The organism is Rugosimonospora acidiphila, assembly GCF_039543385.1.
In the GTDB taxonomy this organism is placed as follows: Bacteria; Actinomycetota; Actinomycetes; order Mycobacteriales; family Micromonosporaceae; genus Rugosimonospora; species Rugosimonospora acidiphila.
Genome location: NZ_BAABJQ010000005.1, coordinates 113467 through 171137, shown reverse-complemented (window position 1 = coordinate 171137; position 57671 = coordinate 113467). Strand labels below are relative to the sequence as shown.

47 protein-coding genes (2 of these 47 only partly in view) are annotated in these 57671 nt (G+C 71.4%); 31 read left to right on the top strand and 16 right to left on the bottom strand.

Annotated elements, in window-relative coordinates; all coding sequences use genetic code 11:
* Positions 1-607, top strand: the 3' portion of a protein-coding gene (locus tag ABEA87_RS10765; RefSeq protein WP_345628474.1) for an enolase C-terminal domain-like protein. Its footprint begins 509 nt before the window's first position; 607 of the gene's 1116 nt are visible here — the last part of the coding sequence; the start codon falls outside the window, past its left edge; it ends in the stop codon at positions 605-607.
* Between the two features lie 419 nt (positions 608-1026).
* Entirely contained in the window at positions 1027-1581 is a 555-nt protein-coding gene (locus ABEA87_RS10760) for an NUDIX hydrolase (protein WP_345628916.1), read from the top strand.
* Between the two features lie 13 nt (positions 1582-1594).
* Here ABEA87_RS10760 and larB read toward each other — a convergent pair whose 3' ends face one another.
* Entirely contained in the window at positions 1595-2380 is a 786-nt protein-coding gene (gene larB, locus ABEA87_RS10755; RefSeq protein WP_345628472.1) for a nickel pincer cofactor biosynthesis protein LarB, read from the bottom strand.
* Positions 2381-2464: 84 nt separating this feature from the next.
* Between larB and ABEA87_RS10750 the strand changes: the two genes are divergently transcribed.
* The 15 genes from ABEA87_RS10750 to ABEA87_RS10680 all read left to right on the top strand — a co-directional run bounded on the left by ABEA87_RS10750 (position 2465) and on the right by ABEA87_RS10680 (position 23179).
* On the top strand, positions 2465-2860 hold the full coding sequence (locus ABEA87_RS10750; RefSeq protein WP_345628470.1) for a VOC family protein: 396 nt from the start codon (positions 2465-2467) through the stop codon (positions 2858-2860).
* Positions 2861-2958: 98 nt separating this feature from the next.
* A complete protein-coding gene (locus ABEA87_RS10745; RefSeq protein WP_345628468.1) occupies positions 2959-3309 on the top strand; it encodes a YciI family protein in 351 nt (116 codons plus the stop codon).
* Positions 3310-3550: 241 nt separating this feature from the next.
* Positions 3551-4750: an RNA polymerase sigma factor gene (locus tag ABEA87_RS10740; RefSeq protein ID WP_345628915.1), complete on the top strand. Its 1200-nt coding sequence runs from the start codon at positions 3551-3553 to the stop codon at positions 4748-4750.
* A 391-nt stretch (positions 4751-5141) separates the two neighbouring features.
* Positions 5142-6308, top strand: a complete 1167-nt coding sequence (locus ABEA87_RS10735; RefSeq protein ID WP_345628466.1) for a Gfo/Idh/MocA family protein — start codon at positions 5142-5144, stop codon at positions 6306-6308.
* Positions 6305-7282 (top strand): NAD-dependent epimerase/dehydratase family protein, encoded by a 978-nt coding sequence (locus ABEA87_RS10730; protein WP_345628464.1) that lies wholly within the window; start codon positions 6305-6307, stop codon positions 7280-7282. Before ABEA87_RS10735 ends, ABEA87_RS10730 begins: the two co-directional genes overlap by 4 nt.
* A 139-nt stretch (positions 7283-7421) precedes the next feature.
* On the top strand, positions 7422-8537 hold the full coding sequence (locus ABEA87_RS10725; protein ID WP_345628462.1) for a DegT/DnrJ/EryC1/StrS family aminotransferase: 1116 nt from the start codon (positions 7422-7424) through the stop codon (positions 8535-8537).
* Between the two features lie 2 nt (positions 8538-8539).
* The gene (locus tag ABEA87_RS10720; RefSeq protein WP_345628460.1) at positions 8540-9307 is read left to right on the top strand and encodes an acetyltransferase; all 768 of its coding nucleotides are present in this window, start codon (positions 8540-8542) and stop codon (positions 9305-9307) included.
* Positions 9308-9309: 2 nt separating this feature from the next.
* Complete coding sequence (locus ABEA87_RS10715; protein ID WP_345628458.1) at positions 9310-10410, top strand: DegT/DnrJ/EryC1/StrS family aminotransferase; 1101 nt, start codon at positions 9310-9312, stop codon at positions 10408-10410.
* Between the two features lie 169 nt (positions 10411-10579).
* Complete coding sequence (locus tag ABEA87_RS10710; protein WP_345628456.1) at positions 10580-12097, top strand: O-antigen ligase family protein; 1518 nt, start codon at positions 10580-10582, stop codon at positions 12095-12097.
* Entirely contained in the window at positions 12097-12975 is an 879-nt protein-coding gene (locus ABEA87_RS10705; RefSeq protein WP_345628454.1) for a Wzz/FepE/Etk N-terminal domain-containing protein, read from the top strand. Before ABEA87_RS10710 ends, ABEA87_RS10705 begins: the two co-directional genes overlap by 1 nt.
* A 342-nt stretch (positions 12976-13317) precedes the next feature.
* Positions 13318-17022: a DUF4082 domain-containing protein gene (locus ABEA87_RS10700; protein ID WP_345628452.1), complete on the top strand. Its 3705-nt coding sequence runs from the start codon at positions 13318-13320 to the stop codon at positions 17020-17022.
* A gap of 260 nt (positions 17023-17282) precedes the next feature.
* Positions 17283-18470 (top strand): glycosyltransferase family 2 protein, encoded by a 1188-nt coding sequence (locus tag ABEA87_RS10695; protein WP_345628450.1) that lies wholly within the window; start codon positions 17283-17285, stop codon positions 18468-18470.
* The gene (locus ABEA87_RS10690) at positions 18457-20319 is read left to right on the top strand and encodes a lipopolysaccharide biosynthesis protein (protein WP_345628448.1); all 1863 of its coding nucleotides are present in this window, start codon (positions 18457-18459) and stop codon (positions 20317-20319) included. The genes ABEA87_RS10695 and ABEA87_RS10690 overlap by 14 nt, the downstream gene beginning before the upstream one ends.
* A gap of 68 nt (positions 20320-20387) precedes the next feature.
* Entirely contained in the window at positions 20388-21650 is a 1263-nt protein-coding gene (locus ABEA87_RS10685) for a rhamnosyltransferase WsaF family glycosyltransferase (RefSeq protein ID WP_345628447.1), read from the top strand.
* A 68-nt stretch (positions 21651-21718) separates the two neighbouring features.
* Positions 21719-23179 (top strand): hypothetical protein, encoded by a 1461-nt coding sequence (locus tag ABEA87_RS10680; RefSeq protein ID WP_345628445.1) that lies wholly within the window; start codon positions 21719-21721, stop codon positions 23177-23179.
* A gap of 98 nt (positions 23180-23277) precedes the next feature.
* On the opposite strand, the gene ABEA87_RS10675 is transcribed toward ABEA87_RS10680, so the two are convergent.
* The 5 genes from ABEA87_RS10675 to ABEA87_RS10655 all read right to left on the bottom strand — a co-directional run bounded on the left by ABEA87_RS10675 (position 23278) and on the right by ABEA87_RS10655 (position 28487).
* Positions 23278-24204 carry a glycosyltransferase family 2 protein gene (locus ABEA87_RS10675; protein WP_345628443.1) on the bottom strand — a complete coding sequence of 309 codons (927 nt, stop codon included), beginning with the start codon at positions 24202-24204 and terminating at the stop codon, positions 23278-23280.
* Complete coding sequence (locus ABEA87_RS10670) at positions 24201-25193, bottom strand: glycosyltransferase family 2 protein (protein WP_345628441.1); 993 nt, start codon at positions 25191-25193, stop codon at positions 24201-24203. The genes ABEA87_RS10675 and ABEA87_RS10670 overlap by 4 nt, the downstream gene beginning before the upstream one ends.
* Positions 25194-25219: 26 nt before the next feature.
* On the bottom strand, positions 25220-25951 hold the full coding sequence (locus tag ABEA87_RS10665) for a WecB/TagA/CpsF family glycosyltransferase (RefSeq protein WP_345628439.1): 732 nt from the start codon (positions 25949-25951) through the stop codon (positions 25220-25222).
* 158 nt (positions 25952-26109) lie between these two features.
* Positions 26110-27168 (bottom strand): TolB-like translocation protein, encoded by a 1059-nt coding sequence (locus ABEA87_RS10660; RefSeq protein ID WP_345628437.1) that lies wholly within the window; start codon positions 27166-27168, stop codon positions 26110-26112.
* Entirely contained in the window at positions 27165-28487 is a 1323-nt protein-coding gene (locus ABEA87_RS10655; RefSeq protein WP_345628435.1) for an MFS transporter, read from the bottom strand. Before ABEA87_RS10655 ends, ABEA87_RS10660 begins: the two co-directional genes overlap by 4 nt.
* A 216-nt stretch (positions 28488-28703) precedes the next feature.
* Between ABEA87_RS10655 and ABEA87_RS10650 the strand changes: the two genes are divergently transcribed.
* Positions 28704-29297 (top strand): acyltransferase, encoded by a 594-nt coding sequence (locus ABEA87_RS10650; RefSeq protein WP_345628434.1) that lies wholly within the window; start codon positions 28704-28706, stop codon positions 29295-29297.
* On the opposite strand, the gene ABEA87_RS10645 is transcribed toward ABEA87_RS10650, so the two are convergent.
* Positions 29291-30475, bottom strand: a complete 1185-nt coding sequence (locus ABEA87_RS10645) for a sugar transferase (protein WP_425570833.1) — start codon at positions 30473-30475, stop codon at positions 29291-29293. The genes ABEA87_RS10650 and ABEA87_RS10645 overlap by 7 nt on opposite strands.
* A gap of 819 nt (positions 30476-31294) precedes the next feature.
* Between ABEA87_RS10645 and ABEA87_RS10640 the strand changes: the two genes are divergently transcribed.
* Positions 31295-31918 carry an NADPH-dependent F420 reductase gene (locus ABEA87_RS10640; RefSeq protein ID WP_345628432.1) on the top strand — a complete coding sequence of 208 codons (624 nt, stop codon included), beginning with the start codon at positions 31295-31297 and terminating at the stop codon, positions 31916-31918.
* A 7-nt stretch (positions 31919-31925) separates the two neighbouring features.
* Positions 31926-33404, top strand: a complete 1479-nt coding sequence (locus ABEA87_RS10635; protein ID WP_345628430.1) for an MFS transporter — start codon at positions 31926-31928, stop codon at positions 33402-33404.
* Positions 33405-33434: 30 nt separating this feature from the next.
* Here the strand turns inward: ABEA87_RS10635 and ABEA87_RS10630 are convergent, their stop codons facing one another.
* Together ABEA87_RS10630 and serA are read right to left on the bottom strand one after the other, a co-directional pair.
* A complete protein-coding gene (locus ABEA87_RS10630; protein ID WP_345628428.1) occupies positions 33435-34232 on the bottom strand; it encodes a helix-turn-helix domain-containing protein in 798 nt (265 codons plus the stop codon).
* 103 nt (positions 34233-34335) lie between these two features.
* Positions 34336-35553: a phosphoglycerate dehydrogenase gene (gene serA / locus ABEA87_RS10625; protein WP_345628426.1), complete on the bottom strand. Its 1218-nt coding sequence runs from the start codon at positions 35551-35553 to the stop codon at positions 34336-34338.
* 242 nt (positions 35554-35795) lie between these two features.
* On the opposite strand from serA, the gene ABEA87_RS10620 reads away from it, so the two are divergent.
* Positions 35796-36443, top strand: coding sequence for a DUF1345 domain-containing protein (locus ABEA87_RS10620; protein ID WP_345628424.1), 648 nt, complete (start codon positions 35796-35798; stop codon positions 36441-36443).
* A 99-nt stretch (positions 36444-36542) separates the two neighbouring features.
* Here the strand turns inward: ABEA87_RS10620 and ABEA87_RS10615 are convergent, their stop codons facing one another.
* Entirely contained in the window at positions 36543-36689 is a 147-nt protein-coding gene (locus ABEA87_RS10615; protein WP_345628422.1) for a hypothetical protein, read from the bottom strand.
* Positions 36690-37052: 363 nt separating this feature from the next.
* On the opposite strand from ABEA87_RS10615, the gene ABEA87_RS10610 reads away from it, so the two are divergent.
* The 3 genes from ABEA87_RS10610 to ABEA87_RS10600 all read left to right on the top strand — a co-directional run bounded on the left by ABEA87_RS10610 (position 37053) and on the right by ABEA87_RS10600 (position 39119).
* Positions 37053-38069 carry a cation diffusion facilitator family transporter gene (locus ABEA87_RS10610; RefSeq protein ID WP_345628420.1) on the top strand — a complete coding sequence of 339 codons (1017 nt, stop codon included), beginning with the start codon at positions 37053-37055 and terminating at the stop codon, positions 38067-38069.
* Between the two features lie 180 nt (positions 38070-38249).
* Positions 38250-38732: a DUF3817 domain-containing protein gene (locus tag ABEA87_RS10605; RefSeq protein ID WP_345628418.1), complete on the top strand. Its 483-nt coding sequence runs from the start codon at positions 38250-38252 to the stop codon at positions 38730-38732.
* An 84-nt stretch (positions 38733-38816) separates the two neighbouring features.
* On the top strand, positions 38817-39119 hold the full coding sequence (locus ABEA87_RS10600; protein WP_345628416.1) for a DUF6582 domain-containing protein: 303 nt from the start codon (positions 38817-38819) through the stop codon (positions 39117-39119).
* 43 nt (positions 39120-39162) lie between these two features.
* On the opposite strand, the gene ABEA87_RS10595 is transcribed toward ABEA87_RS10600, so the two are convergent.
* On the bottom strand, positions 39163-39945 hold the full coding sequence (locus ABEA87_RS10595; RefSeq protein ID WP_345628414.1) for a DUF72 domain-containing protein: 783 nt from the start codon (positions 39943-39945) through the stop codon (positions 39163-39165).
* A 168-nt stretch (positions 39946-40113) separates the two neighbouring features.
* On the opposite strand from ABEA87_RS10595, the gene ABEA87_RS10590 reads away from it, so the two are divergent.
* Complete coding sequence (locus tag ABEA87_RS10590; RefSeq protein WP_345628413.1) at positions 40114-44616, top strand: AAA domain-containing protein; 4503 nt, start codon at positions 40114-40116, stop codon at positions 44614-44616.
* Positions 44617-44649: 33 nt separating this feature from the next.
* Here the strand turns inward: ABEA87_RS10590 and ABEA87_RS10585 are convergent, their stop codons facing one another.
* Positions 44650-45681 (bottom strand): lactonase family protein, encoded by a 1032-nt coding sequence (locus tag ABEA87_RS10585; RefSeq protein WP_345628411.1) that lies wholly within the window; start codon positions 45679-45681, stop codon positions 44650-44652.
* Between the two features lie 285 nt (positions 45682-45966).
* Here ABEA87_RS10585 and ABEA87_RS10580 point away from each other — a divergent pair, with 285 nt between their 5' ends.
* Positions 45967-47385 (top strand): glycoside hydrolase family 18 protein, encoded by a 1419-nt coding sequence (locus ABEA87_RS10580; protein ID WP_345628409.1) that lies wholly within the window; start codon positions 45967-45969, stop codon positions 47383-47385.
* 56 nt (positions 47386-47441) lie between these two features.
* Here the strand turns inward: ABEA87_RS10580 and ABEA87_RS10575 are convergent, their stop codons facing one another.
* Positions 47442-48845 (bottom strand): carbohydrate-binding protein, encoded by a 1404-nt coding sequence (locus ABEA87_RS10575; RefSeq protein WP_345628407.1) that lies wholly within the window; start codon positions 48843-48845, stop codon positions 47442-47444.
* Between the two features lie 199 nt (positions 48846-49044).
* Here ABEA87_RS10575 and ddaH point away from each other — a divergent pair, with 199 nt between their 5' ends.
* The gene (gene ddaH, locus ABEA87_RS10570; RefSeq protein ID WP_425570832.1) at positions 49045-49848 is read left to right on the top strand and encodes a dimethylargininase; all 804 of its coding nucleotides are present in this window, start codon (positions 49045-49047) and stop codon (positions 49846-49848) included.
* Positions 49845-51107: an ornithine--oxo-acid transaminase gene (rocD, locus tag ABEA87_RS10565; protein WP_345628403.1), complete on the top strand. Its 1263-nt coding sequence runs from the start codon at positions 49845-49847 to the stop codon at positions 51105-51107. The genes ddaH and rocD overlap by 4 nt, the downstream gene beginning before the upstream one ends.
* Positions 51108-51162: 55 nt before the next feature.
* Here the strand turns inward: rocD and ABEA87_RS10560 are convergent, their stop codons facing one another.
* Genes ABEA87_RS10560 through ABEA87_RS10550 form a run of 3 tightly spaced genes read right to left on the bottom strand, consistent with a single transcriptional unit; the run spans position 51163 to position 54577 of the window.
* Entirely contained in the window at positions 51163-51612 is a 450-nt protein-coding gene (locus ABEA87_RS10560; RefSeq protein ID WP_345628401.1) for a response regulator, read from the bottom strand.
* Positions 51609-53213, bottom strand: coding sequence for a sensor histidine kinase (locus ABEA87_RS10555; RefSeq protein WP_345628399.1), 1605 nt, complete (start codon positions 53211-53213; stop codon positions 51609-51611). Before ABEA87_RS10555 ends, ABEA87_RS10560 begins: the two co-directional genes overlap by 4 nt.
* Positions 53210-54577 carry a PP2C family protein-serine/threonine phosphatase gene (locus ABEA87_RS10550; protein ID WP_345628397.1) on the bottom strand — a complete coding sequence of 456 codons (1368 nt, stop codon included), beginning with the start codon at positions 54575-54577 and terminating at the stop codon, positions 53210-53212. Before ABEA87_RS10550 ends, ABEA87_RS10555 begins: the two co-directional genes overlap by 4 nt.
* A 494-nt stretch (positions 54578-55071) precedes the next feature.
* On the opposite strand from ABEA87_RS10550, the gene ABEA87_RS10545 reads away from it, so the two are divergent.
* From ABEA87_RS10545 to ABEA87_RS10535, 3 genes are all read left to right on the top strand, one after another.
* On the top strand, positions 55072-56082 hold the full coding sequence (locus ABEA87_RS10545) for a LacI family DNA-binding transcriptional regulator (RefSeq protein WP_345628395.1): 1011 nt from the start codon (positions 55072-55074) through the stop codon (positions 56080-56082).
* A 114-nt stretch (positions 56083-56196) separates the two neighbouring features.
* On the top strand, positions 56197-57201 hold the full coding sequence (locus ABEA87_RS10540; protein ID WP_345628393.1) for an NAD-dependent epimerase/dehydratase family protein: 1005 nt from the start codon (positions 56197-56199) through the stop codon (positions 57199-57201).
* A 403-nt stretch (positions 57202-57604) separates the two neighbouring features.
* A protein-coding gene (locus ABEA87_RS10535; RefSeq protein WP_345628391.1) for a sigma-70 family RNA polymerase sigma factor crosses the window boundary here: on the top strand, positions 57605-57671 show its beginning. Its footprint extends 857 nt past the window's final position; the window shows 67 of its 924 coding nt (coding positions 1-67); it begins with the start codon at positions 57605-57607; its stop codon lies off the right edge, out of view.

The following is a 57671-nucleotide window of genomic DNA, read 5'->3' as shown; positions in this document are numbered from 1 at the left end:
CAAGATTGCCGAGCGGTGGGGCGCGGATGAGGCCCGCGACCTGCGCCGGATGGCACTGGCCCGGGAGACGGTGGGACCAAACGTCACGCTGATGGTCGATGCCAACGGGGGGTACGGCGCGAAGCAGGCCGTCCGGGTCGCCCGCGCGGCCGGCGACCTGGGGATCGGCTGGCTCGAGGAGCCGGTCTCCTCGGACGATCTCGCCTCCCTCGCGCTGATCCGCGGCATGGTCGAGCCCGACATCGCCGCCGGCGAGTACGGCACCGACCCGAACTACTTCCGCCGGATGTGCGCGGCGGGCGCGGTGGACTGCCTGCAGATCGACGCCACCCGCTGCGGCGGGTACACGGGGTTCCTCGCGTCGGCGGCGGTGGCCGACTCGTTCGGGTTGCCGGTGTCCGCGCACTGCGCACCGCAGCTGCACGCCCCGGTCTGCGCCGCGGTACCGAACCTCCGCCACGTGGAGTGGTTCGCGGATCACGTACGGGTGGACCGGTTGCTGTTCGAGGGATTGGTGGACCCGGTCGCGGGTGCGATGCGACCGCAGGCGGACCGCCCGGGCGGCGGCGTCCGGCTGCGCGAGGAGGCGGCGAGCCTCAAGCGCTGACGCTCGGGCGCGATCGCCCGAACTCCCGCCCTCGGCCGGCTGGCCCCCACCCGGTTCCACGATCACGTGGTCGCGCTGACCCGCGAGCGCCTGTGGCGGACGCTGGCCGCGATGTATGTCGTGCCGCGGCCCGACGAGGTCGATCTGCGGCGGTATGCCGGTGACGGCTGCTCCGCGTCATCGGGCCCCGATACGCCACGTAGCCCTCGCCGATGGCGACTCGGGGCGTCCCCTCGTCCCTGTGTTCGCCCCTCCGATACTGCCGGCCCGACCTGCCCGAGCAGGCTGGGGCCGCCAGGGCCGTTACGGTAGAGCACGCACCAGCGCAGGACCGACCCTGGGGAGAAGCATTGTCCGACCACACCGCGCCCGCCGACCCCGCGATCACCAGCGTCGCGGTCGACGCGGCCGGCCCGCGAGTGTCGCTGTCCGAGGAACTGGCCGGGTACCGGGCCGGCGACGCGACCGAGGCGGCCCACGTCCAGCGGCTCCGCGAACTGCTGACCACCGAAGATCTCTGGACCCGATCGTCGGCCCTGCACATCACCGGCTCGGCCGTTGTCGTGCACCCGCCCACCGGCCGGGTGCTGCTGCGCTGGCACGAGCGCCAGCAGGACTGGCTGCAGGTGGGCGGGCATGCCGACCCGGGCGAGGTGGACCCACTCGCGGTGGCCATGCGGGAGGGTGTCGAGGAAACCGGGCTCGACGACCTTCGGCCGTGGCCGGATGCCGGGATCGTGCACGTGGCGGTCGTGCCGGTGGAGCCGTCGCCGAAGGAGCCGGCGCATGAGCACGCCGACATCCGGTACGCGCTGGCCACGGACGTGCCCGACCTGGCCCGGCCGGAGAACCCGAAGGCCCGGCTGCGCTGGCTGCCGGTCGCGGAGGCGGTGGCCCTCACCCGGAAGCCGAACACCCGGGAGACTTTGATGCGGGTGGGGCGGCTGCTCGACGCCCACGCCCCGTGCTCCTGACCGGGGTGGCCGGCTAGGGCCGGGGTGCCCCGGTCCGTCGGGCGATCCGGGCGGCGGCCACCCCGGCACCGAACCCGTTGTCGACGTTGACGCACACCACGCCCGGTGCGCAACTGTTCAAGCTGGCCAGGAACGCGGTCAACCCCTCCAGGTGCCAGCCGTACCCGACGCTGGTCGGCAGCGCGATGAGCGGCGCGCCCACCAGCCCGGCCAGTACCGACGGCAGCGCCGCCTCCATCCCGGCGACGGCGATCACCACGTCCGCGGCGGCGATCCGGTCACGCTGCGCGAGCAGCCGGTGCAGGCCGGCCACGCCGACGTCCACCACCAGGTCGGGCTCGGCGCCGAACACCTCGATCACGGTCGTGCATTCCCGGGCGACCGGGAGGTCGGAGGTGCCGGCGCAGACCACGGCCACCCGACCCACCGGGGTCGGCAGCGGTCCGAGGGTGACGGTGCGGCCGGTCTCGTCGAGGTGGGCCCCGGGCAACTCGGCGCGGCAGCGCGCCATCGCCTCGGGCGTGACCCTGGTGGCCAGTACCGCCCGGTGGGGGTGCGCGCCGGCGAGTGCGCGCAGCGCGCCGACCACCTGCTCCGGCGTCTTGCCGGCGCCGTAGACCACCTCGGGGTCGCCGGTGCGGGCGGCCCGGTCGAGGTCCAGCCGCGCGTAACCGAGGTTGGCCTCGGCTGGTCGGGCGTGGCCGAGGTTGGCCTCGGCTGGTCGGGCGTGGCCGAGGTCGCCTTCGGCGGGGCCGTCCCGATGAACCTGCTCGGCCGCGACATCCGGTCCAGTGACCAACCCGATTCCCCTCACCAGCGTGACTATCTGACCGGCTTGACCCTAGCGCGGAATTCCGTCGGTCCTCTCTGGGATGCTGGCCACATGATTGACCACATATCCATCCAGGTCAGTGATCTTGCTGCCGGCGCCGCGTTCTACGATGCCGTGTTGGCGCCGCTGGGCGTGCGACGGATGGTCGAGTTCGGCGACGTGATCGGCTACGGCGACGACCGGCCGTGGTTCTGGCTGGGCCGGGTCCAGGATCAGCGGGTCCAGGATCAGACGGCCGGCGGCGGCCCGGCGCGGGAGACGCACCTGGCGTTCGGCGCGGTCGACCGGGCCACCGTGGTCGCGTTCCACGAGGCCGCGGTGGGGGCCGGGGCCGAGGTGTTGAACGCTCCCCGCCTGTGGCCCGAATATCATCCGTCCTATTTTGGGGCTTTCATCCGTGATCCGGATGGCAACAATGTGGAGGCGGTCTGTCACGCCGCGGAGTAATCCGCGGGCTCGACAAAAATCCCGGACGGCCTGTCGATTCGGCCCGGGTGCGCCCGTCGAGGCAATGTTGGATCCAATCAAGAGACTGGAGCAAGACCATGGCGCAGTACTTGATCCTGATCTACGAGAACGAGGCGGCATATCTCGAGCCGTCGCCGGACCTGTGGCAGACCGTCATGCAGGCGCACGGCCGGTTCGCCGAGCAGGTGACGGAGAAGGGTGGCCAGATCCTCGGCACCAACGCGCTGGAGCCGACCACCACGGCCACCTCCATCCGCAGCGACATCGTGACCGACGGGCCGTTCGTCGAGACGAAGGAGGCCCTCGGCGGGTATTACCTCGTCGAGGCGAACGACCTCGACCACGCGCTGGATATCGCCAAGCTGTGCCCGGCGCCGCACGGGGGCGTCGAGGTGCGCCCGGTCATGGACACGTCCGGCGGGGCGTGAGCCCGGAAGTTCCGTGGACGGGGGCGGTCCCGTGGACGAAACCGGTGCCTCGGCGCGACGCGGCCCCGAGGCCGGCCGCCGTGCGGTCGCGGAGTCCTGCGGCGCCGCGGTCGCCGAGGCCGGCGGCCGTGCGGTGCTGGAGGACTGCGGCCGTGCGGTCGTGGCGGCCTGCGGCGGTGTGGTCGACGAGACCGAGGTGCGGCAGGCGATCGCGGGCGCGCACCGTCGCGAGTGGGCCTTCGTGCTCGCCGCGACGGTGCGCGTCACCGGCGATCTGGACGTCGCCGAGGAGTGTGTCCAGGACGCCTATGTCGCCGCGCTCGACGCGTGGCTGCGCCGGGGGATCCCGGCGCGCCCCGGAGCGTGGCTGACCACCGCGGCCCGGCACCGGGCCCTGGACCTGCTCCGGCGCGAGCGCACCCTGCGCGCCAAGCTGCCGTTGCTCGTCGAGCCGGCCGGCGCGGCGGTCTCCGGCCTGCCCGGCGACGACGGGGAGGGCGACGAGCGGGTGATCCCGGACGACCGGCTGCGCCTCGTCTTCACCTGCTGCCATCCGGCGCTGGCCCGCGAGGCACAGGTGGCGCTGACCCTGCGGCTGCTGTGCGGCCTGAGCACCCGCGAGATCGCCGGGGCGTTCCTGGTCACCGAGTCGACGATGGCGGCCCGGGTGACCCGTGCCAAGAAGAAGATCATGGCGGCCCGGATCGCGTACCGGGTGCCGCCCGCCGCCGAGTTGCCGGACCGGCTCGATGCCGTACTCACCGTGCTTCATCTGCTGTACACCACGGGGCACACCGCTCCGGCCGGCGAGGGGCTGGTGCGCCCGGACCTGATCGAGCGCGCCTTTCAACTGGTCCGGATGCTGCGCGGGCTCATGCCCGACGAGCGGGAGGCGGCCGGCCTGCTCGCGTTGATGCTGCTGACCGAGGCGCGCCGGCGCACCCGTATCGGCCCGGACGGCCGGATGCTGCTGCTGGCGGATCAGGACCGCGCGGCCTGGGACCGGGACGCCATCGCCGAGGGCGCCGCGCTGGTGGTAACCGCGCTGCGCGGTGGGCGGCCGGGCCGGTTCGCGCTGCAGGCCGCGATCGCCGCGCTGCACGCCGAGGCGGCCAGCTTCGAGGAGACCGACTGGCCGCAGATCCTGGGGCTCTACGACGAACTGCTGCGGGTGTGGCCGTCCCCGGTGGTGGCGCTCAACCGCGCGGTGGCGCTGAGCATGGTCGCCGGGCCGGCCGTGGCGCTGGCCGACGTGGAGGCGCTGAGCGGGGACCCGAGGCTGTCCGGGTACCGGTATCTTCCCGCGACCCGCGCCGACCTGCTGTGCCGGCTGGGCCGCGCGCGGGAGGCGAACGCCGCCTACCGGGCCGCGCTCGACCTGTGCGACAACGAGGCCGAACGTGAGTTTCTCACGTCCCGGATCGCCGAAACGGCGTCATAGCGCGCCCGAGTGCCGACCGTTCCCAGTGGGGTCCAGCCGCCCGCGGTGCCTTCCCGCGGCGGCGCAAGTCGCCGAGCCGTTCACGTACGCCGCCAAGACGGCAGTCTCGGAACCCTGATCGTCGAGCCGCCGGGACGACAGAGACGACATCGTCCACCGTCAACGGGAGTGCTACCCGCCTTCGGTCGATTGTGCGATCGGCCAAAGGGACCGCATCCCGCTGCGGCTCTGCCGGGTATCCGTCAGCGGCCTATCTGGACGCCTCTCGCCGCCGGTACGTTGCGTGGCGAACCTTGGCCTGCACACCCCTTTCGCGACCGACGACGCCGTCGGCCGCCACGCGTCATGTGCGGCACGGCACCGGCCGCGCCCACCGACCGAAAGAGGAGCCGTGAGCGTTTCGCCTACCGAGCAGCCGATCGGCGTCGCCGTCGTCGGAGCCGGCTACTGGGGTCCCAACCTGGTCCGTAACTTCCAGGCCTCACCATCGTTTCGCCTGCGCTGGCTCTGCGATCTCGACGTCGCGAGGGCGCAGCGCGTGCTGGGCGGCTACTCCACTGTGGAGGTGACCGGCGAGCTCGACCGGGTACTCGACGATCCGCACGTGCAGGCGGTGGCCATCGCCACGCCGGCCGGTACCCACCTCGACGTGGCGCGCTCCGCGCTGCGCGCCGGCAAGCACGTTCTCGTCGAAAAGCCGCTGGCCGCGCGGTACTCCGATGGGCAGCTGCTGGTCGAGGAGGCCGACCGGCGGGGCCTGGTCCTGATGTGCGACCACACCTACTGCTACACCCCGGCGGTGCTGCGCATCCGCGAGCTGCTGCGCGGTGGCGCACTGGGTGAGCTGCACTACCTGGACTCGGTGCGGATCAACCTGGGGCTGGTCCAGCGGGACATCGACGTGATCTGGGACCTCGCACCGCACGATCTGTCCATTATGGACTTCGTGCTTCCGGAGAACGTGCGGCCCGTCGCGGTGGCGGCGGCCGGGGCGGACCCGATCGGTGCCGGCCGTTCCTGCGTCGCGTACCTCACGCTCCGGCTGACCGGAGGAGCGATCGCGCACGTACACGTGAACTGGCTGTCGCCGATCAAGGTGCGCACCACGCTGATCGGCGGGTCGAAGCGCACGGTGGTGTGGGACGACGTCAACCCGACGCAGCGGGTCTCGGTGTACGACCGCGGCGTCGACGTCGCCGGCCCGGACGAGCTGGGCGCCGAGCAGCGCCGGGAAATGCTCATCTCGTACCGCTCCGGCGACATGGTGGCGCCCGCCATGCCGGAGCGGGAGGCGTTGCGCTCGATGGTCGAGGAGTACGCGACGGCCATCCGCACCGGCCGCCCACCGCTCACCGATGGCCGGGCCGGCCTGCGGGTGCTGGAAATCCTAGAAGCCGCCTCACGCAGTCTCGCGGAGGGCGGCGCCCTGATCGCTCTGGAGAGTGCGTTGGCCGAAAGCGCGTTGACCGACAGCCCATCGCCCGGCAGTCCATTGGCGCGAAGTCCGCTGGCGGCGGGCCCGCTGACCGGCACCGCGCTGACCGAGGTGACGGCATGACCGCGGCGGTACCGATCCGGGAGGCGCGGGCGTTGGTCACCGGCGGTGCCGGCACCATCGGCTCGCACGTGGTGGACCAGTTGCTGGACGCCGGGGCGGCCGAGGTCGTGGTGCTGGACAACCTGGTGCGCGGGCGGAAGGCCAACCTCGCCCGGGCGCTGGACGACGCTCGGGTGCGGCTGGTCGAGGGCGACATCCGCGACGCCGCACTGGTTCGCGAGTTGACCACGAACAAGGACCTGGTGTTCCACCTCGCCGCGATCCGGATCACGCAGTGCGCCCAGGAGCCGAGGCTGGCCAACGAGGTGCTGGTCGACGGCACGTTCAACGTGCTGGAGGCGGCCGCCGCCGCGGGTGTGGGCAAGGTCGTCGCGTCCTCCTCCGCCTCCGTGTACGGGCTGGCCGAGCAGTTCCCGACCACGGAGCGGCACCACCCGTACAACAACGACACCTTCTACGGCGCGGCAAAGGCGTTCAACGAGGCCATGCTGCGCAGCTTCCACGCCATGTACGACCTGGACTACGTGGCCCTGCGCTACTTCAACGTGTACGGCCCCCGGATGGACATCCACGGGCTGTACACGGAGGTGCTGATCCGTTGGATGGAGCGGATCGAGGCCGGCGAGCCACCGCTGATCCTTGGCGACGGCCTGCAGACCATGGACTTCGTCAACGTCATCGACATCGCCCGGGCCAACCTGCTGGCGGCCGAGGCGCCGGTGACGGACGACGTGTTCAACATCGCGTGCGGAGAGGAAACCAGCCTGCTGGAGTTGGCCCGCATGCTCGCCGAGGCGATGGAAGCCAAGCCGGACCTGGTGTTCGGCCCGGCGCGTGCGGTCAACGGGGTGACCCGGCGGCTGGCCGACACCTCCGCGGCGGCCGACAAGTTGGGCTTCGTGGCGAACCTCAACCTGCGCGACGGCCTGGCGGACCTGGTCCGCTGGTGGCGCGCCGAACGGTCGGCGTCGTGATTCCCGCCGGGAGCTTGCGGTTCGGCGCCGTTAGCTCCGCCGGGAGCTTGCGGTTCGGCGTCGTGATTTCGGCCAGGAGTTCGCGGTTCGGCGTGGTGGGTTGCGCCGGGGGTTCGGAGGGTAGCGCATGATTCCCGTGATGAAGCCGTTCCTCGGTGAGGAGGAGGCGCAGGCCGCCGCGGAGGCGGTGCGTTCCGGCTGGGTCGCGCAGGGGCCGAGGGTCGCGCGGTTCGAAGAGGAATTCGCGCGACACGTCGGTGCCGCCCACGGCGTGGCGCTCAGTTCGTGCACCACCGCACTGCACCTCGCCCTGGTGGCGCTCGGGATCGGCCCCGGCGACGAGGTCATCGTGCCGTCCCTGTCGTTCATCGCGACCGCGAACGCGGCCCGTTACGTCGGCGCCACGCCGGTCTTCGCCGACGTGGAAGAGTTCACCGGCAATGTCACCGTGGACACCGTGGACGCGGTGCGCACCCTGCGCACCCGTGCGGTGATCGCGGTCCATCAGGGTGGTGTGCCGTTCGACACGGACGCGTTGCGCCGTGCGTGCGGGCAGTGGGACGTGGCGCTGGTCGAGGACGCGGCCTGTGCGGCCGGGTCGACCGCGTACGGCCGGCCGGTCGGGGAGGGCGCGCTGCTGGCGGCGTGGTCCTTCCATCCGCGAAAGGTCATCACCACCGGGGAGGGCGGTGCGCTCACCCTCGACCGCGAGGACTGGGCGCAGCGGCTGCGCCGGCTGCGCGAGCACGGCATGAACGTCTCCGCCGCGGCCCGGCACGCGAGCAACCAACCAGTATTCGAGGCGTACCTGGAGACGGGCTACAACTACCGGATGACCGACATCCAGGCCGCGGTCGGGTTGGTGCAGCTGGGAAAGCTGAACGCGATGGTGGCCCGGCGACGGGAGCTGGCGACGCGGTACCACGCACTGCTGTCCGATGTGGACGGTGTGACGACGCTGATGGACCCGCCGTACGGGCAGAGCAACTTCCAGTCGTTCTGGGTGCTGCTCGACCAGCGGTTCGGGCGCGGCCGGGACGAGGTACTGGCTGAGTTGGCCGCGGCGGGGGTGTCCGCGCGGCGCGGCATCATGGCGGCCCACCTGGAGCCGGCGTACGCGCAGTCGCGGTCGTTGCGGCTGCCGGTGACCGAGCGGCTCACCCGCGACTCGCTGATCCTGCCGCTCTACCACACGCTGGCCGAGCAGGAGCAGGAGCACGTCGTGAACTCCCTGCGAAAGTCGGTCGGGCGATGACGGTGGCCGTACGCCCCCCCGAGCTGCTGATCGTGGGCGCCGGCGGATTCGCCCGGGAGACGGCGGCGGCCGTACGGGCGGTCAACGAGGCGGCGCCCGGAACGGTCGGCGGGACCGGCGGACCCGGCCCTGCCGGAGCGGAAGGCGACCCCGTCGAGCCGGGGGCCGCGTTCCGGCTGCTCGGGTTCCTCGACGACAACCCGGCGCTGCATGGCACCCAGCGCGCCGGACTGACCATTCTCGGTGGACTGTCCATGGTGGACGACTTTACGGACGCTGTGGTGGTGGTCTGCGTCGGCAATCCGCGCGACTACTCGGCCCGTGCCAGGGTGGTGGACCGGCTGGCGCTGCCCACCCGCCGGTACGCGTCGGTCGTGCACCCGTCCGCGTCGGTGGGCGCCGGCTGCGCCCTGGGCCCCGGCACGGTGCTGCTGGCCCACACCGTGCTGACCGCCGACGTCTCGGTGGGCGCGCACGTGTCGGTGATGCCGCACGCGGTGCTGACCCACGACGACCTGGTGGGGGACTTCGTCACCATCGCCTCCGGCGTGCGCCTGGGCGGTGGGGTGCGGCTGGACCCGGGCGCGTACGTGGGCGCGGGCGCACTGATCCGCGAGGGGGTACGGATCGGCGCGGGCGCACTGATCGGCATGGGCTCGGTAGTACTGCGCGACGTACCCGCGCAGGAGGTGTGGGCCGGCAACCCGGCAAGGCGGCTGCGCGCCCGCCAGGCCGGAACGGAAGTCTTCGCGAACATGGGGAGTGGCTGACAATGGGCAAGATTCCGCTCGTTGACTTGCAGGCGGCCCACGCCGAGGTGGCCGAGGAGGTCGAGCTCGGCTTCAAGCGGGTCATCTCGACGACCGGGTTCATCGGCGGCGAGGAGGTGGCCGGGTTCGAGCGCGAGTACGCGGCGTTCACCGGCGTCCCGTACTGCGTCGGCGTGGCCAACGGCACTGACGCGCTGGAGCTTGCCTTGCGCGCGGTCGGTGTGGGCCCGGGTGCCGAGGTGATCCTGCCGGCGAACACGTTCATCGCGACGGCCGAGGCGGTGGCCCGGGCGGGCGCCCGGCCGGTGCTGGTCGACATGGACCCGGACACCTACCTCATGGACACCGACGCCGCGCTGGCGGCGGTCACCACGGCCACCCGGGCGGTGCTGCCGGTGCACCTGTACGGCCAGCTGGCCCCGGTGGAGCGGCTGGCGGAGGGGCTGGCCGGCACCGGGGTACGGATCGTCGAGGACGCCGCGCAGTGCCAGGGTGCCACCCGGTGCGGCCGCCCGGCCGGATCCTGGGGGATCGCGGCGACCAGCTTCTACCCCGGCAAGAACCTGGGCGCGTACGGCGACGCCGGCGCCGTGGTGACCACGCAGGAGGCGCTGGCGACCACGGTGCGCACGCTGGCCAACCATGGCGGCCTCAGCAAGTACGCGCACGAGCTGGTCGGATGCAACAGCCGCCTGGACGCCCTGCAGGCGGTGGTGCTGCGGGCGAAGCTGGCCAAGCTGGCGGCCGGCAACGCGGCCCGGCGGGCGGCGGCCCGGCGCTACGACGAACTGCTCGACGGTCTGGACGTGGTGCGGCCGGTGACGGCGGAGGGGAACGAGCACGTCTGGCACCTGTACGTGGTGCGGGTCGCGGACCGTGACCGGGTACTCCAGACGCTCAACGCGGCCGGCATCGGTGCGGGTATCCACTATCCGACACCGGTGCACCTGACCCCGGCCTTCGCTCATCTCGGGTACGGCCGGGGTGCCTTCCCGCACGCCGAGGCGGCCGCCGACCGGATCCTGTCGCTGCCCCTCTATCCGCAGCTCGGGGAGGATGCCCAGGAGGTGGTGGTACGAACCCTCGCCGGTGCGCTCGCCTAGGCCCTGTGAGGCCGGGGACCCCGGGCGGCCACCGCCCGGGGTGCTTTGCCGTTCCCTTACGGGGCGGTAGGATTCCGTTGCACTCAGTAGAGGATCTCAGCTGATGCGGCGTGCACCGGACGAAACCCGTACCGCCAGGTGGCCGGTGAACGGAGGATCGCTGCCGACGATGAGGCGGGGCGATGCGATGGTGAGGGCGGTCTATCCGTCCGGCTCTCAGCAGGCGTCGATGGTGCTGCGAGTCTTCGTCTTCAGCGCGTTCGTGCTGCCGACGGACACCGTCATCAGGGTCATCGGGGCGCAGGGCTACGTCGCGAGCCTGGTGTCCATGCTGCTGTTCGCCGCCTGGGCGGTGACGGCGATCTTCGGGTTCCACGATCCGGTGCACACGCGCCATCCGACCCGGGCCGCGCTCGGCCTGCTCTGGATCTCGTCGCTGCTGTCGTACGCCGCGATGCCGTTCTACCTGCCGGACGAGACGCAGCGACTGAGCGCCGAGCGCTGGATGATGCTGCTCGTCGGCATGTCGGGGGTCATCCTTGTCGCCGCCGAACACCTGCGCACGCCGGCCGACCTGGTTCGGGTGGTGCGCACCCTGGTGTGGGGCGGCTCGTTCTCGGCGGTCGTCGCGGTGATTCAGTTCTGGCTGCACTGGGACCTGCGCCCGTTCCTGCGCCTGCTGCTGGTCGGCTTCTCCGCCAGCGACGACTACACCGGATTCCAGGACCGGGCCGCGCTCGTGCGGGTCTCGGGCACCGCCAACCACCCGATCGAATTCGGGCTGATCGCGACAATGCTGCTGCCGATCGCCATCTGGCTCGCCTTCTACGAACGTGACCGCCCGGCCGCCCGGCGCTGGGGCCCGGTCGTCCTCATCGGACTGTGCATTCCAATGTCCGTGTCCCGCTCGGCGATCCTGGCCGTGGTGGTCTCGCTGGGGATATTCGTGATCTGCCTGCCGGTGGTGCAGCGCGCGTGGGTGCTGGCCGTCGCGCCGTTCGGCATCGTCGCGGTCTTCGCCACCACCCCGGGGTACATGACCACGATCGTCAGCTCGATCTTCGCCGGCAAGTCGGACTCTTCGATCACCAACCGGCTGGACAACTACCCGCGGGTGGTCGCGTTCGTGAGCCAGGCGCCGTGGCTGGGGCGGGGAGGCGGCACCTACCTGGCGCCCGACGCCACGAAGATCCTCGACAACCAGTACCTCAAATCCGCCATCGAATTGGGCTTGTTCGGGGTGTTCGCCCTCGTCGTCTACTTCCTGGTGCCGGCGGTGACCGCGCTGGTCGCGCGGCACAGATCGGCCGAGCCGAATTTCCGGAGCCTTTGCGGTGCGTTGGCCGGCGCGTGCCTCGCCGCCGGGGTCGGGTCGTATACCTTTGACTCCTTCTCGTTCCCCCAGTTCGCCTCGGTGGACGCCATGGTGGTCGGGCTCTGCGGCGCCTGCTTCCTGGGTGCCAGCAGATGGCCGCACGGCCTGCCCCCGGCCACCGAGATACGACGGCGCGCGCCGCTGCTGAAGCGGGTGGCATCGCGCGACGAGGAACCACCCCGCAACCCGGCACCATCTCGTCACACCGCATCAACCGGCGACAGCGCACCACCCGGCGAACCGACCTCGACTCGCCCGTCGCGTACCGAACCGGTCGGTCGGTCTCCCCTCCTGCCCGAATCGAGGTTCTGATGGACCTGCTGAACCTGTTCTCGACGCTGCGCCGTCACATGGTCATCGTGTCGGTGATCCTCGCGCTCATCGTTGTCGGCTGCGCCTACGTGGTGTTCGGGATCCCGCCCCAGTACCAGTCGCAGGTGCAGTACGTGCTCATCGAGCCGCCGCCCGCGGCCACGCCGGACCAGATCAAGGACGATCCCGCCCTGGGGAAGCTGAACCCCAACAACCCGTACACGCGGCTGCCCAATCCGTCCATTGTGGTCGATGTGCTGTCGCAACGGGTGTCGGCGGACGGGGTGCGCGACGACCTCATCAAGCAGGGTGCGGACCGCGACTACACGATGGCCGCGACCCCGGAACTCGGCTCCGGTCTGGTCATCGAGATCATCGGCACGGGGCACTCGCCGGCCGGATCCACCAAGACCCTCGACCTGGTGGTCGCCCGGATGAAGACCGAACTGCACGACATGCAGACCGTCGACGGGGCCAGCGACCGGTACCTGTTCCAGGCGCTTCCGGTCAGCCCGCCGACACCGCCCGTGCGCAAGGTGACCGGGACCATGCGGTCCCTGATCGCGGTCGGCGCCGCCGGGATAGTGCTGATGTTCGCCGCCATCTCGCTCGCCGAGGCGATCGGGCCGCGGCGCAAGCGGCGGGCCAGGTCGGTGCCGTCGCGGCACCTGCCGGGCGGGGAGCCGCCCAACACCGACCCTCGCGTGATCGAGCCGCGTGGCGCCGACGCACGCACCATCGAACTGCGCAACGACGCACGCGTGGACGCGCGGACCGTGGATCGCAAGAACGGTGAGTCCGATCTGACCGTGGTGCTGCCCCGGTTGACACACGAGGGCCTCGGCGAGTCGAGCCGCGGCAAGCCGGGCCGGGACTGACTGACCGGCGGAACCCTTACGGGCGGCGGCGATTCGGCCGTCGCCCGTACGTTTACCGGTCGCGTTCGGTTGTCCGAATCGATCGGTCCGATCGCGTCACGATGTCGGTATCCAGACCTCGCCCGTCGCTGAATGGCCAATAACCTTGGCTGAGAGGCCTGTCAGATCGACGCCGTCACCCGTTCGTGAATCGCTGTCACGTAGTCATAATCCGGATCATCGCCATAGGGGGTGCGGGCGCGACAGATCCTCAAGGGAAACGGGGCGGTCATGTCAATCGATGGTTCATTAGTGACACGGTTCGATCTAAGGCGCAGAGCGAAGCGTAGCGCATGGGTAGTCGTGCTCGGGTTATTTGTGGCCGGCGTGGCGGCGATAGTGCCGATCTCGTCGGCCAACGCGGACACCTGCGCGCCCAACCCGATCGTCTGCGAGAACGCCAAGACCGGCACGTCCGAGGATGTGTGGGACATCCAGGGCAACGGAGACGACTCGATCCAGGGTTATGCCACCGACATCAGCGTGAACATTGGGCAGACCATTAACTTCAAGATTAAAACCACCGCAACACAGTACACCATCGATATCTACCGGCTGGGTTGGTACAACAACAGCGGCGCCCGTTACATCACCAGCGTGGCGCCGCCCGCGCATCTGCCGCAGCGCCAGCCCGACAACTGCGTCACCGACCCTTCCACCCAGATCTACGACTGCGGCAACTGGGCGGTCTCGGCGAGTTGGACGGTGCCCACGACCGTCGTCTCGGGTGTGTACATCGCGAAGCTCACCCGGACCGACACCCACGGCGCGAGCCAGATCACGTTCATCGTGCGGGACGACTCGAGCCACTCGGCCATCTACTTCAAGACCTCGGACAACACCTGGCAGGCGTACAACACCTTCGGCGGCTCCGACTTCTACCAGGGCGATCCGAACGGCCGCTCCTACAAGCTGAGCCTCAACCGTCCGTTCGCGACTCGTGGCGACAACGACGGCCGGGACTTCCTGTTCAGCAACGAGTACCCGATGATCCGGTACCTGGAGCGCAACGGGTACGACGTCAGCTACACCACCGATCTGGACGTCGACCGGCACGGCGGCCTGATCGAAAATCACAAGGTCCTCACGTCCACCGGACACGATGAGTACTGGTCCGCTGGCGAGCGCGCCAACGTCGAGGCGGCCCGCGACGCGGGCGTCAACCTCGCCTTCTTCAGCGGCAACGAGGTGTACTGGAGGACCCGCTGGGAGCCCAGCGAGGACGGCAGCGGCACCGACGACCGCACCATCGTCTGCTACAAGGAAACCTGGGACAACACCGACCAGTCCGACCCCACCACGCAGTGGACCGGCACCTGGCGGGATCCCAGATTCAGTCCGCCGTCCATCGGTGGCGGCGACCCGGAGAACAGTCTCACCGGGACCGAGTACATGTCCAATACCGACGACCTACCCGTGCAGGTGCCGGCGGCGGAGGGCAAGGACCGGTTCTGGCGCGGCACCGCGGCGAGCAACCTCGGTCCCGGTACCACCCTGACGCTCGCCCAGCACACCGTGGGGTACGAGTCCGACGAGGACGTGGACAACGGGTTCCGCCCCGACGGCCTGATCTGGCTGTCCACCACGACCGGGTCGACCCCGCAGGAATTGCAGGACTTCGGCAACCTCGTGGTGCCCGGCACCACCACCAACCATCTCACGCTCTACAAGGCGCCCAGCGGGGCGCTGGTGTTCTCGACCGGCAGCATCCAGTGGGCCTGGGGGCTGGACAGCGACCACGACGGCACCGAAACGCAGACCAGCCCGGTGATGCAGCAGGCGACCATGAACCTGTTCGCCGACATGGGCGTGCAGCCGGCCACGCCGGTGGACGGCACCCCGACTCCGGCATCGACCGACCTCCAGGCGCCCACCGCCACCATCACCTCACCGGCCTCCAACACCACGGTGGCGAACGGGGCGCAGGTGACGCTGCAGGGCACCGCCACGGACGCGGGCGGGGGCGTGGTGGCCGGTGTCGAGGTGTCCACCGACGGCGGCACCAGTTGGCACGCGGCCACCGGTACCAGCCCGTGGTCGTACACCTTCTACGCCTCAGGGGTGAACACGCAGACGGTGCGGGTACGCGCGATGGACGACAGCGCCAACATCCAGTCCAACCCGACGGCGGTCACCCTCAACATCAACGGCCCGGACTCCCTGTTCGGCAACCGGGTGCCGGCCACAGCGGCGTTCAACGACAGCTCGGCGCTGCAACTGGGCGTCAAAGTGGTGCCACAGGACGACGGGTTCATCAGCGGGATCCGGTTCTACAAGGGGACCGGCAACACCGGTACGCACACCGGCACGCTGTGGACCGCCAGCGGTCAGATCCTGGCCACCGGTACGTTCACGAACGAGACGGCCACGGGTTGGCAGACGCTGACCTTCGCCAAACCGGTGGCGGTCACCGGCGGCACCACCTACGTCGCCTCGTACTTCGCGCCCAACGGCCACTACGCCTCTGACGAGTGGGCGTTCAGCTACCGGGACTTCGCCTCGCCGCCGCTGTCCGCGCCACGGTCGCTGACCGGTAGCGACACCAACAGCGGAAAGGGCAACGGGTTGTTCGGCTACGGCGAGGACTTCCCGCTGAACACCTACCACGACACGAATTACTACGTCGACGTGCTCTACACCGACAGCGAGGCCGGCCCGCCGTCGATCGTGTCCACCTCGCCGGCCGCCGGTGCGCCCACCGTGGCCCTCGACGCCCACCCGTCGGCGACCTTCTCCAAGGCCGTCGATCCGAGCACCGTGCAGTTCACCCTCGCCACCAGCGTGGGCGTGACCGTGCCCGGCTCGACCAGCTACGACCCGGTGTCCAAGACCGTGACGTTCACGCCGTCGGCGAACCTGGCGCTCAACACGGGCTACACGGCCACCGTGCACGCCCGCGACCTGCAGGGGCTGTCCCTGACCGGTGCGAGCGCCTGGTCGTTCACCAGCGACAAGTACGCGTCGATAGACACCCTGTTCGCGAACACCGTGGTGCCTCAGATCACCTCGGTCGACGACCCCGGCTCGGTCGAGCTGGGTGTGAAGTTCACCCCATCGATGAACGGCTGGATCGTGGGTGTGCGGTTCTATCAGGGCACAGGCAACACCGGTACGCACACCGGAAGCCTGTGGACGTCGACCGGAACGCTGCTGGCGAAGGCCACATTCACCGGAGAGACGGGCTCGGGGTGGCAGAGCGTGCGCTTTGACACGCCGGTGACGGTGCGGGCGGGCACCACCTATGTCGCCTCGTACTACGCGCCGCACGGCGACTACGCGGTCGATAGCGGGTTCTTCGCGACCCCGTACAGCAGGGGGCCGCTCGCCGCGTCGTCGGAAGACAACGGCGTCTACGCCTACGGTGCGGGCGACACCTTCCCGAGCCACACGTACCAGTCGGGCAACTACTGGGTCGATCCGCTGTTCGTCTCCGACGGCACCGGGCCGAGTCCCAGCCCCAGCCCGAGCCCGAGCCCGTCCCCGAGCCCGAGCGTGAGCCCCACGCCGAGCGTGAGCCCCACGCCGATCCCGATCCCGAGCGGCGCGGTGACCATCTTCAACGGCTCGGACAGCCCGGACTCCAGCACCTGGCCGGACGCCCTGCCCATCGAGGTCGGCGTGAAGTTCAGCTCCGACGTCGCCGGGCAGGTGCTGGGTGTGCGGTTCTACAAGGGCGGCCTGAATACCGGCACCCACATCGGGTCGCTGTGGAGTTCGACGGGGCAGTTGCTGGCCACCGCGACGTTCCAGGGCGAGACCGGCACGGGTTGGCAGACCGTGTTCTTCTCGCAACCGGTGACGATCGCCGCGGGCGTCACGTACGAGGCGTCATACAGCACGACCGTCGGCTACTACGCGGCCACGGTCAACGGGTTCGCCGGTGGTCTCGATCGCGGGCACCTGCACGTCCCGGCGTCCGGCGGCGTGTACCACTACGGTACGGGCTTCCCGGACAGTTCGGCCGCACACAACTACTGGGTCGACGTCGTTTTCCAGCCGAACAGCTAGAACCGGTTGGCGAGGGTGTCATCAATACGACCGCGCAGGGCGGTTGTCCGAGCACCGTGAGTGCGGCAGTCTGAGTTCAGTTGTCGATGAACGTCCACCCGGGGCGGCACCGTTTCGCGGCGCCGCCCCGATGGACTCTTCGGGGCGATAGCGGGCGGACGAATCATTGTTCAGGCGCACCGTTGGTGCATGAGACCGTTGATGCATGAACCGTTGGTACGTCGGTGATCCGCCGATCCGCGATCAAGGGAGCATCGGAATTGCTGAGTACCGCTGCGCAACGGCTGGCGCTCATCGGCGAAACGGGCGCCCGGGTGGTCCGGCCCCGACCGATGCGATCCAGGCCGCTGGTCTCCGTCGTCATCCCCTGCTACAACTACGGCCGGTACCTGCCCGGTTGTGTCGCCAGCGTGCTGGGCCAGCCGGACGTGGACATCGAGGTCGTCATCGTGGATGACGCGTCGCCCGACGGCAGCGCGGAAACGGTCCGGCGTCTGGTGGCCGGCGATCCCCGGATGCGAGCGATCTACCACGAGACCAACCAGGGCCACATCACCACCTACAACGACGGGCTGGCCACGGTGCGCGGCGAGTATCTCGTCCTGCTCTCGGCCGACGACCTGCTCGTGCCGGGCGCGCTCGGTCGCGCGACCGCGTTGATGGAGGCGCACCCGTCGGTGGGTCTGGCCTACGGGGCCACCGTGGACTTCACGGACACCCCACCGCCGGCCCGCACCGAGGCGACCACCTGGACGGTCTGGGCCGGCCAGGACTGGCTGGCGAACCGCTGCCGCCGGGGCCGCAACCCGTTGCTCTCGCCGGAGGCGGTGATGCGCACGTCGGTGTACCAGAAGCTGGGCGGCTACCGCGCCGATCTCCCGCACGCGGCCGACCTCGCGATGTGGCTCGGCGCGGCGATGGTGTCGGACGTCGGGTACGTGGGCGGAGCGGACCAGGCGTATTACCGGGTGCACGCGCAGAGCATGAGCAAGTCGGTGAACGCGGGCTGGGTGATCGACCTCCAGCAACGGCTGCGCACCTTCGACGTGACGCTCGGCGAGGCATCGCGGTCCGCCGAGACGGCCGCGCTGCTCGCGGCGGCGCACCGGGCGCTGGCCCGGCAGGCGCTGGGACACGCGATCGACGCGTGGGTCAGCGCGGCCGGCCGGGCCGCGACCCCCGACGATGCCGGCCGGCGGGGTGTCGAGAGCCACCGGGACAGCGCGACGCCCGACGACGGCACCGAGGCGCTCGTCGAGAACCTGGTCGACGTCGCGATGTCGGCCGACCCGGACGCCACCCGGCTGCCGGAGTGGCGGGTACTCCGGCGGATCCGGGGCAGGTCGGGCGGCGCGTTGCGGCGTAGCCCGTCGTTCCGGGTCCGCCAGTCGACCCGTGACCTCACCGACCGGGTTCGTTGGCGGCGGTGGCGGCGTGCGGGGGTCTGAGCCGGCGCCGGCCGACCGGCGGGATGCCGTCGGCGGACGTCACCGCGCCCCCGAACCCGCCGCGGGCGGCTCCCCGGTGGACCCGGGCGCAGTATTCGCCGCCGCCAGCCCAGCCGCCGCCGTCAACCCAGGCGCCGCCAAGCCAGCCGCCGCCACGCCCGGCCCCGTCGACCCGGCCGCCGGCATACCGGGCGCCACCGACCTACCCGCCGGCACACCCGGCGCCACCGACCTGCCCGCCGGCGCCGCGCCCGGCCCCGTCGACTCCGGTAGCGAAGAGCCCGGTGGGTCCGGTGGCTCGACCGCCGGACTGGGCCGGATGCTGGCGCGCGGCGCGCTGTGGAGTTCGCTGAGCACCGCCGTGCTCCGGCTCGGTCAGTTCGTGCTGAGCATCGTCGTCGCCCGCCTGATCTCCCCGCACGACTTCGGCGTCTTCGTCGTCGCGTCGACCGTCTACCTGATCGTCATCAACATCAGCGAGATCGGCGTGAGCACGGCGCTGGTCCGCGAGGTGGACAACGCCAAGCGGATCGCGCCGACCGTGTCCACCATCGCCACGGCGAACAGCGCCCTGCTGGCCGCCATCCTGTTCCTCGCCGCCCCCTGGCTGTCCGCCACCTTCGGGGCGCCGGGCGCCACCGCGGCGGTGCGGGTGCTCGCCATTCCCGTACTGCTGGCCGGGCCCACCGCCGTGCCGGCCGCGCTGCTGACCAGGGACTTCCGGCAGGGTCGCAAGATGGCCGCCGACCTCACCAACTTCGCCGTGGCCAACGCGACGCTGCTGGCCCTCGCGCTGACCGGCTCGGGCGTCATGGCGCTGGCATGGTCCCGGGTCGCCGGCCAGGTGGTCTCCGCCGTGCTGCTGTTCGTGCTGGCTCCCGAGCGGTACCGGCCCGGCTTCGACCGGCGGGAGGCCGGCCGGCTGCTGCGCTTCGGCGCGCCGCTGGCCGGCTCCAGCCTGGCCGTGTTCATCCTGAGCAACCTGGACTTCATGGTCGTGGGGCGGTTGGCCGGCCCGCTGGAGCTGGGCTACTACAACCTCGCGTTCACCGTGGCGAGCTGGCCGACCAGCATCTTCACCGCCATCCTCACCAGCGTCACGCTGCCGGCGCTGGCCCGGGTCAAGGGCGGCATCGCGGAGCTGGGCAGGCACGTGTCCGTCGCGCTGGCGGCGCTGTGCGCCGCGGCCTTCCTGGTCTCCGGGCTGTGCATGGTGCTCGCCCATCCGCTGGTCACCATCGTGTACGGCGCGCGCTGGTCGCCGGCCGCGGCGATCCTGGTCATCCTGGCGGTGTTCGGCGCGGTGCGGGTCATGCTGGCGCTGTTCTACGACGTGCTGGTCGCGCTGGACCACACCCGGTGGCTGTTCCACCTGCAGCTGATCTGGCTCGGCGTACTGCTGCCCGCGATGCTGCTGGGGGTGCACGAGGCCGGCGGGCGCGGTGCCGGCGTCGCGCACGTGGTGATCGCGGTGGCCGTGGTGGTACCGGTGCACCTGATAGTGCTCGCCCGTGCCGTCCGGTTCCCGCTGGCGCGGCTGCGCGCACCCGTGCTGTACCCGCTGCTGGCCGCCGGCCTCGCCGGGGCGGCCAGTATCCTGCTCGGCGGTCTGTTCGTTGGACCCTGGACAAAGCTGATATGGGGATGCCTCGCTTTTGTCGTGGTGTACCTCGCCGCGCTCGGGCGCTGGCTGTTGGCGATCAAACGTGAACTCACCGAGCTGTACGGACGCGGGGGCTCCCGCCCGGACGCGACGGATAGCACGCAGACGGAAGAACCCACCGATGAATGGCCGCAGCCGGAGCCGATGGTCGACCTGACCATGGCGGGCCGGGGTGAGGCGCCGTGAACGCGGTGCCGGGCGGTGGCCGGCGATGCAGGCCGCGAGATCGCGGCGAGACCTAGGGAGGCGCGGATATGCCGGCGGTTGCTGCGGGTCGGGCCCGAGAGGCCTGGCGGTTGCTGCGCGACGACGGTCCAAGGCGGTTGGCGCAACGGGTTTCCCGGGTGGCGTACAACCGGCTCGGGGCTGCGAGCCTGGACTTCCCGCTCGACTTCGACGACGTCGCGGACTCCCGCGAGCTCTCGCTGGCCACGCCCGCGACCCGGCCGGCACCCGGTACCCCGCTGACGGTCGGCTGGGTCTGCGTGCCACCGGGCCCTGGCTCCGGCGGGCACACCACCATGCTCCGGATGGTGGAGGCGGTCGAGGCCGCAGGCCACCGCTGCGTGCTGTACCTCTACGACCGGTTCCGGGGCGACCTCGCCCGGCACGAGCAGGTGATCCGCCGGCACTGGCCCGGAGTCCGTGCCGAGGTGCGGTCGGTCGAGGACGGCCTGGCGCCGCTGGACGCGTATGTGGCCTCCTCCTGGCAGACCGCGCACGTGCTGGCCGCCCGGGCCGAGGTGCCGACCCGCCGGCTCTATTTCGTGCAGGATTTCGAGCCGTACTTCTACCCGCAGGGCTCGGAGTACGCGCTCGCCGAAGACACTTACCGGTTCGGGTTCCGCTGCGTCACCGTCGGCCACATGCTCGCCCGGCTGCTGTGCGAGCGCTACGGAGCGATCGCGGAGGTCGCTGAGTTCGGCTGCGACACGGACGTGTACCGACTCGACGAGTCGGGCCCGCGCGACGGCGTGGTCTTCTACGCCCGCCGGGAAGTGGCCCGCCGGGGCTTCGAACTGGGCATGCTGGCCCTGATCGAATTTCACCGGCGCCAGCCGGGACGGCCGATCCACCTGTTCGGCGATCCCGGGGTGCGGGCACCCTTCCCGGCCGTCAACCACGGCCGCCTGACGCCGGCGGGCCTCGCCGCGCTCTACAACCGGTGTCGGGCCGGCATCGCCTTGTCATTCACGAATATCTCTCTGGTACCGGTCGAGATGCTGGCGTGCGGCGTCGTACCGGTGCTTAGCGGGCACGCTCAGCAGTCGTCCGATCTGGACAATCCACATCTGCGCTGGGCGGAGCCGACACCCGCACGGATCGCCGAGGAGTTGGAAGCCATCGTCTCCTCGTCCGATCCGCCCCCGGCTACGGTGTCCGCCAGCGTGCCGGCGTCGTCCGGCTGGAGTGCGGCGACTCGGATGGTCGTCGCGACCATCGAGGACGAGGTGTACGGCCACGGGCTGTACACCTCAGGAACAAGAAAGAACGGGGCAAGATCGCTGACCGCATGACCCGTGCGGTCGGTCGAGGGGTGGGGAAAATGTTCATAGCGGGTAGGCGAGTCACGAAGACCCATGCCATGTTCGCAGGCGGGCTGGCGGTGGCGCTGGCCGCCCTCACGGGTGGGGCCGTGATGGTCGTCGACGGGTACGTCAACGGGGGGAACAATCGGGCGGCGGTCGCCGCCGCGGACTCAGGGGTGTCACGGCGCGTCGTGCCGCAGGCCGGGGCGGGCTCGCATTCGCCGTCGCTCTCGCCGTCGTCGGCATCGGCCGCCGTCCGGCCCCTGGCCACGCCCGCGCCGACGGGGTCGGCGTCGCACGGCGGATCGGGTGCGCACCTGCGCCCGGTGGACGGGGGAGCGGGATATTACGGAAAGTTCCAGTCGCACCTGCCCACGGCGACGTCGTTCTTCCCGATCGGCGTCTGGCTGGAAAGCGTCGTCGAGCCGACCGACGCGACCAAGGACAAGGCGGCCGGCATCAACACGTACGTCCAGCTGACCGACACGAGCAACCCGAGCCTCGTACGGGCTGCGGGGATGTACACGATTCTCGACGACAGGCTGCCCGGCTCGGGGTCCGAGCAGGCCGGGTGGATGATCTCCGACGAGGTCGACATGTGGGGCGGCCCCGGCTCGTCGGCGTGGACCGGCCACTACCCCGGCAACGGTGACGTCTGCTCCCCGGCCAGCTCGCAGTGCGGCTACACGATCCAGCAGACGCTCAGCTCGAGGCTGCCGGCCGACAGCCGGATGCGTTACTCCAACTACGGCAAGGGCGTCACGTTCTGGGAGACCAACACCCAGGCGGCCCGCTTCGTCAACCAGTACCAGAACATCGTGTCGGCCGACAATTACTGGTTCACCGATCCGAACATCTGCGGCGCGCATGAGGGCGGATCGCTGTTCACCGACACGGCGCTGCCCGCCTCGTTGTGCCGCCGCGCGTCGAACTACGGGCGCACGATCGACCGGCTGCGTTCGCTGGTCTCACCGACCGGCAGCCGTCCCGTGTGGGGCTTCGTCGAGGTGGGCGAGCCGTTCACCGACCCGGTCACGCCGGCGATCACCCCAGCCCAGGTGGTGGCCGCGGTGTGGAGCAGCATCATCCACGGCGCCCGGGGCATCATCTACTTCAACCACAGCTTCAGCGGCCCGTGCCAGACGCAGCACGCGCTGCGCGAGCCGTGCTACTCGGCCGTGCGGGCGGCGGTCACCTCGGTGGACGCCCGGGTCGCGTCGCTGGCGCCGGTGCTCAACGCACCGTTCGCCGACGGCGTGGTGAAGGGCAGTTCGGGCGTTGACGTGTCCACGAAGTGGTCCGCGGGGCACTTCTACGTGCTGGCCGGCGCCAACACGACGGCCGCCCAGACCGCGACGTTCACGCTGCCCTGCGTCGGCAGCAACGCGCGGGTGAGCGTGCTGAACGAGAGCCGGACGATCACGATCGCGGGCGGTAAGTTCAGCGACCGGTTCGCAGACGGCAACGCCGTGCACATCTACCGGGTGGACGGCGGTTCGAGCTGCGGCGCCTACTGACCGCACACCCACCCGCCGGCTCACCCCGCACCGAAGCGGTCGGGGTGGGTCGGCGGGGCGGAGCGAGCTGACGGTGCGGGTCGGCGCGGTGAGGCGGGTCAGCGGGCCCGGGAGCTGTCGTCCCGTTCCCAGGAATCGTTGCGCGCCAACCGCCGCAGGACCCGGGCCGTCACCACGAATCCCGTGTAGACCGTCGCGTCGACCAGGCCGGAGAATCCGCTGCGCGCCAGCAGTCGGACGTCCCGGGCGGTGCGCCCGGAGGTCTCGTGCGCGGTGTCCGGGTTGCTGGCCTGGTGCTCCGCCTTGCCCCGGTACGTGCGGCGCAGCACCTTGAGCAGATCGCCGGTGCGGGCCGGCGCGGTGACCGTGACCGGCTCGCAGCTGGCCACCTCCACCTCGCCGGGGGCGAAGAGCTGGTCCACCCACAGGTCGTCGGCGACCAGATCGGGGAACTCGTCGAACCGGGCCCGCCCCTCGGCGGACAGCGCATAGGTACCCGCGCCCCACAGCGACCCGAGCACGGCCGGGATCCGAGCCCGGGCCCGGTAGTAGCGGCGCACCGGCCAGGTCGACCCCGAGGCGTCGTACCGCACCGGTGGGCGCCCGGCCAGCGGTCCGCCCGCGACCATCCGACCCAACCGGGTGAGCACCCGCCGGGCGGAGTCCGCGGGCAGCACCACGTCGGCGTCGAGGTACATCCTGGGCAGGGCGCTGGCCGCCCGGTCGCCCACGCGCAGCGCGGCCGGCTTGGAACCGACCTCGAGCTCGATCACCCGTACGCCGGCGAACGACCCGGCCACCTTGGCGGTCGCGTCGGTGCAGCCGTTGCACACGACAACGACCTCCAGCGCCCCGCTCGCGGCGAGCGCGGCCAGCGGCGCGAGGCAGTCCGCGATGACGGTCTCCTCGTTGTGCGCCGGAATGACCACGGAGCCCAGCGCCCCGCCGCCGTCGGCCGCCGCGTCGGCCGCCCGTGGAGAGCCGGCCGCCCGGGAAGAGCCGCCCGCCTGCGAAAGACCCGTCATCGCGCGTACTCCGGGTCGGCGGTGGCGGCCTGCGTAAGCGACCCGGGCCGGCCCGGCAGCTCCGCGCGCCGCCGCCCGGACCACAGCGCGGCCAGCGCCATCCGGTTGCCCGGCCGGCGTATCCGCAGCAGCTGGCCCAGCGTCACGGCCACCCGGAACGCGGCGGTCGCGGCCGGACCGTGGTACTTGCGGAAATAGCGCACCCGGTTCACCTCGTTCAGTGCGGTCAGGGCCGGTCCCGTACCCGAGCCGGCACCCTCGTGGAAGACCCGCGCGTCCGGGACGTACTGGATGGTCCGGCCGGCCTCGCGCAGGCGGCGGGAGTAGTCCGTCTCCTCCGAGTAGAGGAAGAAGCTCTCGTCCCAGTCGCCGACGGCGGCGTCCGCCTCGGCCGTGACGACCAGCACCGCACCGGTGGCCCAGTCGGCCGGCCCCTCGGCGTCGTACCGTCGCGGGTCCCAGACCATCTCCGACAGCCAGCCGGGCCGGCCGGCCCAGCGCCGGCCGAGCAGCGCGTCGCCGAGCACCCGGGTGGTGGACGGCTCCCGGCGCAGCGACGGGAACGTGGCCGCCTCGTCGCCGGCCTCGACGAACCGGGGCACCGCCGCGCCGGCCGCCGGCCGGCAGGCCGCGGCGATCAGCCACGCCAGGCTGGCCGGGGCGAGGCGCAGGTCGGGGTTGAGGATGGCGACGGTACGGGTGGGGCCGAGGCTGCCCCGCAGGTGCTTGCGCCCGGCATTGATGCCGCCCGCGTAGCCGAGGTTGGCTCCCGTGCGCAGGAGGGTGACGCCGGGCCGCCCGGCGATGGCGGACTCGATGTCGTCGGCCGAGTCGTTGTCGACCACCAGCGCCCGCACCCGCATGCCCGGTGCGGCCCGGGGCAGCGTGTCGAGCAGTCCCGGCAGGTCCGCCGCGCTGTTGTAGGTGACCACGATGGCGGTGCAGTCAACGAAGGCCGACGGGTCCGGCTCCAATCCCTCGCGACTCATCCGCATGACTCGTTCGCTCCGCTCACTCATCGGGCCCCGCTCGCCTCTCGGCGCGAGTCCGTCCACAGCCGCCACATGGCCGGCGGGCCCTGGACGCAGTACCGGCGGGTGAGCCGGCGTGGCTCCCGGGACAACCGGTAGAGCCACTCCACCCCTGCGTGACGTACCCAGCCGGGTGCCCGCGAGGCGGTACCGGCCAGGAAGTCGGTCGCCGCCCCGAACGCGAGCAGCACCCGTGCCCCGCTGGCCGCCGCGTGCCGCTGGATCCAGCGCTCCTGCCGCGGCTTGCCCAGCCCCACGACGAGCAGATCCACGTTGGCCAGCCGCACCGATTCGGCGAGCCCGGCCGCCGCGGCCGGGTCGGTGAGTTCGGCGCGCTGCGGTGCCCAGAATCCCGCCACGCTCAGCTCGGGGTACCGGTCGGCCAGCACCGGCCGCACGAGGTCATGCATCTGGGCGCTGCCGCCCAGAAAGCCCACCCGGGACCGGGCCGCCTGCGCGGTGTCCAGCAGCTCCGGCAACAGGTCGGAGCCCGCCAGCAGCGGCCACTCCCGCCCGGTCAACCGCGTCGCGTGGCGGACCATCGGCGCGCCGTCGAGCAGGATCAGCCACTCCGGGGAATTCCCGCTCACGTCGATGTCCGGCGCGCTGCGCCCGCCCGACCCGAAGTGGTGCACGTGGTCGAGGTTGGCCGACCCGATCGCCAGCGGTGACCGTGGTTCCGGCACCCTGGGTCCGGCGAGTCGGTCGCCCACCACCGAAACCACCTCGTCGCGTCGCCGGAGGTCGACGAGCACACCTCCCAGCACGATCCTTGATGCGTCTGCGGGTCTGCTGACGGCCGTCACGCACCCACTCCTTCCGATTCCGGGCCGAGGGCGTCCGCGTGGGTATTGGCTGGAGGACGCGTTCACGGTCACCGCACCACGCTGGGCGACCACGCGTTGTGGACGAAGACGCGGGCGGAGCCGGTGCCGTCCGCGGGAACCACCCAGACGTCCTGGGTGGCCGCCGCCGCGCCGATGCGCGGCAGTCCATAGAGGACGTGGTCGTTGTCCAACCACTCCACCTGGTCATCGACGCTGCGCGGCTCGGCGAGCAGGGTCTCTTTGCCGGTCGTCAGGTCGTAAACGGCCAGACGCCAATGTCCGGCCGGCAGGTCGCCGTGCTTCTTGAAGGCGATCCGGGTCTTGTCCGGCGACAGCGAGGGGCACTCGACGTCCTCGCGGATCGACACCATGCGGCGCTGCGCGATGCTGCCGCGCACCAGCCAGGTGTGACCACCGGTCGCCGCGGTGGCGTAGAACGTGTCGTCGTCGGCGAACGTCACGCCCCAGAAGTTGCGGTCGGCCGCGGTGACCCGCCGGCCATCGATGACGAGGGTGAACTGTTCGAGGTCGGCGATCTGCTGACCGTCGGTGTGGGCGATGAGCGTGCGGGTGGAGAACTGCCCAGGGTTGGTGTAGGAGTCGCCGTACACGAAGGTGGTGGTGACGTTCAGGCTGCCGTCCGGCGACATCCTGGCCCGGCTGGGCAGTCCGGGTAGCGGTGCCTGGCCCACGGTCTGCCAGTCCGGCCCCAGGGTCAGCGCCCGGTAGGTGGTGACCATCCCGCGATCGGCCACCAGGCACAGCGCGGACGCCCTGCCGGCGTACACCCGGTCGCAACTGGTCGGGGTGATGGCCCGCGGACCGTCCGGATTGGACAGTGAAGCCACGGCGATGTGGCCGTAGCCCGATCCCAGCGCGGTGCTGCGGAACACCACGTGCGGCCCGCTGGACACCGCGGCCAGCGAGGTGGTGGCGGTCTTCGGGCCCTTGGCCGATGCCTCGGCCCGCTGGCCGTGTGCGTACACCACATATCCGACCGCGACCGCGACCGCGACGGCGGTGATCGCGGCCAGGATGGCCAGGCGCAGCCGCTGGTTGCCGCCCGACCCGGGCTCGCCGGCGGTCGGATCGGCCGGCGAGGTCATCGGGCCGCCCCCTCGGAGGCGCCGTCCATCGTGGGAGCGCCGTCCGTCGTGGGGGCGCCGCCAGTCGGGGCGGCGTCCATCGTGGGGGCGCCGCCCCTCGTCGAGGTGCCGGCTCCGGCGGGGGCGGTGCCGGCGTCGCCGAGCGGCGTGGTGTCGCCGGCGCCGGGGCCGCGCAGCAGCCACCAGGCCACCGGGACGGCCGCCCCGAGCAGGACCGCCGCCAGCAGCAGCGCGTCGCGCGGACCGACCAGCGTCCACAGCACGCCGAACGCGACCGACGAGGCGAACCGGGCGAGTACCTGTACGGTCTGCGCCGCGGCCAGCCCGCTGCCCCGGGTACCGGCCGGAATCAGCCGGCTCACCAGGGCGGAGAGCACCCCGTCGGTGGCCGCGTAGAACACGCCCAGCAGCAGGAGGGTGACGATGGTCCACGCGGTGCCGGCCGAGGGCAGCGCCCCGACCAGGTACCCGATGACGAGCACCACGTGCCCGCCGATGAAGACCGGGGCGCGCCCGATCCGGTCGGCCAGCCGGCCCAGCGGTACGGCCAGGCACAGGTAGGAGATGTTGGTGCCCACGTACAGCAGCGGGAACCACAGCGCCGCGAAGCCGTCGCGCCGCTGCAGGGACAGGTACAGGAAGCCGTCCCCGACGGTGAACAGCCCGAGCAGCGTGCAGGCGATCAGCGGGCCGCGCAGCCGGGCGGAGACCATCACCCGCACCAGCGCCCGGGCGGCCGGCCGCACGGTACCGGCACCGGTGCGCCGGTCGGGTACGGCCAGCACGATCATGGCCACCCCGATCACCGCTACGGCGAACGAGACCACCCAGATCGAGCTGTACCCGTCGGGCACGGCCAGCAGGACGGCGAAGGCCACCAGCGGGCCGATCGCCGCGCCCAGGGTGTCCAGGGTGCGGTGCACCCCGAACGCCCGGCCCAGCATGCCGGGCTCGGTGACGTCGGCGATGAGCGCGTCGCGCGGCGCGGTGCGCAGCCCCTTGCCCAGCCGGTCCGCCGTGATGACACCGGTGATCGAGGCGAGCCCGTGCGCCGGGATCATCGCCAGTCGGCTGGCCGCGGAGATCCCGTACCCGGCGACGGCCACCCACTTGGGCCGGTCGTGCCGGTCCCCGGCGTACCCGCCCACGACCCGCAGCAGCGCGCTCACGCCCTGGTACAGGCCGTCGACGAAGCCGTACGCGACCAGCCCCATGCCCACCTCGGCGGTCAGGTACAGCGGCAGGACGGCGTTGACCATCTCCGACGAGATGTCGGTCAGCATGCTGACCACACCCAGCAGGAAGACGGTCGTCGCCACCCGGCGCAGGATCGGGGGGGTTCCCGGGCCGGGTGTCTTGGCGGGGCGGTCCCGGATCGAGAGGTACACGCGTGCTCCAAACTGATCGGCTGCACGGAACCCCCACCCGGTCCCGGACAGGTACACCGACGAAACTGTTTGTCCGCCCGGAATTTCGGCTACCGTTTGCCGCGTGCGGCGCCGTGGCCGCATCCGGTGCGTCGAGAGGACAGCGACATGAGCACCCGCATCGCCCCAACCGCCGACGTGGACGATCGCGCGAGCATCGGCGCGGGCACCTCCATCTGGCACCTCGCCCAGATCCGCGAGGGTGCCGTGGTGGGTAAGGGCTGCAACATTGGCCGCGGCGCGTATGTGGGCCCGGGCGTGCGCCTGGGCGACAACGTGAAGCTGCAGAACTACGCGCTCGTGTACGAGCCGGCGGTGCTGGGCGACGGTGTGTTCATCGGGCCGGGCGCGGTGCTCACCAACGACGAGTACCCGCGGGCGGTCACGCCGGACGGCCGGCTCAAGACCGGCGACGACTGGCACGCGGTCGGCGTGACGGTGGGCGAGGGCGCGTCGATCTCGGCGCGCGCGGTGTGCGTGGCACCGGTACGCGTCGGCCGCTGGGCGCTGGTCGCCGCCGGCGCGGTGGTGGTCAGGGACGTACCCGACTTCGCACTCGTGGTGGGTGTGCCGGCCCGCCGGATCGGTTGGGTGGGGCGGGCCGGGATACCGCTCGTGGCCAAGGACGGCAATGTCTTCACGTGCCCCAGCACTGGCGCCGAGTACGTGGAGACCGGCGGGGTGCTGAGCGAGGCTCAGTAGGCTCCGGCGCTTCGGCATACCGCGAACACCGTCCGGGCAAGGATCATCACGTCCATCGCGAACGACCAGTTCTCCACGTACTGCAGGTCGAGTCGGATCGACTCCTCCCAGGACAGGTCGGAGCGGCCGGACACCTGCCAGAGTCCGGTCAGTCCCGGCTTGACCACGAGCCGGCGGCGCATGTCGAACGGGTACTCGGCCACCTCGCGGGGCAGCGGCGGCCGGGGACCCACCAGGGACATGTCGCCCTTGGCCACGTTGATCAGCTGCGGGACCTCGTCGAGGGAGAACTTGCGCAGCCAGCGGCCGACCGGGGTAACCCGCGGATCGTTGCGCATCTTGAACAGGGTGCCGCCGGTCTCGTTGAGGTGGCTCAGCTCGGCCAGCCGGGACTCGGCGTCCTGGTACATGGTGCGGAACTTGTACATCACGAACTGCTGGCCGTTGCGGCCCACGCGGGTCTGCTGGAAAATCACCGGGCCAGGCCGGCCCGGCGTCGTCTTGATGAGCACGGCGATCGTCAGCAGGACCGGTGCCAGCACCAGCAGCCCGACCAGCGACGCGACCCGGTCGAAGATTCCCTTGAACACCCGCCGGCCACCCTTGAGCCGCGGGTGCTCCACGTGCAGCAGCGGCAGGCCGTCGACCGGGCGGATGGTGGTCCGGTCGCCGGCCACGTCGACCAGGGTGCTGGCCACGATCAGGTCGATGTCGTCGCGCTCCAGCTTCCAGGCGAGCCGGCGCAGCGCGGTGCCGTCCAACTCCGGGCAGGACAGCACGATCACGGTGTCCGCGTGCGCCCGCTGGACTGCCTGGGCGACCTCGTCGAAGCTGCCGTAGACCGGCGGCAGCCCGGGCAGCCGGCGCAGCACCGGCTGGCCCGGCGCCGGTGCTCCGCCGTTGCCGGCCGGGACTCCCGCGCCGTTCGGCGTGAACGCGCCGCCCGGGACGCCCCGCGCGAGCGTGCCGGCCTCGACGAACGCCCGGGGCAGGCACACGCCCACCACGCCCATGCCGTGGTAGCGCTCGCGGCGCAACTGCCGGGTGGTCTCCTGGGCGGCCTGCTCGTGGCCGACCAGTATGACCCGGCGCAGGCGTTCGCCGCTGGCCCAGGCGGCGTGCAGTCGCCGGCGCATGAACCATCGCACGGACAGCCCGGCGACAATGGCCAACGGCATTGCGATGACGATGTAGCCCCGGGCCAGGCGCAAATCAAACGTGAATGAAAGAATGGCTAGTGCGGCAGTCATCCCAACGCCGGCTCGAAATACCCGTTCGTACTCATCGTTTCCTACGAACAGGTACCTTGGTTCGAACGCTCGGTAAATTGTCAACGTGAGCAGCCAGGCGAACGGCAACGCGAGAGTGAACCACAAATAGTCCCGGTTGTACGTTTCATCGACCGACGAGCCAAAACGGGAGATCAGTGCTACCCCGGCAGCGACCATCCCGACCAAAAGATCAAGCAGCACCAGAAGACGCACGTACCGGGCTTCCCAGCCGGTACGGGCAAACCCCGCCTCGTTGGGCAGATCCAGCGGGGCCAAGGGGACCGTGATCGTCGTTTCATGGTCTACGGCAGCATTGGCAGTCGAGACGAAGTTGATCGTCGTCACCGTTCCCCTCCGTAATGTCCCCGGTTAATCGTCAGATGCTTTCGGTCGTGCAAACGGCGAAACTGGTGGGTGGGAAATGGTCGGACCGCCGGACGGGAATCCTCCCCGGAAAAAGCCTGCGGTGCGAACCCGATTTTCGCCAGTGTCATCATCGTGGCCATCGGGCGGATGTCACCTTGCTGACAAACAAAACGGGGCATTGTTGGCCATCATCACCGAACCGGCGTATCGGCTGGCCCCACCCAGTTTGCCCGCAGCCCCGCGTCGTCGCATTTTCCAGGGTCAGTACCGATGAATGCCGAACTCGGGGTTTCAGTGCCGAGACGTCCGGCTTCGGGTGGCCTGAGGGTTAGCCCGACGGGGGCCGGGTAGCTAGTCGTCATGCGGATCGGGATCATCGGAGCCGGGCACATCGGCAGCACCCTCGCCAGGTACTTCGTCTCCGCCGGGCACGACGTGGCCATCGCCAATTCGCGGGGACCGGAGACGCTGCGCGAGCTGGAGTCCAGCCTCGGCACCAAGGCGCGCGCCGAGACCCCGGCCCGGGCCGCCCGATTCGGCGAGTTGGCGGTGCTCTCGGTGCCGTTCGGCCGCTACCGCGAGGCCCCGGCCGAGGAACTGGCCGGCAAGCCGGTGGTGGATGCGACGAACTACTACCCGGAACGCGACGGCCGCTACCCCGACCTGGACTCCGACAGCACCACGTCCAGCGAACTGGTCCAGCGGCACCTGCGCGATTCCCGGGTGGTCAAGGCGTTCAACACGATCCCCTGGGACACCCTGCAGGACACCCCGCGCACCGGCGGCGAGGCGCTGCTGTACGGGGTCCCGGTCGCCGGCGACGACGACGGCGCCAAGCGCTGCGTGTTCGACCTCATCGAGGAGATGGGCTTCCAGCCGGTGGACTCGGGCGGCCTGGCCCAGGGAGGACGCAAACAGCAACCCGGCTCCCCGGTGTACGGCACCGAACTGCCCGCGAACGAGCTGCTTCCGCGGCTGAGCTGAGCCGGTCGTGCAGGCAGGCGGGGCCGCCGAGGAGTCGGCCGAATACACGCCCGACCCGCGCCGCTGGAAGGCCCTCGCGGTCTGCCTGGTGGCCGGGTTCATGTCGCTGCTGGACGTCAGCATCGTCAACGTCGCGCTGCCCTCGATCAAGGTGGGGCTGCACGGTACGCAGAGCGACCTGCAATGGGTGGTCTCCGGGTACGCGTTGACCTTCGGGCTGGTGCTGGTCCCCTCCGGGCGGTTCGGCGACGCCCGCGGCCGGCGCAACGTGTTCATCCTCGGCGTGGCGGTGTTCGCGCTGGCCAGCGCCGGGTGCGGCATCTCGCCCAACGCGATGCTGCTCATCATCACCCGGTTGATCCAGGGACTGGCGGCCGGCCTGCTCATTCCGCAGGTGAGCGGGCTGATCCAGCAGCTGTTCCGGGGCGCCGAGCGGGGCCGGGCCTTCGGCCTGCTGGGCGCCACGATCGGCATCTCCACGGCGGTCGGACCGCTGCTCGGCGGGGTGCTCATCGCGATCTTCGGCGAGCGGGAGGGCTGGCGGTACGTGTTCTACGTCAACGTGCCGATCGGCGCCCTGGCCATCCTCCTCGCGTACCGGCTGATCCCGGCCAGGCGCCCGGAGCAGCGCCGCCGGCAGCACCTCGACCCGGTCGGCGTGATCCTGCTCGGCCTCGGGGTGGTCCTGCTCCTGCTGCCGCTGGCCGAGGAGCAGGAGTGGCGCGGCCAGGCCAAGTGGCTGTTGGTGGTCGCCGCGGTGGGGGTATTCGTCGCGTTCATCTTCTGGGAGCGGCGGTACGGGCGCAGCCGCGACTCCCTGATCAACCTGGAGCTGTTCCGCAGGCGCTCGTACGCGCTCGGCCTGCTGATAGGTCTGATCTACCTCGCCGGCTTCACCGCCACCTTCTTCGTGTTCACCCTCTTCCTGCAGCAGGGGAAGCACTACAGCGCGCTGGAGGCGGGCGTCGCGGTCACCCCGTTCGCGGCCGGCTCCGCGGTCTCCGCGGCGCTGGCCGGTCGCGTGATCACCAAGCTGGGCCGGCCGCTGGTCGCGGCCGGCCTGGCGATGGTGGCGCTCGGCGTCGGCGGTGCGGTCGTGGCGGTGCATCTGGTGCCCGGGCGCGGCGTCGGCTTCGCCACCGCGGCGCCACTGCTGCTGGCCGGGGTGGGCAGCGGAGCGGTGATCTCACCCAACCTGACCCTGACCCTGTCCGAGGTGCCGGTGCGCGAGGCCGGCAGCGCGGGCGGAGTGCTGCAGACCTTCCAGCGCATCGGCTCGGCGATCGGCATCGCCACGGTCGGGTCGGTGTTCTTCGCGACCGTCGCCTCCACCCACAACGACTACTCGTCCGCCTTCCAGCGGGCGGTGCTACTCAGTGTCGCGTTCGACGTCGTCGCGCTGTGCGCGGCACTGGTCGACGTGTTCGCCGGGCGGGCCGAGAACGCGCGCCAACGGCGCGCCGACCGGGCCGGCCGGCACGCCTGACACAAAGTCCAGTGTGGACGGTGGCGGGAGCTACCGGGCGGTCAGGAACGCGGCCGTCTGCGGATCGGCCGGGAAGAAGGACTCGATCGCCAGCTCGGACAGGGTGATGTCCAGCGGGGTGCCGAACACGGCCGTGGTGCTGAAGAACGAAAGGTTCCGGTCGCCGTACCGGTAGTGCAGCGGCACCACAATGGACGGACCGATCGCCGGCGACCCGGCCGGGTGCTCCGGCGACTGGTACGCCGACACCTCCTCGTGCAGCTCGGACAGCACCGGGTCGGCGGTCGCCGCGGCCTGCCGCTGCAGCCGGTCGAGCAGGTGCCCGCGCCACTCCGCGAGATTCGTGATGTGCCGGGCCATCCCGCCCGGGTGCAGCCCCAGCCGCAGCACGTTGACCGGCGGTGCCAGCAGCTCGGGCGCGCAGCCCTCGGTGAACAGGGCGATGCCGGCGTTCGCGTCCAACAGGTTCCAGTGCCGGTCGACCATCAGGGCCGGGTACGGCTCGTGCCCGGCCAGCACCCGGCGGACCGCCTCGCGTACCGCCGCCATCTCCGGCGCGGACAGCGCGGTCTCCGGGTACGCCGGCGCGTACCCGCCGGCCAGCAGGACCTGGTTGCGTTCGCGCAGCGGCACATTCAGCTGTTCGGTCAGCCGCACGATCATTTCGCTGCTCGGCTTGGACCGCCCGGTCTCCACGAAACTGAGGTGGCGGGTGGAGATGTCGGCCTGGATGGACAGCTCCAGCTGGCTGAGCCGGCGGCGCTCGCGCCACTGGCGCAGCAGTTCGCCGACCGGCGGCCGGGGGGATTGGAGCGAAGTGCTGATCATGTCCCCATTCTCGCCCGGCCCCGGAGCATTCGCGATTACCCGACAGGTAACGGTGGCCGGACATGCGGCCGGCCCGGGCGTTCGCCTCGGGCCGGCCGGTGGGTCACCTGACCACGCGAAGGCGCACGGTCTCGGTCATGTCCCGCAGCCGGGTCAGCACGTTCTCCGAGTAGTCGGAGCCGATGTCGGTGAGCAGGTAGCCCAGCTCGCCCCGGGTGGACAGCAACTGCCCTTCCACGTTCACGCCGTGCTCCGCCAGGATGCTGTTGACCTGGGCCAGTACGCCGGGCATGTTGCGGTGGATGTGCACCAAACGGTAGGTGCCGGGCTGCTGCGGCAGCGCGATGGCCGGCAGGTTCGACGACAGCGTGGTGTTGCCCTCGTTGACGTACTGGGCCAGCTTGCCGGCCACGAACCCGCCGATGTCCGCCTGCGCCTCCTCGGTGGAGCCGCCGATGTGCGGGGTGAGGATCACGTTGGGCAGGCCGCGCAGCTCGGAGACGAACTCGTCACCCCGGCCCTTGGGCTCCTCGGGGAAGACGTCCACGGCCGCGCCGGCCAGGTGCCCGGAGGCCAGGTGCCGGCGCAGCGCCGCGTGGTCGATAACGAAGCCGCGGCTGAGGTTGAGGAACAGGCTGTGCTCGCGCATCCTGGCGAACTGCTCCTCGCCGAAGAATCCGCTGTTGCCCGGCCGGCCGTCCACGTGCAGGGTCACCACGTCGGAGCGCTCGAGCAGCTCGTCGAGGGTGCCGCAGCGCTGCGCGTTACCCAGGGTCAGCTTGTCCGCGGTGTCGTAGAAGTACACGCGCATGCCCAGGTTCTCGGCCAGCACCGAGAGCTGGGTACCGATGTTGCCGTACCCGACGATGCCCAGGCTGCGCCCGCGCACCTCGTGGCTGCCGTCGGCGGCCTTGTCCCAGAGTCCGGCGTGCATTCCCGAGTTCTTCTCGGTCAGCCGCCGGGTGAGAGCGATGATCTCCGCGAGCGCGAGCTCGACCACGCTGCGGGTGTTGGAGAAGGGCGCATTGAAGACGGCGACGCCGGCGGCGGCCGCGGCGGACAGGTCAATCTGGTCGGTACCGATGCAGAACGCACCAATGGCGACCAGATCGGACGCGGCCTCAATGACCCGCGCGGTGACCTGCGTCTTTGATCGGATGCCCAGCAGCGAGACGCCGTCGATCCGCTCGATCAACTCGTCCTCGTCCAGCGCCCGCCCGAGGGTCTCCACGTGGTAGCCCTCGGCCTCCATCCGGGAAATCGCATCCGGATGGATGTTCTCGAGAAGAAGTACTCGTACCTTTTCGCGGTCGATCATCATCAGTCCAGTTCCGAGCCGAGCCCCAGCCCGCCGGACGCGACAATGGGTCCGGCCACCGGTCGAGCCTAGCCCAGGCTTGCCCAAACCCGGCCCTCCGGTGGCGCCCGCCACCGCCGAGTGACGCGGCCGGGCGCCCCCCACGGGGCGCCGTGAGCGGGCCACCGGGTGTCCTCGTGGCGGGGGCGGCGCCCGTACGCTGCGGCGCGCCGGGTGGCGGGGCGGGATGTGGGTAGGACAGGGCCATGCCATTCAGGACGCCGGAGCACCACTCGGCGGTGGCCAGGGTCGGCCTGGCCGCCGCCGCCGGCCTGATCGGCGGGGCCCTCGCCGGCGTCTTCGGCCCCGGGAGGCTGGCTCCGCTCATCGGCTGGGACGCGATGGCGCTGACCTGGGTGGGCCTGATCTGGTCGGTGATCTGGCCGATGAACGCCGAACGGACCGCGCAGCGGGCCGGGCACGAGGACCCGACCCGGCCCATCGCCGACGTGCTGCTGATCTTCGCCGCCGTGGCGAGCCTGGTGGCGGTCGGCTTCGTGCTGGTACAGGCCAGGCACGCCAAGGGGATGGCCGAGTTTCTCCTGGTCGTGCTCGCTATCGCCAGCATCGTGCTGTCCTGGACCCTGGTGCACACCACGTTCACCCTGCGCTATGCCCGGATGTACTACACCGGGCCGGACGGGGGAGTGGGCTTCAACCAGACCGAGGCGCCGGCCTACTCGGACTTCGCCTACATGGCGTTCACGATCGGCATGACCTTCCAGGTCTCCGACACCAAGCTGGAGACCAAGGAGGCGCGGTCGATCGCGCTGCGCCACGCCATGCTGTCCTACATGTTCGGCACGGTCATCGTGGCCGTCACGATCAACTTGGTGGCCGGCCTGGGGCACTAGCCCGAACACCGGCTGATACCCCGAAATGCCCCAATCCACCCAGCGACCGGACCCCTGGCCCCGCTGGTCGGCCGGGCCGTGCGGCGGGAGCTGTCGGGGTCAGAACGGCGACTGGACCCCGGCGAACATGCCGCCGCAGCACAGCACGAAGAATGCGACGACGCCGGCGCTGATCAGCAGGGTCAGCCGGACCCGCCGGCGGCGGGCCGCCCGGTGGGCGGCGATCGTGCGGGGAGAGTCGGGCATGACGCCTCACCTCTTGATCCCGAAATTGCCCTGATCCGAAATTGCCTGATCCCGAGTTGCCTTGATCTTGGGTTGCCCTGATCTTGAAAACGCCTTGATCGGAAATCGTCGGATTACGGCGGTCCTGGGGTCAGTGTCCCTATTCTGGCACGCGCCGAGTGAATCGGCCTCCGGTCGGCCGGCGAAGCCGGGTTGCGCGGCGGCGGAGCCGGGGTCGCCCGGCCGGTGGATGGCTCCACTGTCTACTGTGGAGGCTTCACGGGTCGGCGGGGATCTCGGCGACGGTCGGTCGATCCGGCGACGCGAAGCCTTTTCGAGGTCCCGGGGAGGCGCGAAGCGCCGGCAGCCGGAAGGATGAGACCCATGACGACGGCGAGCCAGAACAAGTCGCAGGACGGCAGCACCGTCACCGTCCTGCTGGCCCTGGCCGCCAACCTCGGCATCGCCATCCTCAAGGCGCTGGCCGGGCTGCTGACCGGCTCGGCGGCGCTGCTGTCCGAGGCGGCGCACTCGGTCGGCGACACGGTCACCGAGCTGTTGCTGCTCACCGCGCTGCGCCGCTCGCGCCGCCCGGCCGACCGGCGTCACCCGTTCGGGTACGGCAAGGAGCGGTTCTTCTGGTCGCTGCTCGCCGCGATCGGCATCCTGGCGTCGGGCGCCGCCTTCTCGTTCTACGAGGGGTACCGCACGCTGCGCGGCCACGGCGGCGAGGAGGGCCGGGCCTGGGTCGGATACGCGGTGCTCGGCCTGTCGGCGGTGCTGGAGGGCATCTCGTTCAGCCAGGGTGTCCGGCAACTGCGGGCGGAGTCGGCGAGGATGGGCGAAACGTGGCGGGCCTATCTGCGCAATCCCCGGGACCCGACGGTCAAGAGCGTGGTGCTGGAGGACTCCGCCGCGCTCATCGGCATCGTGCTGGCCTTCGCCGGGCTGGCGCTGCACCAGGCCACCGGCTCGGCCGTGTACGACGGCACGGCCGCGCTGGCGATCGCCGCGCTGCTGGTCGTGGTGGCGTACCAGCTGGCACAGACCAGCAAGGGGCTGCTGATCGGGCAGCAGGCCAACGTGAGGCTGGTTCGCGCGATCCGGATCCGGCTGGCCGAACAGCCGGAGGTGGAGAAGGTGGTCGACATCCTCACGATGATCGTGGGAAGCGACAACATCCTGCTGTGCGCCCGGCTCGACTTCCAGGATTCACTGAGCGCGGCCGAGCTGGAGCGGGCCTGTGTGCGCATCGATGCCTCGCTGCGCCAGGAGTTCACCGATCTCGACGAGGTCTTTCTGGAGCCGGTACCGCGCAACGATCCCGAGCTTCGCGCCCGGGTGCTGGCCCGGTACGGCGACATCCTGGAGCGCGACGTCCAGCGGCCGGCCCCCGGCTGACGGCCCACCCACCCGGCCGGCCCCGCCCGCCCGACCGCGCGCAGGCGTCGACGCGTCCCCGCGCCGCCCCGCTGAGGCTCCCGCCGGGCCCCACGGCGGCGCCGTGTCGGTGGAGTCGAGCAGGTCACGGGTGTCCGGACCGCCCGGTGCGTCCGATCCGGCGGCGGCTACTCTCGGGGAATGTCGACCTCCCAGGCCGTGCCTGTGGTTCCGGTACGCGCACCGGTCCGCCGCGGCGTGTTGTTCCGGTACCGGTTCATGGCTTACTTCACCGCGGTCTTTCTGCTGGTCCTGACCTTCGTCGCGATTCCGATGCAGATCTGGGCGCACAACGAGACGCTGGTGGCGATCGTGGGCCAGATCCACGGCTTCGCGTACATGGTCTACCTGATCTGCGCGTTCGAGCTGACCGTCCGGCTCCGGATACCGCTGGTGAAGCTGGTGCTGGTGTTGCTGGCGGGCACCATCCCGTTCGGCGCGTTCTTCGCCGAGCGGAGCATGAGCCGGCGTTGGCAGGCCAACCAGCAGGCCGTCGCCGAGGCCCTGCTGCTGGCGCGCTCGGCCCAAGCCGCCGCCGCGCCCGGCCCCGCCGCGCCCGGCCCCGCCGCGCCCGGTGTGGCGCAGCCCGATTCGGCCCAGGCCGACTCGACCTCGGCCGGCTGACCGGCCCGATCCGAGATCATCCGGGCCGGTCGACCGGCCCGGCCGGTCGTTTGCCCCCTCCGGAGGCCGGGTACCGGATCGGGCATGAAGGTAACCTGGAAGCCCCATGATGATCACGGCACGCTGTCCAGCAAGGAGCGCCGCGACCTGCCCGACTCGGTCTACGCCTTCCCGGACAAGCGCAAGGAGCCGCTGACCGACGCGCGGCACGTTCAGAACGCTTTGGCCAGGTTTGACCAGGTTCAGGGTGTGAGCGAGGCGGAGCGCGACCAGGCGTTCGCCAACATCAAAGCGGCGGCCAAGCACTTCGGCGTCGACATGGTCGAGAGCAACTGGCGCCAGCTCGGCAAGCTGCCGCACACCGCGAACCCGGCGCACCGCCGCTGACCCAGGGCGGCACCGATGATCGGCGGGGTGACCCGCCGCGACCCTAGGCCGTCCGAGGAGCCGACCTCGCCGGGGCCGGGTACCGGCTGACCGGTAGCCCCCGGCGGGCCGCCAGGGCGGCGAGCGCCGTGGCGTTCCGGATCGCGGCGCCACCCGGGTCGTTGTTGAAATACACGTGGACCGCTTCGCGGTCGACCGCGAAGGTCCCGGCCACCCGGTCCAGCCAGGAGACCAGCGCCGCCCGCCCGTACGAGGGCCGGGGCGTCCCACGCCCCTCATGCAGCCGCAGGTAACCCCAGTCGGCGGTGCGCCACATAGGCGTGACCGGGCGCCCGAGCCGGTCCGCCCAGGCCAGCGCCGCCCCGTGCCGCTCCAGCGTGGAGCGCACCCTGGGCGTCCACCACGACTCGTGCCGGGGCTCCACCGCCACCCGTACCGTGGCCGGGAACCGGGCCAGCACCGCGTCCAGCGCCTCCGGGTCCACCGGCAGCGTGGGCGGAAGCTGCAGCAGCACCGGTCCGAGCCGGTCGCCCAGCGCCTCGGCCCGGGCCAGGAACCGCGCGACCGGTTCGTCCGGGTCCCGCAGCCGCCTGATATGCGTCAGAAACCGGCTCATCTTCACCGCGACGCAGAAGTCGTCGGGGGTGCGCCGCCGCCACTGCGCGAACGTCTCGCGCTCCGGCAGCCGGTAGAACGCGTTGTTGACCTCGACGGTGGCGAACGCGGAGGCGTAGTACTCAAGCCATTGGCGCTGCGGCACGCCCTCGGGATAGAACCGGCCCCGCCAGTCCCGGTACTGCCAGCCCGAGGTACCCACCACGATCACGACTGGCGGAGTACCCGCGAACCGCCCGCCGTTAACCGCCGCCCGCGACCCCCCCACCCGTCGGCTCCCGGCCCGGCTCCCGGCCCGGGGCTCACGGCTCCGGGGGCCGTCCTGGGAACCGGGATGCCGTGTGGCCAGCCGTGGCCGCCTCGGGCTACCGTCATGCGGATGGACGGGGTGGCCGAGTCGGACGACCCAGCGGCACTGCGCGATCGCGCGGTCTCCCTCGTGGAGTACCTGCTCGCGGTGCGCTCGCTGCTGGACAAGCCGGTCCGCACCGTGCCCTCCACGGACTCGGTCTGGCATGCGGAGCTGCCCGCCGATCCGGCCTGCCGGCTGGGTCCGGCCGAGCCCGGCGGGCCGTGGCTCACGGTCGGGCGGCCGGCTCCGCCGCCGGACCCGATGATCCCGGCCGGTCTGGTCGCCCACCTGTCCTGGGACCTGTCCTATGTAGACGAACCCCGACTGGCCCCACCGGCGCCCGGCACGCCGGTCGTCTCGGCCGCGCCAACCGCGCGAGCCGTGCCGACCGCGCCGGCACCATCGAGCGGGGCGACAGTGCCGACCGGGCCGACCTTGCCGGAAGATCCCGCGGGTCTCGGACGGGACGGGGTGCCGAGCGAGGAGGCGAGCTCGGGCGCGGGGGAGTGGCCGGCCCGCCAGGCCGAGCTGCTGGGCTGGCTGGAGCGGGCCTGGCGGCCCTGGTCGCGCGCCGCGGCCTCGGCCGAGGCGACCCGGCGCCTGCACGATCGGCTCTACGACCTGCGCTACCGGCTGGACATGACCGCCGCCGGCACCGAGCTGGTCTGGGGTCACGCGATCCTGCGCACCGAGGCGGCCGGCCACCGGATCGCGTACCCGCTGCTGGCCACCCCGGTCGCTATCGAGTACGACCCGGAGCGCGCCGAGGTGGCAGTCGTACCGCAGGGGCCGCCCCGGCTCCAGGTGGACGCCCTGGCCGATCTGGACGGGCGGCGGGTGGCCGACCTGCTCGACCTGGCCGGGCCGGTGGGCCAGGTCGACGTCGACCCGTGGGACGAGCCCGACCTCGCCGCCTTCATCGAGCGGGCCGCCCGCCGGCTCGCTCTGTCCACAAAGGACATCGAGGGTACCGGGGTGCTGTTCGCCAGGCCCCGACTGCGGATGGTCCGCCGGTTCCTGGAGGACATGCGTACCCGACTGTCCAGTCAGGACGGACAGGTCGGCGCGCTGGCCAGCGTGCTCGCGCACGAACCCAGCCGGCTGCGCCTGCCCGGCGACGACCCGGCCGACTGGACTCGGGTCGGTCGTCGGCTGCTGATGCCGATGCCCAGCAACGAGGCGCAGGAGTCCATCGCGCGCCGGCTCGCCGAGCACCGCAGCGTCGCCGTCCAGGGCCCGCCCGGTACCGGCAAGACCCACACCATCCGCAACCTCATCTGCCACCTGGTCGCGCACGGCAAGCGGGTGCTCGTGCTGGCGCAGAAGGAGGACCCGCTGCGGGTCCTGCGGGACGGCCTGCCCGAGCAGATCCAGCCGCTGTGCCTGGCCGTGCTGGGCCGCTCGGCCGACCAGTTGGTCCAGCTTCAGCTCGCGGCGCGGGAGCTGTCCGACCGGGCGGCCACCCTGAACAAGGACGCGGAGGCGCGGTGGGCCGACAAGCTGGAGGCCGAGATCGAGCGGGCCGAGGGCGAGCTGGCCGAGGCCCAGGAGCGGCTGCGCGAGGCCGCCGAGCGGGAGGCCGCGACGTTCGAGCTGCCCGGTGGCGTGGGCACCGCCAGCGAGGTCGGCGAGTGGCTGCGGGGCAACGCACCCGCCCTGGCGCTGATCCCCGACCCGGTACCGCCGGGCGTGCCCGCGCCGCTGACCGTGGCGGAGTTCGCCACCCTCTTCGACCTGGCCCACCGGCTTCCGGCCGCCGACCGGGCCGCCGCGTGCGGACAGCTGCCGGTGGAGGGCCAACTGCCCACCGGCGAACAGCTGGCCGGGCGCCGGGCCGGGCTCCGGGACGCCCGCAAGGCGGTCGACGCGCTGGTTGAGCGCGGCATCCGACCCGAAGGGGTACGCGAACTCGGCCAGCCGCGCCTCGACGAGCTGGCCCGGGCCCTGCGCGACGCGGCCGGCGAGCTGACCCGGCAGGAGGGCACCTGGACCGACCGGCTCGGTCACCTGCTGCGCGACCCCGCCTGGCAGGCGGTCTGGGACGGGCACGTCACCGGATGCCGGGAGATTCTCGGCGAGCTGAGCCGGCGCACCACGCTTCTGGCCGGTCGGCGCGTCGAGGTACCGGAGGAGCAGGCGGCGGCGCCACGGCAGCTGCTCGCGTCGCTGAACGAGACCCGTGACCGGCTGGCCGAGGGCCGCAGGATCGGCCGGTTCGCCCGGACCGACCTGCACCGGCTCATGGTGGCGTGCCGGGTCGACGGGGAAGAGCTGCGCACCGTCGCGGACGTGGAGTTGGTCATCGCCAGCGTGGAGCGCACCCAGCTGCGGTCGCAGCTGTCCGCTCGGTGGGCCGAATGGTCGGCCCGGCTGGACTTCCCGGTGCCGCCCGGTGCCGAGCCGGAGATCTGGGCCGGGCACCTGCTCACCTCGGCGACCGGGGCGCTGGACTGGGAGCGGCACCAGTGGCCGGACCTGTACGAGACGCTGAGCGTGATCCTGTCGCGCGAGCAGCGGCAGGTGGACGCCCGTACCCTGGCCGAGCTGGCCGGCATGGTGGAGGCGTGCGGCAACGTGCTGCTCGCCGACCGGCTGCGGGCCGAGCACGACGCGGTGGCCGGCTGGATCGAGCTGCGGGAGGCCGCCGTCGAGCCCGACGGGCCCGATCGAGCCGATACCCAAGATCAGGCCGGCGGGAGTAGCGGGGCCGGCGAGCGTGGCCCGGCTGGGCCGATGTCCGCGCTGGCCGCCGCCTGGCGCGCGGACGACCTGGCCGGCTGGGACGCGGCGCTGGCCGAGGTCCGCCGGCTGCGGGCGGTACGCCCGGACGCGCTGCGCTTCGCCGAACTCGTGGCGCGGCTGGCCGAGGTCGCACCCGGCTGGGCCGGCCGGATCGAGGCCGGCGCCGCCCTGCCCGGCTCCGGGGAGCAGGGCTACCTGGCGTGGCGCTGGCGTCAGGCGCAGACCTGGTTCGACGAGGTGGTCGGGCAGGTCGACACCGCCGCGCTGGGCCGGCGGGTGGAGCGCTGCCGGGAGCAGATCCGCTCGCTCACCGGAGACCTCGTGGTCACCTCCGCCTGGCTGGCCGTGGCCAGGGGGCTGGACGACCGCAAGAAGGCCGCGCTCGCCGACTGGACCGCCGCGCTTCGCAAGATCGGCAAGGGTACCGGCAAGACCGCCGCCCACTGGCAGGCGATGGCCGCGCAGGCGATGGCCGAGGCGGTGACCGCCGTACCGGTCTGGGTGATGTCCATCGATCGCGCGCTGGAGCAGTTCCAGGGCGGGGAGCCGCGCTTCGATGTCGTGGTCGTGGACGAGGCGTCCCAGGCCGACATCTTCGCCCTGCCGGTGCTGAGCCTGGCCCGGCGCGCCGTGGTGGTCGGCGACGATCAGCAGATCGGGCCGCAGCTGGTCGGGGTACCGGCGGACAAGGTAGGCGCACTGATCAACGATCAGCTGCGGGAGGTACCGTCCCGGGCGCACTTCGACACCGAGAGCAGCCTGTACGACCATGCCGTGCGCCGCTCACCCGAGCGCATCCTGCTCACCGAGCACTTCCGCTGCGTACCGGCGATCATCGCGTTCTCCAGCGACACCTACTACGACCGCAAGATCCAACCGCTGCGCGCCGACCTCCCCGCCGGCATCGACAACCCGGTCAACGCGGTGTTCGTGCCCGGCGGGCTGCGCGAGCCGCGCGACGAGTTCGGCGAGGTCAACGTCGCCGAGGCGGAGGCGCTGGTGAGCCGGGTCGAGCTGATCGTCGCCGACCCGCGGTACGACGCCAAGACCATCGGCGTGGTCAGCCTGCTGTCCACCAGCGGCCAAGCCGCGTACCTGCAGCACCGGCTGCGTGAGCAGATCGGCGCCGAGGAACTGGAGCGCCGGGCGCTGCGGGTCGGCGACCCGTACACGTTCCAGGGCGACGAGCGGGACATCGTGCTCGTCTCCATGGTGGTGGCGCCCGGGGTGCCGGGCGGCGTCGGCGCTGTGCCGTCCCGCGCGGCCATCGGCGCGTTCACCCGCCGGGACTACCACCGACGCATCAACGTGGCCGCGTCCCGGGCCCGCGACCAGCTCTGGCTGTTCCACTCGGTACGGCTGCAGGAGTTGGCCGACGACGACGCGCGCGCCCTGCTGCTGGCCTACTGCCAGCAGCCCCGGCTCGGCGAGCGGCCGCCACAGGATCCGGAGTCCGCCTGCACCAACGACTTCGAGCGCGCCGTGCTGCGCCGGCTGCGCGGGCGCGGGCTGTCACCGGTACCGCAGTTCCGGATCGGCGACTACCGGATCGACTTCGTACTGACCGCGCCGGACGGCCGGCGGCTGGCCGTCGAGTGCGACGGCGACCGCTACCACGGCGCCGACGCGTTCGCCGCCGACCTGCGCCGACAGGCGATCCTGGAGCGGGTGGGCAACGCCAGCTTCGTGCGGGTGCGCTCCAGCGTGTTCCACCGCGATCCCGACGTCGCGCTCGCCCCGGTCTTCCAACGCGCCGCCGAACTCGGCCTGCTGGCCGCGGTCCGGTAGCCGCCGACCGCTGGCTCGGCCGGTGGCCGTCGGCTACTCGGCGGACGCCTCCGGCCGGAGCCGGACCGGCAGGATGCAGGTCGGCGTGCCGGTCTCGGCCAGCACCCCGAGGGGCTGCGGCACCCCGGTCGCCGGGTCCAGCCGGAAGCCGGTCACCGTGCTGGACTGCTCGTTGGCCACCATCAGCACGTCGTCCACGATGGCGAAGTGCCGGGGCCAGACGCCGTCGCACGGGGTCTCGTCCAGGCCGTGCAGCGACCCGGCGTCGTCGATCCCGAAGGTCACGATCGTGTTCGCGCCCCGATTCGACACGTACAGGTGCCGGTCGTCGGCGGACAGCGCGATGCCGGCCGGGAAGTTGCGCTCCTTCGGCTCGGAGAGGGTCGCCGAGACCGCCTCGGTCAGGTGCAGTTCGCGCAGTTCGAAGTCTGGTTCGAAGATCGAGATCGTGGAGTCCAGCTCGTTGGCGACGTACCAGCGGCCGGACGGGTGGGCGACCGCGTGGCGGGGCCCCGCGCCCGGGCGGCTGCGGGCGAACGGGTCGGCCGCCCGGGTGAGTTTCCCGGTGGCGGCGTCGATCTGGTACCCGACCAGCCGGTCCAGCCCGAGGTCGACCACCACCACCTCGCCGCTGACCACCTTGACCTCGTGCGCGTGCGGTCCGGCCTGCCGCTCCGGGTCGGCGCCCCGGCCGTTGTGCTGGATCAGGTCCACCAACTCGCCCAGCGTGCCGTCCGGCATCACCGGGTGCACCGACACGCTCCCGCTGCCGAAGTTCGCCGCCATCAGGTACCCGGCGGGGTGCAGCAGCAGGTGGCAGGGCAGGGTACCGGCGGTGGGTTGGTGGCTGAGCAGCCGCAGCCGGCCGTCCGGCTCGATGGCGAACGAACTCACCTCGTTGGCGGTCAACTCGTTGCAGGCGAACAGCGCGCCCCGGACTGTGTCCGCGACCAGGAACGATGGGTCGGGAGTGTCCACCCGGTCGATCAGGGTCAACCGCTCGTCCTGGCGTCCGTAGATCGAAATGCCCGCGCCGTAGGAACCGACGTATACCAGATCCGTCACCTTGTCACGATCTCACGATCGGCCCGCTCCCGCTTGGCGACCTCCCCCGTGAGGCCGAAACCCTCACCGGTCCGCGTGCTCACGCACCGCGTGGTAAGAGAACCGGCCGTCCCGGCGCCGCGCCGACCGAGGGCCGGCGATCCGACCGAACGCGTGGCGCGCCGGCTCGTTGAACGGGTCGGTCCTGATCGGCCGGGCGGCCTTGACCGGCTAAATAGTTAGGACTATTGACAGAAAACCCGGGCGGCGCGAGTGTGAGCGCGTCGGATCCAGAGAGGAGCGTGTATGTACCCCACACAGGGCCGTCCGCACCGGCGGCGGCTCGCGCTCGCCACGGCGCTGCTGCTCGGCGCGGGCCTCGCCGCGGCCGCCCCGGCCGGCGTGGCCTCCGCCAACCAGGGCGCGGACGCGGGCGGAGCACCCCGGAAGGTCGTCTCCGCGTACTTCGCGGACTGGGACGTCTACGGTCGCGGTTACTACGTCAAGGACATCCCGGCCGACAAGATCAATGTCATCCAGTACGCCTTCGGCGTGCCCACCTACGACGCGTCGACCGGCACGCCCGGCTGCGGGATCCTCGACCCGTGGGCGGACTACCAGCAGCCCTACACCTCGGACATCTCGGTCGACGGGGTGGCCGACGACTCCGCCGATCCGAACCAGCACCTCTACGGCAGCTTCAACCAGCTCCGCAAGCTCAAGGCGGCGCACCCCGGCCTGAAGGTCGAGATCTCGTTGGGCGGCTGGACGGACTCCACCTACCTCTCCACGATCTCCAAGACCGCGGCCCTGCGCCAGGCGTTCGTCTCGGCCTGTCTCAACACGTTCATCGCGGGCAACCTGCCCGGCGACAGCTGGCCGCCCAGCGCCGGTGGCCCCGGCGCCGCGGCCGGCCTGTTCGACGGGATCGACCTGGACTGGGAGTACCCGACCTCGGTCGGCGGGGGCAACGTCAACGTCGGGCCGGAGGACCGGCACAACGCGACCCTGCTGGCGGCCGAGTTCCGCCGGCAGCTCGACCAGCTCGGCGCCAAGAACCACGCTCACTACCTGCTGACCGCCGCGATGCCGGCGGCAAAGAACTCCACCAACTACTACGAGCTGCGCCAGTTCGTCCAGTCGTTGGACTGGGCGAACATCATGACCTACGACTTCAACGTGCCGGGCGGCACGGTGTCCGGCCCGGACACGTTGTTCACCGGCGATCCGCGGGACCCGAACGGCAGCGACTGGACCTGGAACACCACCGGTACCGTCGCCTGGTACCTGGCCAACGGCGTGCCGCGCGACAAGATCGTGGTGGGGGTGCCGTTCTACGGCAACCAGTACATCCGCAGCGACGGGCTGTACCGGCCGTTCGACAACACCGGCCTGGACCCCAACAGCCTGCAGCCGGACCAGATGCCGCAGCCGACCTACCACTCCCTGGTGGACGTGGCGAACCTTGTCGGCCACAACGGGTACACCAGCAGCTGGGACCTGCTGGCCGGCGAGCCGTACCTGACGAACAAGGCGGCGGTGCACAACCTGGCGACCGGGACGGTGACCGTGCCGACCACGATCGTCTACTCCGACCCACGGTCGATCGGGGAGCGCACGCTGCTGATCAAGGCACTGGGCCTGCGCGGCGCGATGGCGTGGGAACTCAGCCAGGACTCGGACTCGCACGCGCTCATCTCGGCGCTGAATCCCGTGCTCCACTGACCGGGTGCCGGGCCGGGCGCGTCGCGCGCCCGGCCCGGATTCCTTGCCCCACAGAGTCAGCAGGCGCCGTTGTCGGTCCAGACGCCCTGGCTGTTGTTGCCCGGGATGTCGCCCTGGGTCCACCACTTCGCGGTCCACCTGTGGCCGTTGTAGGCCACCAGCGCGCCGCCGTTGTAGGCGGTACCGGCGCTCCACGCCGACAGCCCGGTGCACGAGCCGCCGCCGCCGGTCGGCCCGGTGGTGGGGCCGCCGCCGGAGCACGCCCCGTTGTCGGTCCAGACGCCCTGGCTGTTGTTGCCGGGGATGTCGCCCTGGGTCCACCACTTCGCGGTCCAGGTGTGGCCGTTGTAGGAGACCTGCGCCCCGCCGTTGTACGCGGTACCCGCGCTCCACGCCGGCGCCGCGCATGAACCGGGCGGGGCCGGGGTGCTGGTGGTGGGCGGCGGCGACTGCGGGGGAGTGGCGCCGGCGAACTGGGTGGTGTATTTCGTGAAGTCCCAGTCGTTCTGCGTCACGCTGCTGCATACGCCCGAGGTGGTGCCGCTGGGCGGGTTGCAGGCCCGGTCCCGGTTGACCGCCCAGAAGGTGTAGCGGGACAGCCCGTGCCCGGTCGCGTAGTTCAGCACGGTCTGGAAGTCCGACTGGTAGAAGTACTCGCCGGCGTCGGTGCGTCCGTTCATCATCGAGACGCCCTCGTGGTTGTACGCCGTCGCGCTGCTCCAGCCGAACGTGTTGACCAGTAGCGTGTGGAACGCCTCCAGGGCGCTGGTCTGCGAGGCGGCGCCGTTGAACCCGCCGTCGAACGGCATGATCGAGAAGTTGTTCGGCGTGAAGCCGAGGCCCTTCGCGGTGTTGAGCACGTTCTGCCCGAAGTACCCGGTGCCGGCGGCCGTGCCCGCCGTGGTGACGGAGACGTACAGCCCGGAGTTGTTGCGCTGCAGGATCTGGGCCGCGCCGATCTCGTTGTTGATGGCGGCGGTGTTCTCGTACTCGGGCTCCTCGAGGTCGAAGTCGATGGCCTTCAGCGAGTATTTCGTGATGACCTGCTGGTACGCGGCGGCGGTGGCCGCCGCCGTGCCGCAGGTCTGGCCGAGCTTGGTTCCGCCGTACCCGCCGGCGGAGACCGTCACGTCGCCGCCGTGCGACCGGACTCCGCTGATGATGTTCGCGACCGTGTTGTCGGAGGAGACGGACGCGGTGCCACCCCAGGTCGGGGTGCACCCGCCGCCGTTGGGCGCCAGGATGAACGCGAGCTCGAACGCCTTCTGGCCGGTGGCCGCCATGACCGTGGGCAGGTCCGGCGGATTGTTGTCCAGCGGCATCACGTACGGGGCCGAGCCGTACCAGTTGTTGCTCAGGGTGGCCGCGTTGGCGGTGCCGCCGACGGTCACGCTCAGGATCGCCGCGCCCGCGACGGCCGCCGCCATGGCGGCGGTGCTGACCAGTCTGGATCGTCGCACAGGTCCTCCCGAATCTTAGTTAACAAACTTTATTGTTAAGGATGTATATCAGGGGCGCCGGTGAGTCGCAACCATCGGTCTACGCCAATGTCTGCTGCCGACGCGGTTAACGGAATGCCGCCATCCGCCGCGAAGGCGCAACGAATCACCGCCGGAACGCAAGTTCGTTTCACGGTTGCCCGGTGATCCGGAGCCTAGGTTGAGGACCATGAGCCGGCGATACCTGATGTGTCGACCCACGTACTTTGCCGTGGACTACACGATCAACCCGTGGATGGACCCGAGCACTCCGGTCGACGCGGAACTCGCCATTCGGCAGTGGACCGAACTGGCGGACATCTACCGCGACCTGGGGCACACTGTCGAACTGATCGAACCGCTGCCGGGGCTGCCCGACATGGTCTTCGCCGCCAACGGCGCGACGGTCATCGACGGCACGGTGCTCGGCGCCCAGTTCAAGTACCCGGAGCGGGCCGCGGAGGGGCCGGCGTACCTGGAATGGTTCGCCCGCGCCGGCTTCGCCACCCACCAGGCCAAGTTCGTCAACGAGGGCGAGGGCGACCTGCTGCTCACCGAGCGGTTCCTGCTGGCCGGCACCGGCTTCCGCACCGATCCGGGGGCGCACGGCGAGGCGCAGGAACTGTTCGGCCGCCCGGTGATCGGCCTGCAACTGGTCGATCCGAGCTTCTACCACCTGGACACCGCGCTGTGCGTGCTCGGCGGCCCCGCCGAGGTGGCGTACCTGCCCGAGGCGTTCTCGGCGGGCAGCCGCCGGGTACTGGCCCGGCTGTTCCCGGACGCGATCACGGTCGACGAGCCGGACGCGCGGGTGTTCGGCCTGAACGCGGTCAGCGACGGGCAGCGCGTCGTCCTGCCGGTCCAGGCCGTTGGACTCATGAGTGAGCTGGAGCGCCGCGGGTACCGGCCGATCGGGGTGGACATGTCCGAACTGCGCAAGGCCGGTGGCGGCCCGAAGTGCTGCACATTGGAGGTACGGGTATGACGGCGACGGTTGACAACCACCGCGGCGCCGAGGCGATCGCCGAGGCCGAGCAGTGGACCGCCCACAACTACCACCCGCTGCCGGTGGTCATCGCCGACGCCGAGGGTGCCTGGGTCACCGACGTGGACGGCAAGCGGTACCTGGACTGCCTGGCCGCCTACTCCGCGCTGAACTTCGGCCACCGGCACCCGCTGCTGGTCGCCGCCGCGCGTGGGCAGCTCGACCGGGTGACGCTCACCAGCCGCGCGTTCCTGCACGACCAGTTCGGGCCGTTCTGCCGGGAGTTGGCGGAGCTGTGCGCCGAATCGCAGTCCGGTGCCGCCGGCGAGGCGCGCGGCACCGCCGAGATGGTGTTGCCGATGAACACGGGCGCCGAGGCGATCGAGACCGCGATCAAGGTTGCCCGGGCCTGGGGCTACCGGATCAAGGGGGTACCGGACGGGCAGGCCACCATCGTCGTCGCGGCCGGCAACTTCCACGGCCGCACCACGACGATCGTGAGCTTCTCCACCGATCCCGAGGCACGTGCCGGGTTCGGCCCGTACACGCCGGGCTTCCGGATCGTCCCGTACGGCGACCTGGAGGCGATGGCCGAAGCGATCGACGACACCACGGTCGCGGTGCTGATCGAGCCGATCCAGGGCGAGGCCGGGGTGTACGTCCCGCCGGACGAGTACCTGGTCGGGGTCCGGTCGCTGTGCACCACGCACAACGTGCTGTTCGTGGCGGACGAGATCCAGTCGGGGTTGGGCCGCACCGGGGACACCTTCGCGGTCCAGCACGCCGGCGTGGTGCCGGACCTGTACGTGCTGGGCAAGGCCCTGGGCGGCGGCATCGTGCCGGTCTCGGCGGTGGTCGGCCGGCGCGACGTGCTCGGCGTGCTGCGCCCCGGCGAGCACGGGTCGACGTTCGGCGGCAACCCGATGGCCTGCGCGGTCGGCCGGGCCGTGGTCGGGCTGCTGCGCACCGGGGAGTACCAGGAGCGGGCCAAGCGGCTCGGTGCCGTGCTGCACGAGCGGCTCGGCTCACTGGTGGGGCACGGGATCGTCGCGGTGCGTGGGCGGGGCCTGTGGGCCGGCGTCGACATCGACCCCACCCTGATGACCGGCCGGCAGGCCACCGAGCGGCTGCTGGCCCGCGGGGTGCTGGCCAAGGACACGCACGGCTCGACCATCCGGCTGGCCCCGCCCCTGGTGATCACGTCGGACGAGGTGCACTGGGCGGTCGACCAGCTCAGCGAGGTGGTCGCCGGCGACTGACCGGCACCGGCGACGGCGGCGCCATGCCACGAGGGCGCCGCCGAGCCGCCTCGGCTCAGCGCGGCGGCAGCTTCACCACGCTGATGAAGAACTCGTCGATCTGCCTGACCACGTTGACGAACTGTTCGAAGTCGACCGGCTTGGTCACATACGCGTTGGCGTGCAGCTGGTAGCTGCGCAGGATGTCCTCGTCGGCCTGGGACGTGGTCAGCACCACAACCGGGATGCGGCACAGCGACTCGTCGTTCTTGATCTCCGACAGCACCTCACGCCCGTCGCGGCGCGGCAGGTTCAGGTCGAGCAGGATCAGATCGGGCCGGGGAACGTCCGTGTACGGCGCCTCCCGCCGCAGGTAGGCCAGCGCGTCCACGCCGTCGGAGACCACGTTGAGGCGGTTGCCGACGCGGTGCTCCTCGAACGCCTCCCGGGTCATGAGTACATCGCCCGGGTCGTCCTCGACCAGCAGCACCTCGATCGGTACCGACTCCAGAGCGGGGTGGGTCACGAGACGGCCTCCTTGCTCGGATCAGCGCTGGCGACGGGTGCCGGACTGACCGGGCTCACCGCGCTAGTTTCGATCGGAAGCGTAAACCGAATCGTCGTTCCCTGCTCAGCCGAGGTGTCCAACCAGATCCGCCCACCGTGATACTCAACGATCTTCTTGGCGATGGCCAGCCCGATCCCGGTGCCGGGGTACGCGCCCTTCACGTGCAGTCGCTGGAAGATCACGAACACCTTGTCGGCGAACTCCGGCTCGATGCCAATGCCGTTGTCCCGGCACTCGAACTCCCACTCGCCGTCGCGCCGGTGCGCGGCCAGGTGCACCCTGGGCGGCACGTCCGGCCGGCGGAACTTCACCGAGTTGCTGACCAGGTTGCCGATCAGCGCGGTCAGCAGCGACTCCTCGCCGCGTACCACCGGCATCGGGTCCCAGGTGACCATGCCGCCGGCCCGCGTGACGGTCGCCTCGGTCGCGGCGGCGGCGTCGGCGACCACCGAGTTCAGGTCGACCTCGGTGAACTCGCTGGTGACCCGGCCGATCCGGGAGAACGCCAGCAGGTCGTTGATCAGGCGTTGCATGCGCTGCGCGCCGTCGACCGCGAACCCGATGTACTGGTCCGCGCGTTCGTCCAGCTGGCCGGCGTAGCGCCGCTGCAGCAGCTGGCAGAAGCTCGCCACCTTGCGCAGCGGTTCCTGCAGGTCGTGCGAGGCCACGTAGGCGAACTGCTCCAGGTCGCGGTTGGACCGGCTCAGCTCGGCGGTCTGCGCCTCGAGCTGCCGGTTGGCCTCCTCCATGGCGGTCCGGGCCGCCCGTACCTCGTCCAGGTCGGCGACGATCTTGCGGCGCATGCCGTCCACGTCCCGGCCCAGCGAGGCCACCTCGGGCGGACCGTCGGTGTCGACGCTGTGGTTGTAGTCACCCGCCGCGATCCGGCGGACCTCCCGGGCCAGGTTGCCGACCGGCCTGGTGACCAGGTAGCGCAGCAGCAGCGCGAGGAGGATCCCCGCCAGCAGTACGACCACCGCGGCGGCGATCAGCAGCTGGACGATCTGATTGCTGGACTGGGTCAGCCGGTTGACCGAGGTGTTACGGATCGTGACTATCGAGTTTTGCAGACTGGTCAGCGCGGTGCGCACCTGGTTGAACAGGCCCCGGGCGTGGTCGTCGATCAGCGCGAGGGCGCCGCGGTGGTCGCCGGAGCGCACCCGCGCGATCACCGGGTCGGCGACCTGGGTGTGCCACGCGGCGATCCTGTCCTGCGCCTCGTGCAGCTGCCCCTGGACGGATGGCCGGGTGGACAGCTCGCTCATGAGCTGCTTGGTGAGCTGCCGCTCCTGCCCGAGCCCCTCGGTGTACGGCGCGAGGTCGGCCTCGGTGCCGTTGACCGCGAACCCGCGTACGCCGGTCTCCTCGTTGAGCATGGCGGTGACCAGTTGGTCGGTGGCAGTGCGCATCGGGCCGACCCGGTTGAACACGTCGTCGAGCTCGGAGCGGCTGTTGACGGCGGCGATCGCCGCGCTCGCCGCGATCAGCGCGAGCACGATGCCGGCGATGGCGCACACCGCGGTGATCCGGGCACGTAGCGACCAGCGGCTGGCGCTCATCGGGCGGCCTCCTTCGTCAGCAGGAGCATGGCCACATCATCTGCCAGCGGCCCGCCGTTGCGCTCCTCGGCGGCGGCGACCAGCCAGTCGGGCAGCTCGGCGAGCGGGGCGCCCCGGTCGCGGTACTGCTGTACCAGCGTGGTCAGGCCGCCGATACCCAGCCGTCCGTCCGGTTCGTCCGGGACCCGGCCCTCGATCAGCCCGTCGGTGTACAGCAGCACCGCCCAGCTGCTCGGCGGCAGCTCGACGCGGTGTGGCGGACGGGCGACATCGGGTAGCACCCCGAGCATCAGTCGGGGCTCCGCGTCCACGGCCACGACCTTGTCGGCGGTGATGAGCAGCGGCGCCGGGTGCCCGCACAGCCGCACGGTGGCGTGGGGGGCGCCGGTCAGATCCACGTCGATCGCGGCCACGGTAGCGAAGATCTCATCCGACCGGCGCTCGCTGATCAGGACCCGGTCCAGCGCCTCCAGCAACTGCTCGCCGGCCACCCTGGCCAGGGTCAGCGCGCGCCACGCCGCGCGCAGCTCGACGCCGAGCGCGGCCTCCTCGACACCGTGCCCGGACACGTCGCCGACCAGCAGCGACAGCCGGTTCGGCGCGGTCTCGATCGCGTCGTAGAAGTCGCCGCCCAGCACGCCCTTGCGCCCGGGACTGTAGAAGGTGTGCAGGGCCATGGCGGACGCGCCCATCAGCGGCTGGGGCAGCAGGCCGCGCTCGAGCCGGGACGACTCGGCGGCACGCAGCTCGACCTCGCGCAGCCGCCGCGCGCTCTCCTCCGCCCGGCGCCGCTCGACCGCGTAGCGGACGGCCCTGGTGAGCAGTACGCCGTCCACCCGGCCCTTGATCAGGTAGTCCTGCGCGCCCTCGGCCACCGCGGCGATGCCCAGCGGCTCGTCGGCCAGGCCGGTCAGCACGCACACCGCCACGCCCTCGCCCTTGGGCAGCAATTGGCGCAACCCCTCCAGCCCGCTCGCGTCGGGCAGGTCGAGATCGAGCAGCACGCAGTCCACCTCGGACAGCCGGGGCAGCGCCTCGGCCATGCTCTCGGCGGTGGTCAGGTCGACCGGGGCGTCGGCCTCCGCGAGCAGCTCGCTGACGAGGAACGCGTCGCCCGCGTCATCCTCGATCAGCAGCACCCGCAGCCGCTCCCGCTCCGGCGCCGGCCGCCTGGCCGGAATGTCCGGACTGGATGTGGCTCGTGGCCAGATGCCCGTCGTGCCCGGTGTGCCCGGTGCGCCGGCGGCGCCACCCGCGCTCATCGGCTCGCTGGCGCTCCGGGCGGCCGGCACGCCCGGCCCACCGGCCGCACCCGTGGCCGTGGGCCGCGCCGCCGAGCCGGGCGCGAGGTGCGGCGTGTTCACCAGGGGACGCTCCGTCCCGCTGGCGCCGGCTCGTCGTGGGCTCGCATGGTTCAGATCCTCTCGCAGGATGGCCGATCCATACAGCCTGGTGGACCATCACGTTATACCGGTCAAGGGCGGTTTCCGGCTATGCGCGAAACACTGCGTATGTCCATTATGGACCTGGTTCGGTACGGCGGCCAGATCAGGTATCCGGCATGGAGAGCGCTCTCCACGCCGGTTCGCCGGCCGCTCGCCGGCGCGGAGAGTCGGTCCGAAGAGGGAGAAATTTCCGGACGACTCTTGACGGAACCGGCGGCCGGCGGAAAGCTTTGCAAAGCTGGAGAGCGCTCTCGCAGACGCGTGACGACCGGGGCGTGCCCCGATCCGGACGCGGCCGGATAACGTGAACGTCGACACAGCGTGGCGACACCCGACGGGGTTTGGAGGGGCGGCGTGAGCCGGTCAAGCGCCGAAGGCGTCAGGCTCAGCGCCGTCGGGAGAGGCAGAACGGCGTGAACACCGCACGGACTCGGCCCACCCTGGAGAAGGTGGCCCTTCGCGCTGGCGTGTCGCGGGCAACCGTGTCGCGCGTGGTCAACGGGTCGACCACGGTGGCGCCCGACATCCGCGACACCGTCATGCGGGCCGTGCAGGAGCTGGGCTATGTGCCCAATCACGCGGCCCGCAGCCTGGTCACCCAGCGCACCAACTCGATGGCTCTGGTGCTGCCCGAGCCATCCACCCGGATCTTCTCCGACGACCAGTTCTTCCCCGGGATCATCCGCGGCGTCAGCCAGGAGCTGGAGGTCGCCGAGAAGCAACTGGTGCTGATGATGGCCAGCTCGGCCGCCAGCCACGACCGGATCGAGCAGTACGCGATGGCCGGCCACGTGGACGGAGTCATGGTGGCCTCGGTGCACGGCGCCGACCCGTTGCCGGCGACGCTGGCCCGGATGGGCGTGCCGGTGGTCTGCAACGGGCGCCCGCTGGGCCGCTCCACGGTGCCGTACGTGGACGTCGACTCGGTCGGCGGCGCGGCCACCGCGGTCCGGCACCTCGTCGAGTCCGGGCGGCAACGCATCGCCACCATCGCCGGCCCGCAGGACATGGTCGCCGGCATCGACCGGCTCGCCGGGTACCGCACGGAGCTGCGCGGCTCGGCCCGGCGCTCGATCGTGGCGGTCGGCGACTTCACCCGCGAGTCGGGTGCCGTGGCAATGCGCCAACTGCTGGAGGACGATCCCCGGCTCGACGCGGTGTTCGTCGCCTCTGACCTGATGGCGCACGGCGCCCTGGGCGCGCTGCGCCAGGCCGGCCGGCGGGTACCGGACGATGTGGCGGTGGTCGGCTTCGACGACATCGAACTGGCCCGCTATACCGAGCCGCCGCTGACCACCGTCCGGCAGCCCATCGTGGAGCTGGGGCGGGAGCTGGCCCGGCAGCTCCTGAGCCTCGCGGCCGGCGACCCGATCGAGCCGTTCATGGTGCTGCCGACCGAGATGGTCGTGCGCGAGTCCGCCTGAAAGTCCATTGTGGACCGGCTCGGCCGGGCGAGGCCCCGTTCGCGGTCCGCGCAATCGCTACGCCGAGCGCGAACCGGCCTGGTGCCGGCGCGGGCCGGGGCTCAAGGTCGGGTGATGGAGCTACTTGTCCTTGGCGGTACCGCCTTCCTCGGCCGCGCGGTGGCCGCCCATGCCCTGTCCGCCGGCCACCGGGTGACCTGCGCCGCCCGTGGCGCCTCCGGGGACGTACCCCCGGGCGCGACCCTGGTGCGCGTCGACCGCGACCGGCCGGACGGACTGGCCGCGCTTTCCGGCCGGTCGTTCGACGCGGTGATCGACGTGTCCAGCCGGCCCAGCCACGTCCGGCGGGCGGTCGAGGCGCTGAGCGGCAGGGTCGCGCGCTGGACCTACGTGTCCAGCGGATCGGCCTACGCCGACACGTCCACGCCCGGCCAGCGGGCGTCGACCGCACCCCTGCTGGAGCCCGCGCCGCCGGAACTGGACGACCCGAAGCAGGGCGCCGAGGCGTACGGGCGGTGCAAGGTCGCGTGCGAGCGGGCCGTGCTGGACAGCGGGGTGCCGGTGTTCATCCGCCGGGCCGGCCTGATCGTGGGGCCGGGCGACACCAGCGACCGGTTCACCTACTGGCCGGTGCGGCTGGCCCGGGGCGGTGAGGTGCTGGCCCCCGGCTCGCCCGACGACCTGGTGCAGTACGTCGACGTGCGCGACCTGGCCGCCTGGCTGGTCGACGGCACCGATGCCGGGCTGTCCGGGGTGTACGACGGGGTAGGCACGCCGATGCCCCGCGGCGAGTTCCTGGCCCGGATCTCCGCCGCCGTCGGCCGGCCCGATGCCCGGCTGACCTGGGTCGACCAGGAGTTCCTGGCCGAGCACGAGGTGAACCCGTGGGCGGGGCCGCGGTCCCTGCCGCTGTGGCTTCCCCTGCCGGAGTACGCCGGATTCCTGACGCGGGATGTCGGCGCCGCGCTGGCCGCCGGCCTGACCACCCGCGACCTTGAGGAGACGGCCAGCGACACGCTGTCCTGGTACGCCGGCTCCGGGGAGCCGGCGCTGAGCAGCGGCCTGACGCCGGAGGAGGAGACGGCGCTGCTGCTGGCGTGGCACGCCCGGCGCGGCTGATCCCGCTGCGCGGCTGATCCAACCCGGGCGCGGCTCTCACCGGAGGGCGGCCGCCCGACCTCGAGTGTGTTGTGGCTCACTCTCGATGGATCCGGGGCATCGTATCGGGTCGTCGTCCGTTGTGTCCCCGGGCGCGAGCGACGACCGGCGCACGATCTGCTGTCAGTTCGCACCCTGGCCGCTCCCAGGCAATCCACAGCTAGTCATGCGAACCTGAGCGCTTGGTAATGCGTCTAGGTAATTAGCACGCGACCACACCGGTCGTCACGAAGATGTGACGAGATGGCCGCTCAGGGCGGAATCAAAGGGGTACTCCGTCTGTTGTGGTTGTGGCAAGTCCGGGGGGGAACAGATGCGAGAGACGGGGAGGGCCCCCAAGGTGGAGAACGAGAACGTTGCGGTGATGCGCACGGATGAGGTCGCTGAAGAGCGCGACCTGGTCGGTGTCTACCTGCACGAGATTTCCAGGA

Excerpts from the sequence above, each read along its gene's own strand:
- ABEA87_RS10670 (WP_345628441.1), bottom strand. The coding sequence starts at position 25,193 with ATGAGTCGCGAGGGATTGGAGCCGGACCCGTCGGCCTTCGTTGACTGC.
- ABEA87_RS10710 (WP_345628456.1), top strand. The coding sequence starts at position 10,580 with ATGAGGCGGGGCGATGCGATGGTGAGGGCGGTCTATCCGTCCGGCTCT.
- ABEA87_RS10540 (WP_345628393.1), top strand. The coding sequence starts at position 56,197 with ATGGAGCTACTTGTCCTTGGCGGTACCGCCTTCCTCGGCCGCGCGGTG.
- ABEA87_RS10730 (WP_345628464.1), top strand. The coding sequence starts at position 6,305 with ATGACCGCGGCGGTACCGATCCGGGAGGCGCGGGCGTTGGTCACCGGC.
- ABEA87_RS10705 (WP_345628454.1), top strand. The coding sequence starts at position 12,097 with ATGGACCTGCTGAACCTGTTCTCGACGCTGCGCCGTCACATGGTCATC.
- ABEA87_RS10630 (WP_345628428.1), bottom strand. The coding sequence starts at position 34,232 with ATGATCAGCACTTCGCTCCAATCCCCCCGGCCGCCGGTCGGCGAACTG.
- ABEA87_RS10600 (WP_345628416.1), top strand. The coding sequence starts at position 38,817 with ATGAAGGTAACCTGGAAGCCCCATGATGATCACGGCACGCTGTCCAGC.
- ABEA87_RS10680 (WP_345628445.1), top strand. The coding sequence starts at position 21,719 with ATGTTCGCAGGCGGGCTGGCGGTGGCGCTGGCCGCCCTCACGGGTGGG.
- ABEA87_RS10620 (WP_345628424.1), top strand. The coding sequence starts at position 35,796 with ATGCCATTCAGGACGCCGGAGCACCACTCGGCGGTGGCCAGGGTCGGC.
- ABEA87_RS10555 (WP_345628399.1), bottom strand. The coding sequence starts at position 53,213 with ATGAGCGCCAGCCGCTGGTCGCTACGTGCCCGGATCACCGCGGTGTGC.
- ABEA87_RS10615 (WP_345628422.1), bottom strand. The coding sequence starts at position 36,689 with ATGCCCGACTCTCCCCGCACGATCGCCGCCCACCGGGCGGCCCGCCGC.
- ABEA87_RS10590 (WP_345628413.1), top strand. The coding sequence starts at position 40,114 with ATGGACGGGGTGGCCGAGTCGGACGACCCAGCGGCACTGCGCGATCGC.
- ABEA87_RS10610 (WP_345628420.1), top strand. The coding sequence starts at position 37,053 with ATGACGACGGCGAGCCAGAACAAGTCGCAGGACGGCAGCACCGTCACC.
- rocD (WP_345628403.1), top strand. The coding sequence starts at position 49,845 with ATGACGGCGACGGTTGACAACCACCGCGGCGCCGAGGCGATCGCCGAG.
- ABEA87_RS10640 (WP_345628432.1), top strand. The coding sequence starts at position 31,295 with ATGCGGATCGGGATCATCGGAGCCGGGCACATCGGCAGCACCCTCGCC.
- ABEA87_RS10660 (WP_345628437.1), bottom strand. The coding sequence starts at position 27,168 with ATGACCTCGCCGGCCGATCCGACCGCCGGCGAGCCCGGGTCGGGCGGC.
- ABEA87_RS10675 (WP_345628443.1), bottom strand. The coding sequence starts at position 24,204 with ATGACGGGTCTTTCGCAGGCGGGCGGCTCTTCCCGGGCGGCCGGCTCT.
- ABEA87_RS10750 (WP_345628470.1), top strand. The coding sequence starts at position 2,465 with ATGATTGACCACATATCCATCCAGGTCAGTGATCTTGCTGCCGGCGCC.
- ABEA87_RS10745 (WP_345628468.1), top strand. The coding sequence starts at position 2,959 with ATGGCGCAGTACTTGATCCTGATCTACGAGAACGAGGCGGCATATCTC.
- ABEA87_RS10725 (WP_345628462.1), top strand. The coding sequence starts at position 7,422 with ATGAAGCCGTTCCTCGGTGAGGAGGAGGCGCAGGCCGCCGCGGAGGCG.
- ABEA87_RS10580 (WP_345628409.1), top strand. The coding sequence starts at position 45,967 with ATGTACCCCACACAGGGCCGTCCGCACCGGCGGCGGCTCGCGCTCGCC.
- ABEA87_RS10645 (WP_425570833.1), bottom strand. The coding sequence starts at position 30,475 with ATGCCGTTGGCCATTGTCGCCGGGCTGTCCGTGCGATGGTTCATGCGC.
- serA (WP_345628426.1), bottom strand. The coding sequence starts at position 35,553 with ATGATGATCGACCGCGAAAAGGTACGAGTACTTCTTCTCGAGAACATC.
- ABEA87_RS10650 (WP_345628434.1), top strand. The coding sequence starts at position 28,704 with ATGAGCACCCGCATCGCCCCAACCGCCGACGTGGACGATCGCGCGAGC.
- ABEA87_RS10685 (WP_345628447.1), top strand. The coding sequence starts at position 20,388 with ATGCCGGCGGTTGCTGCGGGTCGGGCCCGAGAGGCCTGGCGGTTGCTG.
- ABEA87_RS10715 (WP_345628458.1), top strand. The coding sequence starts at position 9,310 with ATGGGCAAGATTCCGCTCGTTGACTTGCAGGCGGCCCACGCCGAGGTG.
- ABEA87_RS10605 (WP_345628418.1), top strand. The coding sequence starts at position 38,250 with ATGTCGACCTCCCAGGCCGTGCCTGTGGTTCCGGTACGCGCACCGGTC.